The organism is Streptosporangium sp. 'caverna' (genome assembly GCF_003203775.1).
Classification (GTDB): Bacteria; Actinomycetota; Actinomycetes; order Streptosporangiales; family Streptosporangiaceae; genus Streptosporangium; species Streptosporangium subroseum.
Map to the genome: position 1 here is coordinate 3,676,697 of NZ_CP029711.1, position 56,042 is coordinate 3,732,738.

The window sequence follows — 56,042 nt, forward strand, 5'->3', positions numbered from 1 at the left end:
GGCATGTAGCCGACCTCGCCGGCGCCGCCGGTCGCGCCCCGGTGTAATCGGCCGCCGATGACCAGCGCGGAGCCGAGTCCCTCGTCGGCCCAGAGCAGGACGAAGTCCTGGTGGCCGTGGCCCACGCCGTGCGCCTGCTCCGCCTGGGCGACGAGGTTGACGTTGTTCTCGACGGAGATCTGGATGCCGAGGCCCTCGCTGAGGGTGGGCACGAGGTTCGGGATGTGCCAGCCAGGCATGTCCTTGCTGGTGGCGTAGCCCAGCCGGCCGGTGCCGGGGTCGAGCGCGCCCTGCACGCCGATGACCGCGCGCCGCAGCCCGGCGGGGGCGCCGGCGCCCTCCAGCGCGGCGCGGACCCTGTCGACCACCTCGTCGCCCGGGCGTCCCGGGGTGGGCAGCCGGTGCTCGCCGATCGTCGCGCCGGTGAGGTCGGCGACCCTGACGTCGATGTGCGCGGGGGTGACGTCCAGCGCGGCGACGTGCGCGGCGTCCGGGTTGAGCTGGTAGACCTCCGCCGTACGGCCGGGCAGTCCCTCGCGGATGCCGCTCAGCACGACCAGCCCCGCCTCCTGGAGGCGGACGAGCAACTGCGACGCCGTGGGCTTGGACAGGCCGGTCAGCGCGCCGATCTCCGGGCGGGTGAGCGGCCCGCGTTCCAGGAGGGCCTGCAGGGCGGCGCGATCGTTGATCGCGCGCAGCAGGCTCGGGGTGCCCGGCGTCGGCTGGTTCACGGGTGACTCCGTCCGCACATGTCCATGCGTCACCGCTGAAGCGGAGTTAGGAAAGTTTCCTAACTTGGAGTGAATGTAAGGAGGACCCGCGATACTCGTCAAGGAGACAGGGGGTGCCGCAATCAACCTGTGATGGCAAGAGAGGGGATAAACTTCTCGACGGACCTGCTAGGGTGATGGTTTGTCATAACAACCAGCCCAATGGCCCGGAGTATCCCATTACTAGCAACGATAATGGAGCGACGGCAACCCGTCAAATCGAGCTCGCCAAAGAGCAGGAGTACGTCTCCGGTCTCTACGAACGACTCGATCTGTTGCGCGTGCGCACTCAGCGTCAGCTGGACGGCGTGCTCGCCCAGGGCGGGAGCGGCGGCACGCACCAGAACCGCTCCGAGCGCGACAGCTTCGCCGGGATGTACGCCGAGCGACTGGGCCGCCTGTGGGCGGTCGAGAACGGCCTGTGCTTCGGACGGCTCGACAACGCCGACGACACCTCCCTCTACATCGGCCGCATCGGCCTGGCCGACGACGAACAGCGGCGGTTGCTGATCGACTGGCGGGCCCCGGTGGCCCAGCCGTTCTATGGTGCCACCCCCGCGGCCTCCATGGGTGTCACCCGCCGTCGTCACCTGCAGACCAAGGGCCGCAAGGTGATCGGGGTCGACGACGACCTGCTCGACCTCGACAGCCTCACCGACGAGGACGTGGCCACCCTGAACGGCGAGGCCGCGCTGCTGGCCTCCATCGGAGCCAAGCGCACGGGGCGCATGCGCGACATCGTGGCCACCATCCAGTCCGAGCAGGACCGCATCATCCGCTCGGACCTGAACGGCGTGCTGGTCGTGCAGGGCGGTCCCGGCACCGGTAAGACGGTCGTGGCCCTGCACCGGGCGGCCTACCTGCTCTACACCCACCGGGAGAAACTGGCCCGCAGGGGCGTGCTCATCCTCGGGCCCAACCTGACCTTCCTGCGCTACATCGAGCAGGTGCTGCCCTCCCTGGGTGAGACCGACGTGCTGCTGTCGACCGTCTCCGAGCTGTATCCGGGGGTCGTCCCCGGAGTCAGGGAGCGTCCCGAGGTCGCCGCGATCAAGGGCGACGTGCGGATGGCCCAGGTCGTGGAGCGGGCCGTACGCGAACGGCAGCGGGTGCCGCGCAAGCCGGTCGAGATCCGCCTCGACAAATACACCCTCAAGCTCGACGGCAACATCCTGGAGGCCGCCCGCAACCGGGCGGCCCGTTCCAAGAGGGCGCACAACGAGGCCCGCTCGATCTTCGTGCGCCACCTCCTCAACGCGCTCGCCCGGCAGGCCGCCAGGCAGCTCGGCAGGGGCATGATCGACGAGGAAGAGCTGGCCGACATCCGCGAGGACCTCCGCACCGAGCGGCCCGTCAAGGCCGCGCTGAACAGGCTGTGGCCCTACGTCACCCCGCAGCAGCTCCTGATCGGGCTGTTCACCTCCCGCGAGCGGCTGGACTACGCCGCGGGCGAGTTCGGCGAGGCCGAGCGCGAGCTGCTGCTGCGCGAGCCGCCCCGCAAGGGGGAGAACTGGTGGGCCGAGTCCGACGTGCCGCTGCTGGACGAGGCCGCCGAGCTGCTCGGCGACATCGACCCCGGGGTGCTGCGGGCCGGGGCGTGGATCGCCGAGGAGGAGCAGGCGGCGTCGCGCGCCGCCGCCCTTGACGAGCGTCAGCACCAGCTGGCCTACGCCAAGGAGGTGCTGGAGATGACCGGGCTGTCCGACATCATGGACGCCGAGAAGTTCGCCTCCCGGCACCTGAACGACGACGTCTATCTCACCACCGCCGAGCGTGCGGCGGCCGACCGCACCTGGGCCTTCGGCCACATCATCGTGGACGAGGCGCAGGAGCTGTCGGCGATGGACTGGCGGATGGTGATGCGGCGCTGCCCGACCCGGTCGATGACGATCGTCGGCGACCTGGCGCAGACCGGCTCCTCGGCCGGAGCGCCCTCCTGGGGCCGGATGCTCGACCCGTACGTGGCCGGGCGCTGGCGCGAGGAGCACCTCAGCGTCAACTACCGGACCCCGGCCGAGCTGATGGTCGTGGCCGCCGACGTGCTCGCCCTGATCGGTCCGGGACTGGTCGCGCCCACCTCGGTCAGGGAGACGGGCGCCCGGCCCTGGGCCGTCTCACCGCTGGAGTCCCTCGGCGACGTCGTCAAGGCCGAGATCGTCGAAGGCGGGCGCCTGGTCGTGATCGTCCCCGAATCCCGGGTGGAGGAGTTCGGCGAGATCGTGGTCCGGTCCGTCGACGGCGCGGTCGCCGGACCCGGGACCAAGGCCCTGGACGCGCAGGTGGCGGTGCTGACCGTCGCCGAGGCCAAGGGGCTCGAGTTCGACGCGGTCATCGTGGTCGAACCGGAGCTGATCTTGAGCGAGTCCCCGCGCGGCGCGAGCGATCTTTACGTCGCGCTGACCCGCGCGACCCAGCGTCTTGGCGTCGTCCATGGCGGATCACTACCCGAAGCGCTTGCTCGACTTGAGCGACATCGGATCACATGAGACCATTGACGGCTCTCGTCGATCATGTCCCAGCTGCGAAAACTTGATGTTTCCGCTGTTAGGGACACGGTTGACATCTGCGCTGGGGTCGGTAGTTTGCTGCCCAGTCCAGCACGGGACTGGCCGGTTGGCCGTCTTTCGACCTCGCCGGTTCCTGCGCCCGTGACGGAGGTGACTCCGTCCGTACAGCCAGGCGCAGGGCCGGCGGTTCGTCGAGGCGGGGCACTCCATCCGGGCGGGGGGTTGGACCCAAGGAGGGGTCCGGGCACCCAGTAGACAACGGTAATCCGCGCTCGCCGCCGACGGGACGGAACCGGTCCGAAGGGTGATCCGGGCCCTCTTCCCGCTCCCGTGCGGAGCGCCGCAAGCGTCGGGGCGATCCACAAGGCGTCCATCAGCCTTGGGATCGCCCCGTTGCTTTTTTCGCGATGCTTCCGGAAATGCCCAGGAGGGAGCATTGGGGGGCATGCGACCTGGGCGGTACCGTTCGGTTGAGAAAGACCGCCAGGCGTCAACCGCCCGTACGACATACCAAGGAGCCTCGCCCGTGGTGCAGGACAAGACGGCCGTCCCGGTGCCGCGGACGGCGGTGACGGGAGACCCCGTCGACGGCCTGCCCGGGAGGGCGACCGCCGCAACCTCTCGCCGGGCGCTGATCGCCCGGGTCGCGGGCGCGATCGCCGGCGGCCTGCTGCTGTTTCTCGCCTTCCCCCCGCTCGGACTGTGGTTCCTCGCGCCGTTCGGCTTCGCCCTGGCCGTCCTGTCGGTGCAGGGCACGCGCCCGCGCCGCGCCGCGTGGCTGGGCCTCCTGACCGGGCTGGCTCTCCTGCTGCCCGGCCTGCACTGGGTCAGCCCGATCGGTATGGACGCCTGGCTGGGGCTGGTGGCCATGGAGAGCGTCTTCTACGCCGCCTGGGGTGCGTGTGCCACGCTGGTCGTCCGGCTGCCCCTGTGGCCACTGTGGAGCGCCGCGCTGTGGGTGGCGATGGAGTGGGCCAGGGGTGCGTTCCCGTTCGGCGGATTCCCCTGGCTGCGGGTGGCCTTCAGCCAGGGCGAGTCGGTCTTCACCCCGTATGCGGCCCTCGGCGGGGCGCCGCTGGTGAGTTTCGCGGTGGCCCTGTGCGGCGGCCTGATCGCGCTGCTGGTGCTCCGGCTGACCCCGGCCCCGCGCTGGGAGCGGGCGGTCGCGCTGCCGCTCATCGGGATCCTGGCCGTGCCGGCCGCGGCGTTCGCCGTTCCCCGGCCCGGTGACGAGGGGAAGACCGTGACCATGGGGATCATCCAGGGCAACGTTCCCGGGCGCGGCATGGACCCCCTCGGGGACGTGCCGGCGGTGGTTCTCCAGAACCACACCCGCATGCTTCACGAGATGGCGCAGTCCGTACGGGAGGGGAAGACGCCCCGGCCGGACGTGGTCGTGCTGCCGGAGAACTCCACCGACATCGACCCCCTGCGCAGTGACTTCGCCTACCAGGAGATCGACGCGGCGGTGAAGGACATCGGAGTGCCGGTCCTGGTCGGCGCCGTGGTCGGCGTCGGGGAGAACAACCGGGCGACCCGCAGCCTGATCTGGGACCCGGTCACCGGGCCCGGCGCCTACTACGACAAGCAGAAGCTGGTCCCCTTCGGGGAGTACACCCCGCTCAAGGACCTCGTGCTGGCCCTGTTCAAGCGGGCGGGCCTGGTCGGCAAGCAGTCGGTGCCCGGCACCCGTGACGGCGACCTCAAGCTGGGCCCGGTGACCATCGGCGCGATCAACTGCTACGAGGTGGCCTTCGACGGCGTCGTGGGCGGCACCGCCAGAACGGGCGCCTCGCCGCTGGTCGTGCAGACCAACAACGCCACCTACGCGCTGACCAACCTGCCGGCGCAGCAGCTGGCCATGTCCCAGATCCGCGCGGTCGAGCACAACCGGGCGGTGGTCACCGCCGCGATCACCGGTGTGTCCGCCTACGTGACCCCCGAGGGCTCGATCGCCTGGCGCACCAAGGAGCTGGTGCCCGCGTCGACGGTCCTGACCATTCCGGTCAGGACCGCGGAGACGATCGCCACGCGCGTGGGCGCGCTGCCCGAATGGGTGCTGATACTTGTGGGCTTGGGCGCGTTGGCGGCCGTCTGGCGGCGCCGGACGCGTAGCCTGGTGCACTCGGGGAAGCGGGAGGACGACCAGCAGGTGGGAGACGCATGATGGAGCGGATGCTTGGCCGGGTGCTCGTCATCGTCCCGACGTACAACGAGCGGGAAAACCTGCCGATGATCGCTGAGCGGCTGCGCAAGGCCGTTCCCGAGGCGCATCTGCTGATCGCCGACGACAACAGCCCCGACGGCACCGGCGCGGTCGCGGACGAGCTGGCGGCGGACGACGACCAGATCCACGTGCTGCACCGGCCGGGCAAGCAGGGCCTGGGCGCCGCCTACATCGCCGGCTTCCGATGGGGGCTCGAGGAGGGCTACGGCGTCCTCGTGGAGATGGACGCCGACGGCTCCCACCAGCCGGAGGAGCTGCCGAAGCTGCTGGAGGCCCTGGGTGACGGGGCCGACCTGGCGATCGGCTCCCGGTGGGTGCCCGGCGGCAAGGTGGTCAACTGGCCCACCTCGCGGGAGTTCCTGTCACGGGGCGCCAACGTCTACACCCGGATGATGCTCGGCGTCCCGGTCCGCGACGCCACCGCGGGGTTCCGCGCCTACCGCGCCGCCACCCTGGAGAAGATCGACCTGAGCGACGTGGAGTCACAGGGCTACTGCTTCCAGGTCGACCTGACCCTGCGCACGGTCCGCGACGGGCTGCGGATCGCCGAGGTGCCCATCACGTTCGTGGACCGCACGACCGGGTCCAGCAAGATGAACAGGGCCATCGTGGCCGAGGCGCTGTGGCGGGTCACGATGTGGGGCGTCTCCGGCATGCCCCGGCGCCTGCGCCGCCCGCGCTAGACGGCCGGGTCGCCGGCTGGGCCGCCCGCCGGGCCGCGACCCATGCCGTCACGGCGGAACGCTAAGCGTCCCTGCGGCGTTGTCATGTCGTACGGCTGCCGCGTGAGTTGAGGAAAAGATGCGCCTTCTGCTGTTCCTGGTCTTCCTTGTGGTCCCGGTCCTGGAGATCTGGGTGCTCATCCAGGTCGGTGAGGTCATCGGCGGCTGGCCCACGGTGGCCATCCTGCTCGCCGACAGCCTGCTCGGTGCCTGGATCGTCCGCCGCGAGGGCCGGAGGGCCTGGCGTAACCTTCAGGGCGCGCTGCAGAGCGGCCGGATGCCCGACCGGGAGCTCGCCGACGGCGCCCTGATCGTCGCGGGCGGCACGCTGCTGCTCACCCCGGGCTTCCTCACCGACGTGGTCGGCTTCCTGTTCATCCTGCCGTTCACCCGGCCGCTGGTCCGCAGGCTCGGCGCGTGGTTCTTCGCCCGCCGCATCCGCACCCTCGCCCAGAGCGCGGCGGGTCCCGGCCTCGGCTCGCCGTTCGGCGGCCTGGGCTCGCCCTTCGACGTGATGCGCGGCCAGAGTGACCCGAGCGGCCGGAGCGGCGCCTCCGGTCCGGTCATCCACGGCGAGGTCGTACGGGACGAGCCGGGCGGGACGGGCGGCCAGCGTGGGCCGGGTGGCTCCGACCGGGATCTCACCGATCGCTGAGCTCGGCCAGGCGGCGGAGCGAGAGCCGCAACAGCGGCGCGCTCAGCGGCCCGACCAGTGGCCGGCCCAGCCGCCCGACCGGGCCGAACGGCAGGTCGAGATCCTCCTCCCAGACGATCGTGCTGCCGCCCTCGCGGGGCAGCACGCGGAAGGTTCCGGTGCCGCGCACCAGCCGGCCCGTGTGCCGGACCTTCACGGTCCTGGGCGGGTCCCATTCGGTGATCTCCATGGTGTCCGTGAACCCGACCGGGCCGACCCCGGTGAAGGCCGCCAGCCGGCTTCCCGCGCTGCGGCCGTCCCCGGCGGCGACGTGGGCTCGGGTCAGGAGCATCCACTCGTCATGTCGCGACCAGTCGGTCAGGACGGAGAACACCCGCTCGGGGCGGGCGTGCGCGTCCACCGAGACGCTGATATGAGAGTGAGTCACCCTCCGTTCGTTCCCCGTGACCGGAGCCCGACCCCTGTGGGAGGGGTGGGAAAGGCGGGGGGCGGGGACGGCCGCGGGGCGGAGGACTGCCAGGATCTTCCGGTGGCCGCCGCGAACAGAGGACGGGCGGCGGACAGGGGGAGCAATCACATGACCGCATCCGCGAAGGAGGCCGGTGCGACCGTGGTCAGGCCGGTGTCCTGGGACGACGCCGCGGCCGTCGCACTGCGTGAGGCCATGGAGGAGGAGATGGGAGCCCGCTACGCCGACCTGCTCGCGTCCGCGCCGGACTACCTGCCCAAGGGCATGAACGTCGAGCCCGAGACCGTCGTCTACACCGGGATCGCCTACACGGGGGAGGGCGTGCCGGTCGGGCACGTCGCGCTGCGCCGGCTCGACGGCGACCTGGAGCTCAAACGGATGTTCGTGGCCCCGTCCCACCGGGGCACGGATGTGGCACGCGCGCTGCTGGCGGCGGCCGAGGACGCGGCTCGCGCGCTCGGCGCGGCGCGGGTCGTCCTGCAGACCGGACATCGCCAGCCGGACGCGGTGAGGCTCTACGAGCGCGAGGGCTACGCCCCCATCCCGCTCTTTCCTCCCTACGAGCAGCTCGCGGGCTCGCACTGCTTCGCGAAGCCCCTGGCCTGAACCGCCACGGGGGAGAGCCACGGAAAAGGGCGAGGTCCGCCGGTCCGGCCTGACTGCTCGGCCGGACCGGCGGACCTCGCCGGGGTGCTGCTGTGGCGCCTGGATGGCGCCTGGACGGCGCCTAGTGTGATGCGGTCTCGGGGCTGTCGACGTAGATCTTGCCGAATTCGATGGCCGGGGCGAAACCGGCGAAGTTCCGGTTGACCTGGGCCTTCTCAGCCGTGCTCGGATAGGGGCTGGTACAGCTCGTGCCCGCGCTCGCACCGGACATCAGGTCCGTGCACAGGCCGGTGCGACGGTCGGGCAGACCCAGGATGTGGCCGATCTCGTGGGCGGCGATGCGCAGCGGGTTGTGCCCCTCCACGGTCGCCTCCCTGCCCATCCAGATCGTGCCCCGGCCCAGACTGGTGGGCTGGGTGCGCGGCCAGCCGTTGTCGGCCCGCACCACGAAGTCCGCCGGGCTTCCGGCCACCAGTCGCACGCCGGTCACGCTGGAGTTCCAGATCTGGGCCGCCTGGTCGACGGCGGAACGGAACTCCGCGGCCCGGCTCGCGTCATACCGGAGCACACGGACTGCCGCCACCGTGTGATCGGTTGCCCCGTGGGTGGTCGCCGCCTGGACGGGGGTGGCCGTCACCAGGAAGGTGAATCCCAGGATGAAGGCGACGCTTAAGCGGATGATCCTTGACATCTTTTCCGGTTCTCCTCGGCCATGGGGGGTTGCTCGGGAAGAGCAGCTGGTGAGGAGAGCGGTCAGCCGACGCGGAGCGTGAGACCGTATGCCGAGAGGATCTCGTTGACCGGCTGGTAGTACGTGGTGCCGCCGGAGCTGCAGTTACCGGAGCCGCCCGAGGTCACGCCCTGGGCCTGGCTGCCGGAGATGAACGAGCCGCCGGAGTCGCCGGGCTCGGCGCAGACGTTGGTGCGGGTCAGGCCGCTCACGGTGCCCTGCGAGTAGGTCACGCTGGTGTTGTGCTGCTGGATGGTGCCGCAGCGCCAGCCGGTGGTGGAGCCGGAGCGGCAGATCGAGGAGCCGACCACGGCCTGGGTGGATCCGCGGACGGTGACGTTGGCGCCACCCGATCCCCTGACCAGCGGCTGGGCGGTGTTGCCGGTGGCGGCGACCCAGGCGTAGTCGTTACCGGGGAAGGAGGAACCCTGGAAGGTGCCGGTCGGGCTGGTGGTGCGGCTGCCCGCCCTGCCGCAGTGTCCCGCGGTGACGAAGCCGGGGGTGGTTCCCCTGGTGACGGAGAAGCCGACGCTGCAGCGGCTGCCGCCGATGTAGTAGGCGAGGCCGCCGATGATGTTGATGTAGGTCTGGGGCTTCTCGGCGGAGGCCGTCACCCGCACCGCGCTCTTGTCCACGCCGGCGGCGGCGACGAGGGCCTCGGCCCCCGCCTGCTCGGCGGCCTGGACGACGACGCTGTTGGTCGGGATGTCGACGTACCAGAGGGACGCGCCGGCCTTCGCCTCCGCGGACGCCGCGTCGAGCCGGTCCTTGACGGCGTTGAGCTCGTTGAGGGTCCGGCTGACGACCACGGGCTGGGCGCCCTGGGCCTGGATGGCCCCGGCCGCGGAGGCGTCGCTGGTGGCGACGGAGAGCTTGGAGGCGTCGGCGTTGAGCCAGGAGCCGGCGTACTTGTCGCCGAGCGCCTGGCTCAGGGTGGACTCCGCGCTCATGGCGCGGGATTCGTTGGCCAGCCGCGTGACGGCCTGCTCGGCGGTGAGACCGAGGTCGCGCTGGAGCGCCTGGATGACTGCGGGCTGGGGCTGGGCCGGGGGAGCGGCTTGGGCCATGGCGGGGGCGACGGTGGCTGCCAGGTACAGGGCCACGGTGGTGGCTCCGGCGAGGAGGGGGCCTCGACTCAACATAAGCACTCCTTGTGAGGGGTGATGTCAAGGTATTGGCTGAGCCTCGCCGAGGGATGTCCCAAAGGATCCCTATCGTGATGTTATGGGGGCCTTGATCATCCGGACGGAGAAATCAGGGGTGCCCGGCGCACGGGATCCGGCTCCCGGCGGGAGCCAATAAGGACAGTGACAAATAACTGGTTCTAGGCACCCGGAACTCGGAGGGATAGATTGCTGCATCGTACGGAGGGGTGATCGGCCCCGGCCGTCGCGACCCTCCCGGATTCGCGGCTGGAACGTTCCGTACCGGATGCCATAGTCCGGATTTCACAGGAGGACACGCGCCCATGAGTCACGAAGCCGCCGTCGACGGTGGAACCGGGCGCGAAGAGCAGGTATCACTGCCACGCCGCGCCGACGCGCCCCGATGCCCGTACACGGAGCAGGGGGAGCGTCGCTGCGTCCTGCCGCCCGACCACGAACTAGAACACGTTTTCCCTCACCAGAAGGCCCCCGCCATGTGCCCGGAGGGCTGACGGATCCGGACCGCCGGCGGAGGCGGCCACGGCCGCGTGGACCGTCCGCCGGTTCCGGCGGACGGTCCGCCGAGCTCGACGTACCGGGTTCAGTGCCCGGGGTCGGAGCTGTCGAACAGCGAAGAGGGACGGGGCTCGGCCGGCCGGGCCGCGGGGGCGGGGGCGGGAGGAAGGACGCTGCCGTTGTGAGGCTGCCTGAGCTGGGAGAGCAACGCGGCGTCCTCGCGCATCTCCTGCTCGGAGGGGGACAGGAAGATGGTGAGGAGCAGGCCCAGGGTGATCAGGCTGATCCCGATGATCAGGGGAAGCATGAAGTCCATGGCCGAGGCCCCGGGCATGGACATGACGGTGTCATCGAGGGTGACGGCCATGGAGAACATGCCGGTGTAGTGCATCCCGTTGACCGCGACGCCCATCAGCAGGGCGGCCCCCGTGATGGCGAGGGCTCCGCTGGCGCGCAGGCTGAACCAGAGCGCCACCGTCGCGGCCACCACGGCGATCAGCACGGACAGCGTCACCAGGAGAGGGTCGTAGTTCACGTGTGCGGACATGTTCATCGCCGCCATGCCCAGATAGTGCATGCCGGCCACGCCGAGGCCGGTCAGCAGCCCGCCGCTGATGAGCGAGACGGGCCCGGTTCCCCTGGCGGAGACCAGGAACAGTCCGGCCCCCACGACGACGATGGCGAGAAGGGCCGAGGCGATGGTGAGCGGCACGTCGTAGCGGATCGCCGTACCGTGGACCTCGAAGCCCATCATCGCGATGAAGTGCATCACCCAGATCCCGGTTCCGCCGATGGACAGGGCGGCGGCGCCCAGCCACAGAACGCGGGACTGGCCTTCCGCCTCGCGGGCGCGGGCTGCGAGCAGGAGCCCGAGCAGGCAGCCGATACTCGACATGATGTAGGAGGCCGCCGGGGTGATGAACCCGTGGGCGAAATGATCGATGGAGGGCATGGAGGCTCCTGGCGGTACGGGTCATCGTTGGAACGTGCCAGAGCCGGATCGGAGATCGCTCGCTGACTGGCCGGTCGGAGGGGTGCTCACATTACAGCCCTGGCGTTCTAAATGGCCATAATGGGTGAATTGAGAGCGCCTTAACCGACTACAGCAAGTCGGCGTTTCCCACCTAAGGTGAACACTCCAGGAGAGGAGGCGGGCCAATGACGATGCTCGCCGGTCAAAGACGAAAAACAGCTCTGCCCCCGATCTGGCCAGGTGATCGTTACGAGGTCCTGTGTGAGCGTGACGACCCGAACGGCAACACGCGCGACCTCTACCACTTCGCGCAGTACGCGGTGCACTCGGCCCGCAGCCTGGAGACGGCGGGACTCGCCCGCAGGGTGCGCGTGGTCAGGCTCGAGGACGAGGTAGTGATCTACGACCGCGTCAACGGCATCGACCTGCCCACCGACGAGTGGTGATCCGCGACGCCGGACGGGGGCTAGAGCCCCCGGAGCGCGGGCAGCAGCTCCTTCTCCGACCAGTCGAAGAACTCCCGCTGGTGCTCGTGGCCGATCTGGACCAGGGCGACGTGGGTGAATCCGGCATCGGTGAATTCGCGCACCGCCTCCACCACCGCGTCGACGTCGGCTCCGCACGGTATCGCCTTGGCGACGTCCTCCGGGCGCACGGTCTCGGCGGCGGCGGCGAAGTTCACCGGCGCGGGCAGCTCGGCGTTGACCTTCCAGTTCGTCACCGACCAGCGCCACAGCCGGTGCGCCCGTTCCAGGGCGGCCTCGGGGTCGGGGTCGTAGCTGATGGCCAGCTGGCCGTAGACCGGCCTGGCCCCGTCGCCGCCGGCGGCGAACCGCTCCACGAGATCGGCGTCCGGATCGATCGCCACCAGCGCGTCGCCGTACTGGGCGGCGATGTCCCCCGAACGGCCCCCCGAAGCGGCGATCGCGAGGGGCACCGGCCGGTCGGGAAGGTCGAAGAGCCTGGCCGAGTCGACGTCGAAGAACTCGCCCCGGTAACTCGTGTACCCGCCCTCGAACAACTCCTTGATGATCTCGATGGCCTCGCGGAACATCTCGTGCCGGGTGTTCACCGCCGGCCAGCCCTGGCCGATCACATGCTCGTTGAGGTTCTCTCCCGAGCCCAGCCCCAGGGTGAAGCGTCCCTGCGTCAGGGCCCCCATCGTGGCCGCCTTCTGCGCCACCACCGCGGGGTGGTAGCGCATGATCGGGCAGGTCACGTAGGTCATCAGCGGCAGGCGCTCGGTGGCGTGGGCCACCGCGCCGAGCACCGACCAGGCGTACGGTGAGTGCCCCATCTCCTCCAGCCACGGGAAGTAGTGGTCGGAGATGACCGCGTAGTCGAATCCGACGCGTTCGGCCGTGGCGGCGTCGTCCACCAACTGCCTGGCCGGCGTCTGCTCGCTCATCAACGTGTAGCCGATCTCTGCCATGTCCGGCACTTACCCCCTTCGTCTCCGGCATGTTTCCCGGAGACGAAAAATCTCGGGTTTCTTTCTCCCGCGGCAGGTCGCGGGCCTCCCTGCGGATTCCGATTCACCGTTGCGGGCAGAAAACCGGAAACCGGGTCGTGGCAGAACCTTTGGGTAAGGAAGTACTTGCGGACATCCGGACCTCTCTCGCATCCGCCGGATGAGGGCGGATGCTCCTCAGGGGGTCGTGGACGGATGCCGGATGTCACAGCAGACGGGAAGCACGATGGATTCTTTGGGGGGCTGCGCTCGGATGCTGGCCGGGATGGTCGAGGCCAGCCATCTGAGCGCGATAGAGCAGTTGCCCGCCCTGGCCGAGAAAAACGCCGCTCATGCCGGCCTGTACGACGTAATGATCTATCTGGCCGATCTGCAGCAGGAGGTGCTCCGCCTGCTGACGGGCCAGGGTACGAACGCCGGCGAGGGCGCGGACCCGGAGCTGGCCGAGCTGCGGATCGACGGAACGCTGGCCGGGCGGGCCTTCCAGGACGTGCGGGTCCTGCCCAAGCCCGGTGCCGGCGGCGTGGACTGGTGGTGGGTGCCGCTGCTGGACGGCACCGAGCGCCTGGGGGTGCTGCGTGTCAGCGCCCGGGTCGCCGACGAGTGGGCACAGGAGAACATGCGGCACCTGGCGTCCGTGGTGGCGCTGCTGGTGGTGAGCAAGCGCAACCACAGCGACTCCTACGCCCGGCTGGTCCGGACCCGGCCGATGGACGTCGCCGCGGAGATGCAGTGGAACCTCCTGCCGCCGCTGACGTTCGCCAACGAGGAGGTGGTGATCGGAGCCGCGCTCGAACCGGCCTACGAGATCGGCGGCGACGCCTTCGACTACGCCCTGGCCGGTGAGAGGGTCCATCTTGCGATCTTCGATGCGATGGGTCACGACGCGTCGGCCGGACTGACCTCCAACCTGGCGCTGGCCGCCTGCCGCAACTACCGCCGCCAGGGCGCCGACCTGATCCGCGTCAGCGAGGGGATCGAACAGGTCCTGATCGACGAGTTCGGCCGGGCCAACCGTTTCGCCACCGCGATCCTGGCCGAGCTGAACACGCGCACCGGCGTGTTCAGCTGGGTCAACCGGGGCCACCACCCTCCGGTGGTGATCCGGGGCGGCCGCTGGATCACGAGTCTCCAGTGCCGGCCAGCCCACCCCATGGGCCTCGACCTCGGCCTGCCCGTGACGATATGCGGTGAACAGCTCGAACCCGGCGACCGCGTGCTGCTCTACACCGACGGCATCACCGAGGCACGCAACAGCGAGGGCCAGGAGTTCGGCCTGGAGCGGTTCGTCGACTTCATCATCCGGCGCAACGCCGACGGCCTGCCGGTGCCGGAGACCCTGCGCCGCCTCATCCGCAGCGTGCTGAAGTATCACGACGGCCGCCTCCAGGACGACGCCACCGTCCTGCTGGTGGAATGGCACGGAGGCGCCCACCGGAAACTGCACCTCTGACGGGGATGGACCGGGAGCGTTCCCGTCCGGCCGGGCGGGGTCGATCCGGTGAACCACCACCGGATGGGCCGGTGTCCCGAGGGCGGTCGCCAGGTGGGCACCGGCCGCCTCCGGGCCGGTGTCGCCCCGGGAGGAGCAGATCGTGTCCCTGGCCGCCTGCCGCGATCAGCCCGCGGTGAGGCCCGGCGGGTAGGGGCTGTTCCCGGCCTGGATGGCCGCGACCATCTGGGCCGTGTAGGCCTGCACGGCGCTGTGCAGACCGTGCCCGAAGCTCACGCGGGCCACTCCGAGGGCCGCCAGCTCCCCGATCGACGGCGTGCCGGGACGGAACAGGACGTTGATCGGGCCGTCGATCCCCTCGGCCAGCGCGCGGACGACGCCGGCGTCGGAGACGAAGATCGGGTAGACGCAGTCGGCGCCGGCTCGCAGGTACAGGCCCCCGCGCCGTACCGATTCCGCGAGCCTCTCGGAGGGAGTGCCCGTGCCGTTCATGTAGGTGTCGACGCGCGCGTTGATCACCAGGTCGACACCCGCCTCGGTGGCGGCGGCCCGGACGGCGCCCAGGAACGCGGCCTGCTCGTCGGCGTCGACCATCTCGTCCGTACGGGGGTCGGAGTCCTCCAGGTTGCAGCCGACCGCGCCGGTGGCGGCCAGGCGCGCGACCAGCTCCGCCGGCTTCAGCCCGTAGCCGCGCTCCATGTCGGCGGTGACGGGAACGCCGACCGCCCTGACGATCCGGGCGACCGCGGCGAGCATCTCCTCGACCGGCGTCGCCTCCCCGTCGTCGTATCCGAGCACCGGGGCGATCGCGGCGCTGCCGGTGGCGACCACCGGGAATCCGGCCGCCTCGACGGCGCGGGCCGACGCGGCGTCCCAGACGTTGGGCACCACCAGCGGACTCCCCGGCACATGCAGCGCCCGCAGCGCCGCGGCCTTCTCGTTGGCTGTCGCGTCTGTCATGCCTTCGGTGGTGGTCTTCGTAGCCATGTGACGACTCTAGGCGGCAGGCGGTCCGGTGTTAAAGGCCAATGACGCGATAAGGGATTGGGCCACTTTTGAGATCGTCCCGGTGCCGGCGGGATCGGTCAGGTCAGTTCTCCATGGGCATCAGCTCCCGGGCGAACTCCTCCATGAAGTGCTCCGTCTCCGGCGTCCGCCCGGCCGGCCGTATGACGAACTTGGTGATCCCCGCGGCGACGTAGCGCTCGATCCGCTCGCGGCACGCCTGCCAGCCGACCGGGATGAAGTCCGCGGGATCGGCATCGGGACGGCGCCCGCGGATCGCGGCCGAGAACTCGTCGGGGATGGAGCCGAGGGCGACGGCGAGGCTGACGCCGTAGTGGTCGGGCTCGATCTCGCGACCGGCCTCGGCGGCGTGGCCCTGGATCGTCTCCCGGGCCACGGCGGCCTCCTCGGGGGTGACGTAGCTGGCGAGCCAGCCGTCGGCGAAGCGGCCGACGCGGCGTAGCGCGACCGGGCCGCCGCCGCCCAGCCAGATGTCCAGCGGCTTGGCGGGGAGCGGCCCGACGCCGGCGTCCTCGACGGTGTGGAACGTCCCCTTGAAGGTCACCGTCTCCTGCCTGAGCAGCAGCCTGAGCAGTTCCAGCGACTCGTCGAAGACCGCGCCGCGAGAGTTTCCCGCGATGGGGAAGGCACTTTTCTCGCTGGGCCTGGCCGGGTGGAGGCCGAAGGCGGGCAGTACCCGGGCGGGGGCCAGTGCGGCCAGGGAGACGAGCTGTTTGGCGACCAGCACCGGATGGCGGCCCGGCAGGATGGCGACGCCCGTGCCGACCTTCAGCCGGGCCGTCCGGGACAGCGCGTATCCCATCCCGATGAACGGCTCGACAGACGGCCCGAAGACGACCTCGGACAGCCACAGCGAGTCGATGCCCAGGGCTTCGGCCCGGTCGACGGTCTCGGCGAAGTGGGCCGCGCTCTCGGTTGCCGTCGGGGCGATTCCAATTCGTACCTTCATTCGCCCATTCGACCACGATTCAATCTGCAAACCCAGGCGGGAGATCGTCGGGAGCCGGTGAGCGGCGCCCGTCGGGAGCCGGAGCCGGGAGATGCGGGCCGGGGAGGGCCATGGGCAGGGCATGGGAGGGCGTGAGAGGTCACAGGGCATAAAAGCGGAGAACTCCGGCACCCTGGGCGGGTACCGGAGCTCTCCGTCTCTCTGAGCCTGTCTGAGTCGGTCAGGCGCTCTTTCGGCGCTGGGCGCGTAGAATCGCCAGGCGCTCGTTGAGCACCTCCTCCAGGTCTTCGATCGTGCGGCGCTCCAGCAGCATGTCCCAGTGCGTCCGTGGGGGCTTGGCCTTCTTTGCCTCCGGCAGCTCGCCATCCACCCGGAGTGCGGTCGCGCCGCACATGCGGCACTCCCAGGTCGCCGGGATCTCGGCTTCAGCGGCAAGCGGAACGTCGAATCGATGGCCCTTCGGGCAGGTGTAGGACACCTCCTGGCGCGGAGCCAGATCAGTGTTGCGGTCGTTCTCGTAGCTGGTCGCCCCGAGCCGGGTACCGCGTAGCGCACGCTCGCCCATGTCTGAATGCCTCCTGAGGGCCCCGTCGTGAGGGGTTTGTCTCCCACGGCGTACAACGCTTGATACCGTGTGTGGATTCCCACAGACGGGGTGATCCAATCGCGCGTTCTTGACCCGGTCTGTGAGAAGGCCCTTTCCGAGGGGTCTTCAGATGCGTTCCGGCACCGGATTTCCGGCCGCTCTGATGGCCTTGGGCAGGTCGATGAGGGCGAGCAGCACGAAGCCGAGCACAAAGAAGATCACCAAAGAGATAATGCCGAGCCGGTAGCTGTCGGTTAGTTGGAGCGCCAGGCCGAGGGTGAACGAGCCGAGGAATGTCGAGCCCTTGTCACTGATCTCGTACAGGCTGTAATATTCCGCCTCCTTGCCCACCGGGATCACGTGGGAGAAGAGCGACCGCGACAGGGCCTGGGTGCCGCCCATCACGATCGCGATGGCGAATCCGAGCGCGAAGAACGCCACGGCCGAACCCCTGGGCAGGAAGTAGGCCACGCCCACCACCACGACCCAGGCGATCAGCGCGTTCATCACGACGCGTTTCGCCCCCCAGTGGGTGGCGAGCCGGCCGAGCAGCAGGGCGCCGAAGAAGGCGACGAACTGCACCATCAGGATCGCCGCGATCCTGACGGTCTGGCTCAGCCCGAGCTCCTTGTCGGCGTAGGTGGCCGAGAAGGAGATGACGGTCTGCACGCCGTCGTTGTAGATCAGGTAGGCCACCAGGAAGCCCAGCGTCAGCGGGTAGCGGCGCAGCTCCCTGATCGTACGGCCCAGCTGCCGGAAGCTTCCCACCACGGCCTGACCGGTGGTCTCGGCGCCCGGGGCGAGCGCCCGCCGGTTGCGCAGCCGCAGCAGCGGGATGATCGTGAACCCGCCCCACCACAAGCCCGCGGAGGCCAGGGCGATGCGTACGGCCTCACCCTCGGTGACGCCGAAGGAGTCGTGACCGAGGAAGAGCACGAGGTGGACGGCGAGCAGCAGGCCGCCCCCGAGGTAGCCGAAGCCCCAGCCCTGGGCGGAGACCTTGTCGCGCTCGTCCGCGGTGGAGATCTCGGGCAGGAACGAGTTGTAGATCACGAATGCGGCCGCGAAGGCGGTGTTGGCCAGCACGAACAGCACCCCGCCCAGCAGGTAGCGCCCGTCCGCGACGAACCAGAAGCAGAGCGTGGCCCCGGCGCCGAGATAGGCGAACAGGCCCATGAGCTCCTTCTTGCGGCCGGTGTGGTCGGCCAGGGCTCCGGCGATGGGCATCAGGATGATCTGCAGGATGGCCGCGGCGCCCACCACGAAGGAGTAGTAGGCGCTGGGCCGTACGTCGAACCCCAGCACGTCCACGTACGGGCGGCCCTGGGCGGCGGTCTCCGCGATCGTCGTCAGGTACGGCCCGAGGAAGACCGTCAGGACCGTGGTGGGGAAGGCGGAGTTCGCCCAGTCGTAGAAGTACCAGCCGCGCTGTTCGCGGCGGCGGGCCTGGGGGGTTTCCTCGACGACCTGTTCGGAGGTCATGGGTCCTCGCTCGTTGGGGGATCAGCCGGTGGGCCGGCTGGGGGGCGGGGGTGTGCGGCTTACACGACTTGCACAGCTCACGTGACTTGCGGGGCTCACACGGTTCACAGGGCTCACAGGGCGCATGTGACTTGCGGGGCTCACACGGCTTGCGGGGCTCACACGGCTCACAGGGCGCACGCGACTTACGTGGCTTATGGGGCTCGCAGGGTTCACGCGGCTCACGCGGTTCACGCGGCGAGCCGGCCGGGGTGCCACTGGCCGCGTGCCTCCAGCACCTCGCGGAGGCCGGAGATGTTGTCGGTCATCAGGCCGTCCACACCGAGGTCGAGCAGGCGCTCCATCTCCCGGGGGTCGTTGATGGTCCACACGTGGATCTGCATGCCGAGGGCGTGCGCCGTACGGATCAGGGCGGGCGTGGTGATCCGCAGGCCGCGGAAGCCCACCGGGATCTGCGCGCACGGCACCCCGGCGCGGGCCAGCCGGGTGAGCAGGCGGCCGTAGCCGGAGGTGGTGGCGGCGGCGCGCAGGGCCGCGACGCCGCGCGGCCCGAGCGAGGAGCACACCTCGTGGCCGATCGCGGCACGGGCACGGGCCAGGCGTTCCTCGGAGAAGGAGGTCAGGCAGATCCGGTCGTGGGAGGCGGTCCGTCTGATCGCCTCGGCCAGCGGCGCGATGGCCGAGGCCTCCTTGACGTCGATGTTGAAGCGCGCCTCGGGCCAGGAGCCCAGCAGTTCCTCCATGAGCGGGATCTCGTCCACGCCGCCGATCCGCGCCTCACGCACCAGCCGGTACGGCAGGCCGGCGATCCGGCCCCGCCGGTCGGTCACCCGGTCCAGGGTGTGGTCGTGGAAGGCCAGCAGCACCCCGTCCGCGGTCGCGTGGGCGTCCGTCTCCAGGTAGGTGTAACCGAGCTCCACCGCCCGTGCGAACGCGGCATGGGTGTTCTCCCGGCCCTCGAAGGCCCCGCCCCGGTGGGCGAAGGCCAGGGGGGCGGGATGGTCGAGGAAGGCGTAACGACGCTGCACTTGCAGGAGTATGCCCGCTGCGAGTGCGACTCGTCATCGCGAGAGGGTGAACGTTTGGGTCACAAGGTCATTGATTTGAATTATTTATAGTTTCAAGGCGATGAAAGATGGCTTACCGGCCTGATTCGTGGTCCGGAAGCCGGTAGCGCGCGTCTGGGCGTGGCACGGCGGCCCTGCCTGTCAGTCTGATTCGTGGTCCTGCAGCGTCTTGCCCGCCCATTCCTGGCGGCGGGCCTCGGCCACCGCGATCGCCGCCGCGACCCCGACGTTGAACGAGCCCACCCTGCCGACCTGCGGGATGTAGCAGACGCCGTCGGCGGCCTCCAGCAGCGCGGGGGAGCAGCCGTGGTCCTCGCTGCCCACCACCAGGCACACGTCGCCGTTCAGCTTGGCCTCGGAGAGGGGCACGGCGTCGCCGGTCAGTTCCACCGCGACCACGGTGAACCCGTCCTCCTTGGCGGCCCGTACGGCCTCCAGCACGGGGACCGGCTCCTCCCAGGCCACCAGGCGGTCGGTGCCCAGGGCGGTCTTCTGCGCCTTGGGGTTGGTCGGGGGAGTGGCGTTGCCCGCCAGCCAGATCCGCTCCACCCCGAAGGCGGCGGCCGTACGGAAGATCGAACCGACGTTGAACGGGCCGGTCACCGACTCCAGGATCAGCGCGAGCCGTCCCTCGGTGCTCCTGCGCCACGTGCGGTTGAGCCGCTTGACATCGGTCGGCCGCAGCTGCCTGCGCGGGTTGTCCGTCATCGGTCGTTCACCGTTCCTCGTTCGTTTCCGCGGTCGTTCCGTGTCTGCCCGGTGCCCGCTCGGTGTCCGCCCGCGTTCGTCTCGCGGGGAGCGGAGGACCTACGTACCGGGCCTGCCTGTGGGAGGCGCGTGCGCCGTCCGTTCACCGCTCCCGATCCGCTTCCTGCCCGGCCCTCACCTCAAGGATCCGGTAGGACGACCGGGAGGTCGTGCGGCCGGTGGGCCAGCCCTGCTCGTTCAGCCAGCGCTGCAGGGAGTCGGACCCCAGGTGCTTCTGGACCACCAGGTAGGCGACGCCGTCGGGGGTGAGGCGCGTCAGCCAGCGCGACAGCATCTGGTGCATCGCCGCCTTGCCGATGCGGATCGCCGGGTTGGACCAGATCGCCGAGAAGCGGATCTCGGGCGGAACCTCGTCGACGTGCAGTGACCTTACTTTGTCAAGGGCGGCGGTCCGGGCGTTTCTGGCGCACAGCTCCACCGACCTGCGGTTGACGTCGACCGCCCACACCGTGGCCCGCGGGGCGCGCGAGGCCATCGTCAGCGCGATCGGCCCGTAACCGCAGCCCAGGTCCAGCAGATCCCCCTCCTGCGGGGGAGGAGGCACGCTCTCCAGCAGGATCCGGGTGCCCTGGTCGATCCGCTCGGGGGAGAACATCCCGCTGTCGGTCTCCAGCTTCAAATGAAGGTCGGGGAGCACGAGCGTGACCGAACCGGGACGGCTGGCGGTCTCAGGCTGCTCCTCGAAGTAATGTGCCACGTCGTAGAACGTTACCAATGGCCGGGACCGGCTCAGGGCAGCCGCGATCCCAGCACCAGGGCCATCACCGCGGTCAGCAGCCCGGCCAGGAGCGCCGCCACGACAAACCGCTGGCTGATCTCCTGGTTGACCATCCGGTAGCCCAGCGAGGTGCCGATCTGCTCGTACACCTCCCGTAGCTGGCTGCCGGACTCCGCCTCGTACGCCCGGCCGCCGGTGCCGTCCGACAGGGTCTGCAGGGTGGCCTTGTTCACCGGCACGTTCACGTCGCGGCCGTCGATCGAGACGGTGCCGTCCTGGGTGCCGTAGGCGATCGTGGAGACCGGCACGCGCGCGTTCATCGCCGTCTCGATCGCGTCGGCCACCGAGCGGCCCGAGGTGTTGTCGCCGTCGGACAGCAGCACGACCGCGGCGGGCGGCGGGTCGGTGACCGCCTGCTGGTCGAAGGAGCGGACGGCGTCGAGGGAGCTGAACACGGCCTCGCCGATGGCGGTGCCCGCCCGGGTGCTCAGGTTGCCGAGCGAGGTGAAGACCGCCTGGTGGTCGGTGGTGGGGGAGACCACGACGGAGGCGGAACGGGCGAAGGCGACCAGCCCCACGTTGAAACGCTCCGGCAGGTCGTTGACGAATTTCTGGGCGGCCTCCTTGGCCGCGGCGATCCGGTTCGGCGAGACGTCGTCGGCCTCCATCGACAGTGAGACGTCCAGAGCGATGATGATGGTCGCGCGGTCACGGGGGACCCGCACCTCATCGGCCGGCCGGGCCGCGCCGATGACCAGCAGGCTCATCATCACGAGGAAGAGCACCGGTGCGACGTGCCTGCGCCAGCCGGGACCCGAGGGGGCCACGAGCGCCAGCAGCGGCAGGTTGGTGAAGCGCAGCGCGTAGCGGCGCCGGGCGAACTGGGCGGCCACGTAGGCCGCCGCGAGCAGCACCAGCAGGGCGAACAGCCACAGCCAGGCCGGAGAGAGGAAGGTCAATGTGTCGCTCCGGACCTCGATGGCCGATGTGTCAGGTGTGCCATGCGCCGATGCCGCAGGACGAACTGGGCGATGTCGAGGACCCAGTCGCGGTCGGTGCGCAGCACCAGGTGCGAGACTCCGCAGCGGCGCAGCGCGATCCGGTTCGTCTCCCGCTGCAGGGCGGCGGCCTCCGCGTAGGCCCTGCGTACCTTGGGCGTGAGCTGGATCTGGCGGCTCCGCCCCGATTCGGGGTCGGTCAGGTTGACCAGTCCCACCGGGGGCAGCTCCAGCTCGCGAGGATCGATCACCTCGACGGCCAGCACCTGATGGCGGGCGGCCAGACGGCGGATCGGCCGCTCCCAGGGCAGTTCGAGGCCGGGGTCGAGGCTGGGCTCCGGGTCGAGGAAGTCGGAGACGATCACTCGCAGGCCGCGCCGTCGCCGCGCGGAGGCCAGCACCTCGATCGCCTCCGCGAGGTCGGGGGCTCCGGCGACGGGACGACCCCTGGGGGCCTCCATCAGCGAGTGCAGCAGGCCGTACAGGGCCGGACGGCCGCCCCTGGCGGGCATCCGGTGGACGTACTCGTCGTGCAGGACGTAGGCGCCGAAGCGGTTGCCGATCCGGCCCGACAGGAAGCCGATCGCGCCGACCGCGGACACCACCAGGTCGCGCTTCTCCATCGCGGCGGTGCCGAAGTCCATGCTGGGCGACAGGTCGGCCAGCACCCAGGTCTCCAGCTCCCGGTCGGCGATCAGGTCCCGCACGTGCGGGACGGTCGTGCGGGCGGTCACCGCCCAGTCCATCCGCCGGATGTCGTCCTCGCCGGGCACGTAGACCCGGCTGTCGCCGAACTCGCTGCCGGGCCCCGGAAGGAGGCCCTGGTGGGAGCCGTGCAACAACCCGTCCAGCCGCCGGACGATGGTCAGTTCGAGCCGGCGCAGCGCCTGCTCGGCAGTGCTCAAGGCGTCGCTGCGCGCCGCGGCTCGGTGGCTGGGAACCGGTGACTTCCCTCGTCCCTCATCCGCTTCGCTCCTTCGGTCCTCAGTCCAGTTCACCGGCGCCTCCTCGCGGGCTCAAGGCGTCGCTGCGCGCCGCGGCTCGGTGGCTGGGAACCGGTGACTTCCCTCGTCCCTCATCCGCTTCGCTCCTTCGGTCCTCAGTCCAGTTCACCGGCGCCTCCTCGCGGGCTCAAGGCGTCGCTGCGCGCCGCGGCTCGGTGGCTGGGAACCGGTGACTTCCCTCGTCCCTCATCCGCTTCGCTCCTTCGGTCCTCAGTCCAGTTCACCGGCGCCTCCTCGCGGGCTCAAGGCGTCGCTGCGCGCCGCGGCTCGGTGGCTGGGAACCGGTGACTTCCCTCGTCCCTCATCCGCTTCGCTCCTTCGGTCCTCAGTCCAGTTCACCGGCGCCTCCTCGCGGGCTCAAGGCGTCACCGCGCGGGCTCATCGGGGGCCCTGGTTCCAGACCACCAGCGGGGGCGGTACGGCGGTCAGGATCTGCCTGATCACGTCCTCGGGGTCCACCCCGTCGGCCAGCGCGTCGAAGGTGAGCATGAGCCGGTGGGACATCACGTCCACGGCCACGTCACGCACGTCGTCGGGAAGCAGGTAGTCGCGGCCCCGCAGCAGGGCCAGGCCGCGTCCGGCGGCGACCAGGCCCAGCGTGGCGCGGGGGCTGACCCCGATCTCGATGTTCTCCTCCAGCTCGGCCAGGCCGTACTCGCCCGGGGCGCGGGTGGCCATCACCAGTCTGACGACGTAGTCGGCGACGAGCTGGTGCACGGAGACCTGGTCGGCCAGCTTCTGCAGCGCCGCCAGCCGTACGGGATCGAGCACCTGCCTGGGCGTCGGGGGGGTCACGCTCATCCGGTGGAGGATCTCCAGCTCCTCGTGCGCGCTGGGGTGGACGATGCGGACCTTGAACAGGAACCGGTCGCGCTGGACCTCGGGGAGGGGATAGACGCCCTCGGACTCGATCGGGTTCTGGGTGGCCAGCACGATGAACGGCTTGGGCAGCGGGTGGGTCTTCCCGGCCAGGGTCACCTGCCGCTCGGCCATGACCTCCAGGAGCGCGGACTGGACCTTGGCCGGGGCCCGGTTGATCTCGTCGGCGAGCAGGAAGTTGACGAACACCGGACCGAGCTCGATGTCGAAGGCCTCGCGGGAGGGGTGGTAGACGCGCGTTCCCACGATGTCGCTGGGGACGAGGTCTGGGGTGAACTGGATGCGGGCGAAGTCGCCGCCGACCACGGTGGCCAGGGTGGAGGCGGCCAGGGTCTTGGCGACGCCGGGCACACCCTCAAGCAGGCAGTGTCCCCGGGCGAGGAGTGCCACGAGCAACCGTTCCACCATGTGCTCTTGACCCACGATGACCCGCCGGACCTCGGCCAGGGCATCGCGCAACAGTGCGGTATCGATCTCGCTGGGCAGTTCTTCGGCGACGGTCATGTTGATATTCCACCAAATGAGATGCCGGGTCACACGGCAGGTCGGCTGCGTATTTCCTGACAGTACCCATGTGGGTTCTCTGTCAGTACCCCACACGGGCGCGATGTGATCGGCGGTGTGCTTTCATGGCAGACGTGGCCAGTCCGCTCCAATACGATGACCCGCCCCACCTGGGGCCCTTCCTCATGCAGGCCCGCCTGCGGGTGGGGCCCGCGGGGCTGGTCTACCTCGGGCGGGGCGCCGACGGCCGGGCGGTCTCGGTCGCCGTGCTGACCAGGGGCGCCGCGCTCGACCCCGCCGCCCGCGATCGGTTCGTCACCGGGATCCGCGAGGCGATGGCCAGCCGTTCCGGCGTGCGGGGGTGGATGGCGAGGGCGGCGCGGGGGCGCACCGCGGTGGCCGACGCGACCCCGCAGGTGCTGGCCATGGACGACGGAAGCGCGCCGTGGGTGGCCACGCCGTACGAGTCCGGCAGGGTGGGGGCGGAGTGGTTCCTCGAACCCGTGCTGGTGAGCGGCACCCTGATCGGGGAGGCGCACGGACCGGACTTCGCGCCGTACTGGGCGAGTGATCGTTCGCCCGCGCTGCCTCCGCCGCCCAAGGGCGCGCCGCCGCCCACGGAGACCCAGCGGTCGGTGATCATCGCCTCGGTCGTGCTGACGGTTCTGCTGGTGTTGCTGACCGTGATGCTCTGGCTGCTGCTGCGCAGGGTCGAGGAGGTCGAGCCGCCGCCGAGGCCGTTGCCGGGGACGGTGTTCGTGCCGACCCCGCCGCCGGTCCCGACGACGACCGGGCCCGGACAGCCCACCCCGGGCCCCGGCCGGACCGGGACCGGGACCCCCGGGCCCTCCGAGGGCGACGAGGACGAGGGCGAGCCCATCTAGGGTGATCCGCCGGCGGGGTTCGGCCTTCCCCTCATGAAGGCGTCCTCACCGGGTAGACGCGGCGCGTGAGCGAACTCCGACACAGTGACCCGGCGGAGCCGGGCATCCTGCGGCGGCGCAGGGGCAAGGGCTTCAGCTACCACCGTTCCGGCGGGGGGCAGGTCCGCGACCGCCGTACCCTCGCGAGGATCAGGGCGCTGGCGATCCCGCCCGCCTGGACCGACGTCTGGATCTGCCGGTTTCCGGACGGGCACATTCAGGCGGTCGGCACGGACACGGCGGGGCGGCGTCAGTATCGCTATCACGATGTCTGGCGCGTGGAGCAGGACCGGGCGAAGTTCGATCGGGTGCTGGAGGTGGCCGAGCGGCTGCCGGCTTTCCGGAAGCGGGTCGCCGAGGATCTGGATCAGCGGGGGCTGACGCGTGATCGGGTGCTGGCCGCCGCGGCGAGGATGCTCGACATCGGCTTCTTCCGGGTCGGAGGGGAGTCCTACGACTCCTTCGGGCTGGCCACGCTCCGGATGGAACACGTCACCTGTACGGCGGGGCGTGTCGTCTGCGGCTACCCGGCCAAGGGCGGCAAGTTCAGGGAGCTGGAGATCGTCGATGTGGACGTGTGCAAGGTGATCGCCGCCTTGCACAAGGCCGCGGACGAGGGGGAGCTGCTGCGCTACAGGGACGGTTCCGGCTGGATCGACGTGCGCAGCGACGACATCAACGCCTACCTGCGTGAGGCACTCGACGTCGAGGCGTCGGCCAAGGACTTCAGGACCTGGCATGCGACGGTGCTGGCCGCCGTGGGCCTGGCGGTCTCCTCGCGTGCCCGTTCCCGAACCGGCAGGAGGAAGGCGGTCAGCCGGGTGATCGGCGAGGTGGCCGGTTATCTGGGCAACACCCCGGCCGTCGCCCGGGCCTCCTACGTCGATCCGCGCGTCATCGAGGCCTACGAGAAAGGCCGGACCATCACGCGGGCGCTCGGCGGGCTGGGCGCCGACGTCGGGTTCGGGCAGCCGGCCACGCACGGTGAGGCGGAGCGGGCGGTCATCTCCCTGCTGCGGCGTTCGGCGACATGATCTTGGGCTCGGGCATGGGACCGCTGAGAGGGAGGGTCATGGCCAAGTCCCGGTGATCCCTTTCCGCTCCTCGGCACACGGGGATGGTGGTTGTTTCCGTGAGCTTCCCGCTTGGGGAGATTCTTTGACTTCTGCGCTATAAGTCGGATTTTTCGGGATATGGACCCCGCGTGCCGACATGGTTTCGGCACGCCGAAAGCGACCGCCGCAGGGAGGGAACGTCATCATGACGGACGTGTCGAGCATGGGGTCGCAGCCGGGCGACGAGCGCCCGGTGCTGACCAACCGGCAGGGGCACCAGGTCTACGACAACCAGAACCAGCGCACGGTCGGCGCCCGCGGCCCGGCCACGCTGGAGAACTACCAGTTCCTGGAGAAGATCAGCCATTTCGACCGGGAACGCATCCCCGAGCGCGTGGTGCACGCCCGAGGGGCGACCAGCTACGGCTTCTTCGAGGCCTACGGGAAGCTGGGCGATGAGCCGATCGGCCGCTACACCAGGGCGAAACTGTTCCAGGAGCCGGGCAAGCGGACGGACGTGGCCGTGCGGTTCTCCACCGTGATCGGCGGCAGGGACTCCTCCGAGGCCGCGCGTGACCCTCGGGGGTTCGCGGTGAAGTTCTACACCGAGGACGGCAACTGGGACCTCGTCGGCAACAACCTGGCGGTCTTCTTCATCAGGGACGCGATCAAGTTTCCCGACGTGATCCACTCGCTCAAGCCGGACCCGGTGACCTTCAGGCAGGAGCCCAACCGGATCTTCGACTTCATGTCGCAGACGCCGGAGACCATGCACATGATCGTCAACCTGTTCAGCCCGCGCGGGATCCCCGCCGACTACCGCCACATGCAGGGATTCGGCGTCAACACCTACAAGTGGGTGAACGGGCAAGGGGTAACGCATCTGGTGAAATATCACTGGATACCCAAGCAGGGCGTACGGAGCATGACCGCCGAGGACGCGGCAGCCGTACAGGGGCAGGAGCTCGGGCACGCGACCAAGGACCTGCACGAGGCGATCAACCGCGGCGACTTCCCCGAGTGGGAGCTGCTGGTGCAGATCATGACCGACGACGAGCACGCCGAACTCGACTTCGACCCGCTGGACGACACCAAGGTGTGGCCGGAGAACGACTTCCCGCCGCTGCCGGTCGGCCGGATGGTCCTGAACCGCAACGTGGCCAACAACTTCGCCGAGAACGAGCAGATCTCCTTCGGCACCGGAGTCCTGGTCGACGGGCTCGACTTCTCCGACGACAAGATGCTGGTGGGCCGGACCTTCTCCTACAGCGACACCCAGCGCCACCGGGTGGGGCCCAACTACCTGCAGCTGCCGGTGAACCAGGCCAAGCACGCCGAGGTGCGCACCAACCAGCGCGACGGTCAGATGACCTACCACGTGGACGGCCAGGGGGAGAACCCGCACGTCAACTACGAGCCGTCCATCACCGGCGGGCTGCGCGAGGGCGAGTATCCGACCCACGACGAGCAGGGCCCGGTCGTCTCGGGGCGCCTGACCCGTAAGCGGATCCCGAAGACCAACGACTACCTCCAGCCCGGTCAGCGCTTCCGGCTGATGGAGCAGTGGGAGCGGGACGATCTGGTCCTGAACTTCGTCACCATGCTGTCGCAGGCCGAGCGTGCCGTTCAGGAGCGCATGGTCTGGCACTTCCTGCTCATCGAGGACGAGCTCGGACTGCGGGTCGGGGAGGGGCTGGGAATAGGTCCGGAGGACGTCGCCCACCTCGAGCCGCTGGCGAGCCAGGATCTGGACGAGAAGGATCTCGAGCGGCTGTCGAACCTCGGCAAGAACGGTCCGCGCGACGTGACCGGGCTGAAGATGACCCACTGCGTGCCCAACGAGCGTGCCCAGCCGGCTTCCGGTGGCTGAATCATCGGTGGGCGAGAGCGCCGCGACCCGCCCCAGAGGGTCGCGGCACACCCTCCGGGGCGACGGAGGATCACCCGCGGCCTCCGGGGCCGGTGGGAGATTGTCCACGGCCGGAGTCATTGTTCGCGCCGTCGTTCGCGACACCCGGATTCGCGGGGATTCGCGGCATCGGCAATGAGCGCCGTCTCCGTTAATGCGTCGCGGTTGGGGTGATCGGGCGACACCCAGGATCCCCTTTTCTCGTAAAACCCCAGGTCAAGGCCGTACGATTTTTCATCCGAAAAGGTATATATGGGATTATAGTGGGCACCCGATCAAGAAGCTGAGCTGCCAACCGTGAATCGCCGCCACTTCCACTTGGATCGCCATGTATGTCCAGAATAATGTGATTGCATTCGCCCACTGGTCCCGCCGTTCTTCGTGTCTTGGCGAGGATCCCGAACTGTTCTTCCCCGTCTCCTCCGAGGGGCCCGGCCAGGTGCAGTACGAGCGCGCCAAGGCCGTCTGCCGTCGCTGTCCCGTACGTGGGCGCTGCCTGGAGTACGCCCTGAGCACCCAGCAGATGTACGGCGTGTGGGGAGGGACCACCCCGGAGGAGCGCAGAGCGACCATGTCGCAGATGAGGCGCGGGGTCAGGTAGGCGGCGGGGTCAGGCGACCACGGGACGCGGCTTCGGCGACGGCGGCCGAGCCACGTCAGTCCAGGCAGAACTCGTTGCCCTCGGGGTCGGTCATCACGATGAAACCGGCGCTCATCGGGGGCTCCGGCTCGTCGCGGCGCACCCGCTTCGCTCCCAGCGCGACGAGCCGGTCGCACTCGGCCTCCAGCGCCGCCATCCGCTCCTCTCCCCGCAGCCCGGGAGCCGCGCGGACGTCGAGGTGGACGCGGTTCTTGGCGACCTTGTCCTCCGGCACCTGCTGGAAGAACAGCCGGGGGCCGTGCCCGTCCGGGTCCTCGATGGCCGACCTCGTGTTGCGCTGCTCCTCCGGTACGCCGACCCGCGCGAGGAAGTCGTCCCACGCGGCCAGCGGGTCGGCGCCCTCGGGCAGATCGACTCCGGGCGGGCCGGGGTGGACGTAGCCCAGGACGTCGCGCCAGAAGGAGGACAGCGCCTGCGGGTCGTGGGCGTCGAAGGTGACCTGGATGTGGCGGCTCATCGGGTTGCTCCGTTCGTCGTGGATTTCGTGTGCAGGTAGAGGTCGCGCAGCAGGCAGACCTCGGACAGATGATGGATCAGTTCACGGTGGATGTGCAGCACCAGATCGGCCATGGACGCTTCGGGGTAGGGCTCCTTCGCGCCCACAGGGACCCGTAGCCCGGCCTCGCCGAGGTCGCGCACCCCGGCCAGCCAGACGTCGAGCTGGGTCTCGAGCTGGTCGAGCGCGGTGGCCGCGCCGCCGGCGTACTCCCAGGTCTCGTACGACGCCGCAGGCGCGCCGAAGTGGGAGGCGTTGCGCATGGCGAGCACGCCGACGATGACGTGACCGAGCTGCCAGGCGATCGTGGTGAAGGCCGCGGGGACCGGCTCGGGGAAGGCGTAGTCCATCGTGAAGTCCCCGGCGCCGACCTGCACGGGCGCCGTCGAACTACCGCGCGGCCGTACGCTCCAGGCGTCCGGCACCGGCGACCAGAAGTATTCGTCGTCGGTGAGGCCGTCGAGCCGGGCCCGGAGCTGATGGTTCCAGTGGAACTCCCACTGCTCGCGCAGCGTCCGGTTCCAGTCGAGTTCGTCTGCGTCCATGGAGCCACCCTGGCACCCCTAGCGGACAGGATCGGTCCGCTATCTCTGGCAGGGTGGGCGACATGGATGTGGCAGGCGGTGAGGAGCGGGGGACGACGGAGCGGGTGCTCACCCTGCTCGGGCTGCTGCAGCAGCGCCAGGTCTGGACCGGGCCCGAGCTCGCCGACCGGCTCGGGGTCACGCCGCGCACGGTACGGCGTGACGTCGAGCGGCTGCGCACGCTCGGCTATCTGGTGCATGCCAGCCAGGGCGTCGGCGGCGGCTACCAGCTCGGCCCGGGGCAGGATCTGCCGCCGCTGCTGCTCGACGACGAGGAGGCGATCGCCACCGCGGTCTCGCTGCTCTCCGGCGCGGGTGGCGCACTCGCCGGCGCCGGCGACGCCGCCCTGCGGGCGCTGACCAAGCTCGACCGGGTGCTGCCCACCCGGCTGCGGCACGAGGTGCGCGCGCTCTCCGCCTCGGTGGAGTCCTTCGGCGGAGGCGGCCGTAGACTGGTCGACCCCAAGGTGCTCATGACGCTGGCCAGAGCCTGCCGCGACGAGGTGGAGGCCGGCTTCGCCTACCCATCGGGGAATGAGGTGCGAGGGCGGCGGGTCGAGCCCTACCGCCTGGTCGCCTCCGACCGGCGCTGGTATCTCCTCGCCTACGACCTCGATCGCGACGACTGGCGCAGCTTCCGCGTCGACCGGATGACCGACGTGTCCGCACGGACCAGGCGCTTCCGCCCGCGTGCGGCGCCCGACGCGGCGGCGTACGTGCAGGAGGGGGTGGCGAGCCGGGTCTACCCGCACCGGGCGCGCTTCCTCGTGCACGCGTCGGCCGAGACGGTCCGCGCGCAGATTCCGGCGTCGGCGGCCGTCGTGCAGCAGCGGGGGAAAGAGCTCTGCGAGGTGCTCAGCGGCGCCGGCAGCCTCGACTTCGTGCTCATGCACGTGCTCCTGCTGGGGCACGACTTCGAGGTGCTCGACCCTCCGGAGCTCGGCAGGCGCTGTCGCGTGCTGGCGGAGAGACTGCTGTCGGCCGGTGCGGGGATCTCACCGGGGCCGGACACGGAGGAGTCATGAGCCGCGGCCGCATCGGTGCCCCGGGCGCGAACTCACGGCCCACCTGAGCCGCGACCACGCCGGCGCCCCGCGCATGAGCCCACGGCCAGGCCCGCGTACGAGTCCACGGTCAAACGTGGCCCGGGCCGGGGACCCGGGGTTCAGCCGGGATCCCGCTCCCCGTCGAGTTCGTCGACGAGGGTGAGGAACCGGGCGGCGTTGCGCTGGGAGGAGTCCTCGCAGCAGTTGTTGAAGAGCACATGGACGGCCTTGGCGTCCTCCGCGAGCCGGTGGACGGAGACCGCCCATCGTTTGAGCTCCTCCTCCGAGTACAGGTAGGCGAAGCGTTCCTCGATCTTCTTGCTGGTCCACCGGTCGGAGTGCCCGTGGAGCCGTACCACGGCAAGGTCGGAGGTGGCGGCCAGGATCGGCGGGATCGACGACGGATGCCCCTGCGGCATGTCGACGCAGACGTAGGCGATGTCGTTCGCGGCGAGGAACCCGAGGGTGCCCTCGCGGTTCTCCTCCTCCATCCAGGTGTGGTTGCGGAACTCGACGCTGACGCGCATCGGCCGGCAGCGCCGCGCGCACTCCAGGATGTAGCGCCGGCGGCCCTCTCCGATCGGGAACCACGGCGGAAACTGGAAGAGCACGGCTCCCAGCTTTCCCGCCTCGTGCAGTGGCATGAGGGCGCTGAGGAACCGTTGCCAGACCTCCTCGACGATCTCCGGGTCCACGTCGTCGAGATAGAGGCTCCGCTTCGACGTGCCGAGTTTTTCCCGCAGATCCTTGTAGAGGGACTCGGGCCGGGTGGGGTGGCCGGTCAGCAGGGAGAAGGCCTTGACGTCGAAGGTGAAGCCTGGCGGGGTGCGGTCCCGCCAGGCTTCCGCGGTGCGCTGCGCCGGAGGATGGTAGTAGGTGGCGTCCACCTCCACGAGCGGGAACCGCGACGCGTAGTAGGCCAGGCGTTTCGCCGGGGTGGAGGCGTCGTCGGGATACCAGCCCGACTCCAGCAGCGACCTGTCCGTCCAGGAGGCCGTACCTACAAGGATCTTCCTCATACGGGGTTGCTTCCCGGTGACACGGCTTCTATCGCAGGCGCGGGGGTTTGTCCCACGGTGACGATCCGCATCATCAACGGCACCGCGTCGGCCCTGCGCACGCGGGGATGGTCCGATTCGCCCGGTCATCCCCGGCGAGCCGGGGCTTGAGCGGCAACCGAACGGCCAGTGGCGTTAAGGAGCCGTCGGGGCTCGTCTCATCGCCACTGGCCGTTCGGTTGTGGGTGATGGTGTCAGGAGGGGTCGTTGTGTGACGGGGATTTCTTGGCGGCGTGATTCTTTGAAGGCTTTCTGCCGTGATTTTCGATCTTGTCTCTCGGTGGCGGAGGGGAGATGAGTGCGTGAAGGCCGTTGCCCGGCGGGGCAACGGCCTTCACCGTTCCGATGCGGGCGGAGGTGTTGTGACCTGCAAGCGATGACCGTCACCTGGATGTGGTCTGCACAGCGATCTCTTTGGCGGGGTCTTGGTCGGCCGGGTCGGCTTGCGGGCGCGCGCTGCGCAGTGCGGTCTCGACGCGGCGATTGCCGGTCATCGTCGCGGTGACGGCGGTCATGGTGAGGAGGAGGCCGGCGGCGGCGTAGAGCGGGGTGCGCAGGTCGTAGGTGGTGGCCAGCCAGCCGCCGAGGAAGGCGCCGAACGGGGCGGCGCACATGGCGAGCATGCGGGAGGTGGAGGCGACGCGGCCCATCAGGTGGGCCGGGACGATGGCCTGCCGGAGGGAGGGGCCGAGCACCATCGTGGCGCCCATGCCCGCCCCGCAGACGGCGAGCGCGAGCCCGGCCACGTACGGGTTCGGGGCGGAGGCGAGCCCCAGAATGGCGAGGCCCTCGATTGCGGCGGTGCAGGTCAGCGCGGTTCCGGTGCCCAGGAGCCGGCCGAGGAAAGAGGCGATACCCGCGCCGAGCAGGCCGCCGGTGGCCTCGGCGGTGAGGAGCAGACCGAAACCGAAGGCGCCGACGCCGAGACGTTCGTGGGCGAACAAGGCCAGGACGGTCTCCACGGCGAGGAAGGCGACGTTCCCGACCGCCGGACGGAGCGCGAGCCCGAGCAGCAGCCGGTCCTGGAAGACGTAGGAGGCTCCGGCCCGCGCCTGCCGGAGCAGCGACTCGCGGGCGCTTACGGCCGGCCGCGGTACGGCGGGCAGCGACCGGACGAGCAGTGCGGACAGCGCAAACGACACCGCGTCGGCGAGCAGCGGAACCGAACGTCCGAGCGCGAGCAGCGCACTGCCCACAGGTGGCCCGGCGAAGCCGGACGCTGCGGTCTGGGCGCCGCGCAGGCGAGCGTTGGCGCGCTCCAGCTGGGCGGGGTCGCGGTCGAGCAGATCCGGCAGATACGCCGTGGCGGCCGTGTCGAAGAACAGCCCGCCGAGGGCGAGCAGGAACGCGAGGGCAGCCAGCAGCGGAATGCTCAGCACGTCGAGCGCCGCCGCCGCAGCGGGTATGGCGAGCAGCGCCGCACGCGCGGCGTCGGTGATCCACATCGTGCGGCGGCGGTCCCAGCGGTCCACCAGCGCACCGCCGAGCACTCCGAACAGCAGCCAGGGCAGCGTCCCGGCGGCCATGACGACGGCCAGCGCCATCGGATCCCGGGTCAACGTCAATGCCAGCAGCGGCAGCGCGGCATGTGTCACGCCGTCACCGAGCGAGGACACCGTCTGCGCGGCCCACAGTCGCCCGAACCCAGCCGGCAGCTTCACCACATCGTTCGTCAGTTTCGGGGTCATTTGGCGTCCCCCTCGACCTGCCGGCGCGGCGCCGGCCGGAACAGCGCGAAGACCAGCGACACGTCTGGAAGCGATGGATCGGACAGCGTCCGGTACTCATCCGCCAGTGCCTGCAGGCGCGCTCCCAGCTCCGTGAACTGCTCCTCGGTGAGTCGCAGATGCGCCATTCGTACGTGCCGCTCATCATCCACCGGCGACGCCTCCAGGTCCGCCACCGCATTTCGCAGCAGCACGTCCGGCTGCCCCGGCCCCGGATCCGGCAGCTCGATCGACCGCGCGGCCATCGCGTAGTACCGCTCGGTGACCCCTCTCACTTTCCGCGTCCGTACCACCTTCACCAGGCCGGCCCGCTCCAGCAGCCGCACGTGATAGCTGGAACTCCCCTTCGCAAGGCCCACCCGCTGGGCGATCTGCGTGATCGTCGCCGGCTCGAAGCGGAGCACGGCCATGATCCGGTGACGCGTGAGATTGGAGACGGCGCGGAGTTGCTCGTCAGTGGTGACGTGAAACGTCTCGGGGAGATCATCGGTAGGCATGCGGACAATGGTCAACGACTCTTGACCATTGCGCAAGGGGTTTAGGCCTAGCAATATGGCGCTGATCTAACGGATCTGCCCCCGAGCTGTGCTGACGCCCGGCTGTTCGAGGGCTCGCGCGGTGTTTCGTAGAGGGATCCCCAGCGGAACATCACCCAGCCCGCACAGACCCCCCGGTGAGTTCTCTCTTGTGCGGCTCTCGCGGCCAAAGCTCCGCTCAAGCAACCAGATCACGGTGTTTTCCCCATCCGCCTGCAGAGCCTTGGCGCGGGCAAGACCCGCGGGCGGGGGTCTTCGACCGTCTGAGGGCGGGGCTCCCGGTCCGCGCCTCCTTCACGGTCGCTTTCCGACCCCGCTCGCTATCTCACGGATCCGCGCGGGACCGCCGGTGTCCGGCGAGAGCGGCGGGGTCTCCATCCCCTCGGCGGTGCGCAGACCCTCGAACAGCTCGTTCATCGCGTCGAGGGAGGAGTGGCGCGGCTGCCAGCCCAGTTCGGTGTGGGCACGGCCGATATCCATGATCGGCATTCTGAGCACCAGGTCGACCAGGTCCGGCGACGCGGGGACCAGGCGCATGCGCCAGGCGGCGGCGACGGTGCTTCTGAGCGTCCAGCCGGAGACGGGCATCAGCCGGGTGTCGAGCAGATCGGCCAGCACGGATGGAGTGATCACCGGGTCGGCGGCGATGTTGAAGGCGCCCGACACCGGCCGGGTGAGCGCCAGCCGGTAGGCCTCGGCGACGTCGTCGGTGTGGACCGCCTGGAACTCGAGCCCAGGGGTGTCGGGAACAAAGGGGATCATGCCCGGCCGTATCATCCGCTGGGGCACCAGCGGCCCTCCGAACAGCCGCCGCTGCCCGATCGCCGCCTCCCGCTTGAAGATGAAGCCCGGCCGCAGCCGCACCACCCTGGTGGCCGGGTGGTCCCGCTCGAACACGTCGAGTACACGCTCGACGTAGGCCTTCTCCCGGCCGTAGGAGGCACCCGGCCAGCCGTGGGTGGGCCAGTCCTCGGTGACCGGCCGGTCCTTGGGCCCGGAGGAGTAGGCGCCCACCGAGGAGGCGTGGATCAGGACGGAGACCTGTGCCCGCGCCGCGGCCTCGAAGACCCGGGCGCTGCCGATGACATTGCCCCGCCAGGTCGTCACCGGGTTGCGGGTGGGCTGGAACAGCCACGCCAGATGGATGACCGCGTCGGCCCCGTCGAAGTACGGATCCAGGTCCCCGGTGGAGACCTCCACGGCGTGCCAGGTGGTCTTCTCCGGACGCCAGTCCGGCAGCCTGCGGGCCAGGCCCACGACGGAGGTGACATGTGGGTCGGCCACGAGGGCGGATACCACGCTCGTGCCCACGTTCCCGGTGGCACCGACGACTACTACGCGCATGTGTATCGGGTGCCCCTCGGGCGGCGGCCGGAACCGTGGTCGGCCATGGCTTTGCCCTACGGTGGGATCGGGAAGGCCTGATGGGCCCACGTCGGCCAGGAGCGGGCGCCGGTCAGGCCGGGCAGGTCCCCGACCTCGACCGGGGCAGGCCCCGGCCTCGACCTGTGCGGGCGGCACCCTCGGCCGGAGCGGGCATCGGGCAGGGCCCCCGACCTCGGCCGGGGCGGCCGGTCAGGCCGGGCAGTACGTCCGCAGCCAGGCGATGCCGTGGTCGGCGACCTCCTCGATGTGCCCCTCCATGCTGTGATCGGCGCCGTGGACGATCAGTAGACGCGACTCGGGGGAGAGGTATCTCATCCCGCAGGCCGCGTGCTCGGCGAGCAGGAGCTCCTCGCGGTCGTGCGGCGCGTCGCCGTACATCAGCAGGACGGGCAGCTTGATCGCGGAGAGGATCTCCCGTGTGTCGAGGGTCGCGAAGTCGTCGAGACTCTGCTGGGTGAGCAGGTGGAAGGCACGGGGGCCGGTGGCCGGGCTGCGTCCGCGGCCGCGGGTGCGGATGCCCGTCAGGACGTCGGCGGGCAGGTGCTCGGACCAGTCGTAGTAAACCGGGGCGGTGCGCGCGCCGGTCAGGACCATCGCCGACACCCTCGGGTCGCGGGCGCGCAGGGAGATGGACCCGCCCTTGCTGTGGCCGTGCAGGGCGACGCGCTGGTAGCCCCAGGTCTCCACCTGGTCGAGCACGGCGCGCAGGTCGCCGGTCCTCCGCTCGTCGGTGATCGGCGCGTTGCCGCTGGCGCCGTTGCCGGAGAAGTCGAACCTGAGCGTGGAGTAGCCGGCCTCCACGTAACGGGCGGCGAGCCGGTCGAACCGGCCGAGCGCGTGCTTGTCGGACAGGAACCCGTGGGCGAACACGACGATCGCCTCGGGGTTGGCGCCTTCGCGGATCGCGGCCAGCCGTACTCCGTGGGCGCCGGTCAGCGCGACCTCCTGGGCGTTCATCGCCGGCCGTGCGGGGCGGACGGCTGCTCGCCGGTGACGGCCGCTGCGGCTGCCGGCCGGTCGCGCCGGTCGAGCGCCTGGGCCCATTTCACGGCGACGGCCGCCACCTGGATCAGCTCGGTCCGCAGGGCGCCGGGATCGTTCTCGGCGAAGGCTTCGAGCACCTCTTCGAGCAGGATGTGCCGCCAGGTCAGCAGGCCTTCCCGAGCCGCCTCGGAGACGTCCTTCTTGGCCTGGTCCGCGGCTTCCGTACGCTCTGGCCCGGTGCCGTCGGCGATATCTTGGATACCCCACATGGCGTCCTGGGCCGCCCGTTCGGCGGTGACGTCGGCGAGCACCTTCGCCAGCGAGCCGGGGACCCCGTAGTCACCGTTGGACACCATCAGAAGAGATCCTTCCCTCGATCGCACAAGCCTTACGCTAGCTCGAATGACCGGTGGATGGATCAAGGAACTCATATGACCGGCACCATCACGGTGACATGATTTTCCGGCTCGCGCGACCCCCGACACCCGGTCGGGAGTGGTTCGGCGCACGCGACCCGGATGTCGTCAGACGCGCTCGACGATCACCAGCGGGATCTCCCTGCCGGCCTTGGCCTGGTAGCCGTCGTAGGTCGGGAAGATCTCGGCCATCTTCCGCCACAGCTCCGGCTTCTCCTCGGCGGTGGCGGTCCGGGCCCGGGCGGCGAATTTGTCCGGGCCGACCTGGATCTCGACGTCGGGGTCGTCGGACAGGTTGAGATACCAGGCCGGGTGGTTCGCCGAGCCCCCGTTGGAGGCCACCAGCAGGTAGCGGTCGCCGTCCTGGCCGTAGATGAGCGCCGTACGGCGCAGCCTGCCCGACCTGCGACCCCGGGTGCTCAGCAGGAGCGTGGTCATGCCCTGGTACAGGTGGCCCTTCTTGCCGTCGGTCTCGACGTAGGTGCGGATGTGCTTGGCCACCCACCCCGTCGGGCTGTCCAGAACCTCTTCGTCCCCGGGCTGCGTCATCGATCCTCCAGAGCTTGTGGATCTCCAACACTATTGCCCGTGGCGATCATGCTCCATCCCCGTGCGACCTGACGCCGCCGCCGGCGTGCGCGGGCCGCCTGGGTCCTAGGTCAGGTAGTCGCGCAGCGCCCGGGACCGCGACGGGTGGCGCAGCTTGCCCATGGTCTTGGTCTCGATCTGCCGGATGCGCTCGCGGGTCACCCCGTAGACCTTGCCGATCTCGTCGAGGGTCTTGGGCTCGCCGTCGGCCAGGCCGAACCGCAGCGCCATCACTCCCGCCTCGCGCTCCGACAGGGCGTCCAGCACCGAGTGCAGCTGCTCCTGCAGCAGCATGAACGTCACCGCGTCATCGGGGGTGACGGCCTCGGAGTCCTCGATGAGGTCGCCGAACTCGCTGTCGCCCTCGGTGCCGAGCGGGGAGTGCAGGGAGATCGGCTCGCGCCCGTACTTCTGGATCTCGGCGACCCTCTGCGGGGTCATCTCCAGCTCGGCGGCCAGCTCGTCCGGGGTGGGGTCGCGGCCGAGATCGGCCAGCATCTGCCGCTGAACGCGGGCCAGCTTGTTGATCACTTCGACCATGTGGACCGGGATGCGGATGGTCCGCGCCTGGTCGGCCATGGCGCGGGTGATCGCCTGCTTGATCCACCAGGTGGCATAGGTGGAGAACTTGAAACCCTTGGTGTAGTCGAACTTCTCGACCGCGCGGATCAGGCCCAGGTTGCCCTCCTGGATCAGGTCCAGGAAGAGCATGCCGCGGCCGGTGTAGCGCTTGGCCAGCGAGACCACCAGGCGGAGGTTGGCCTCCAGCAGGTGGTTCTTGGCCCGGCGGCCGTCCTCGGCGATCCACTCCAGCTCGGCGCGCACGTCGACCGGAAGCGTCTCGCCGTCGGCGCTGAGCTGTTCGGTGGCGAACAGACCGGCCTCGATCCGCTTGGCGAGCTCGACCTCCTGATGGGCGGTGAGCAGCGGAACCTTGCCGATCTGCTTGAGATAGTCCTTGACCGGATCGGAGGTCGCCCCTACTGCGGCGGCCAGCTTTTCGGGGGCGTCGTCGTCATCCCCGCCGACGGCGAGGATCACATCATCGTTCTCAGTGGTCGTGGTCATCGCAGCGCTCACACCTTCCCGGGGCCCGAAGCGGGGTAGACCTGTGCCGATCACACGGTACGTCCCGCGCCGCTGTGCTGCGGCCACAAGCAATCCGGCAACGCTACCTCAAAGAAGCAGGCGAACAGCCGGATCGCCTTCCCCGGGCGCCCTGAAGCGGTCTGCGACATCCCCCGTACCGGGCGCCGAACAGCCTGCGCCATCCTACCCGGCGCTTTCGGGATTCGGAAAAAAAGCGTAATGATATTTGATCTGGCTATTGCCCGCTGCCACTTCCGGTGCTTCTTCAGCGCCGGGGCGACGGCCAGGCGTTGGGGCGGCAGCCGTACAGGGATTTGGTCTGCTGGACCATGACGGGGGCCGGTTTTCCGGGCCCCGGGCAGCTCACGTGGCCGTGGCCGAGACCGTGGCCGACCTCGTGGTTGATGACGTACTCGCGGTAGGTGGCCACATCGCGTCCGTAGCCCTTGGCCCCCGCGTTCCAGCGCTCCGCGTTGACGACCGCCCGCTCCCCGTTCCAGCAGGACAGCTCGCCGAAGGTCACCAGTGGCCGGCACTGCCGGTTCGTCATCGTGGGGCTGGACAGCGACACCCGGATCTCCACCGGGCCGCGCGCCACCCGCTGGAATCGGAATCCCCAGCTACGCCGGTCGTTGAGGATGCGGTGCACCTCGTCGGCGAACTCGTTCGCGTCGAACGGCAGCCCGCGTTCGACCTCCACCAGGTAGCGGATCACCCTGCCCTTGCCGCCCTTGGGCGGCGACGCCTCACCGGGAACGACGGTGTAGCGGCCGCCGGCCGACTTCGGCACCTTCACCTTCAGCGGCTGCCGGCGCCCGTTGGCGAAGAGGGTCGGCTCCTCGGGCTTCTGCGTGCCGGGCGCCGCGGTGGAGTTCGGGGAAGCGGCGGGATCGGTCGGCCCCGGCGGAGGGGTGGGCGTCACCGAGACCTCGGGCAGGGCGGCGACGGGCGGTGCGGGCTTGCTGGGAACCGGTTCAAAGTGACCGCTCAGTAACGCGCCGCCGCCGACCACGAGTGTGGCCGAGATGCTGACGGCGAGGAGCCAAAAAAAAGACTTACGGTCATAACTTTGTACGTTCCAGAGCATAGGCCGCAAACCTTACTACCCTGTCATTACCCAGTCACCATGGATGGTCAATTTAGGATAAAGCTAGGGAAAACCAATCGTATGGCAGCGCCGTGGTAGCACGTCACGGACGGGCCTGCGGGCGGTGACGACACCTCACCGGGCCGCGTCCTCACGTGTGGTGCACGGAAGGACCGGGTCCGTGTCCGGGGGGCATGGCCTCTTGCCGATCCCCTGCTCAGGGCTTTCCTCGCGGCCCTCGCGACCGCGCACGGTTCCGTGCTAAACAGCGGTAGGGGAGGCGCCATGACCACGGAGGAATTCGCGGACCGCCTGCTGAAGTCCGCGCTGGGCACCATCGAGATCCTTTCGATCCATCTCGGAGACCGGCTGGGCTGGTACCGGGCACTGGCCGACCACGGCGCGGCCACCGCCGCCGAACTGACCGCCCGGGCCGGCGGCCACGAGCGGTACGCCCGGGAATGGCTGGAGCAGCAGGCCGCCACCGGGATCCTGGTCACCCGCGAGGACGGTCGTTTCGTCCTGCCCGAGGGGGCGGCGGAGGTGCTGACCGACGAGTCCAGCCTCGCCTACCTCGCGCCGCTGGCCCGGATGCTCGCCGGGGCCGCGACGCAGATGCCCGCCCTGGTGGACGCCTACCGCGATGGCGGCGGCGTCGGCTGGGCCACGTTCGGGGCGGACCTGAGAGAGTCGCAGTCCGAGATGAACCGGCCCTGGTTCGAGCACGCGCTCCCGGACGCCCTGGCGGGGGTGGCCGACCTCGACGCCGTGCTGCGACGGCCCGGCGCCCGCGTCGCCGACGTCGGATGTGGCGGAGGCTGGTCCACCATCGCCCTGGCCAGGGCCTACCCGCGGGCGGCCGTCGAAGGCGTCGACATCGACGGGCCATCGGTCGAGCTGGCCATGCGGAACGCCAAGGAGGCCGGAGTCGCCGTCGCCTTCCACCACGGCGACGCGGGGATGCTCGGCGACAACGCCTATGACGCGGTCTTCGCCTTCGAATGTCTCCACGATCTGCCCCGGCCGGTGGACATGCTGGCCGCGATACGGCGTGCGGTCAGGCCCGGAGGGATGGTCGTCATCATGGACGAGGCCGCCGCCGACTCCTTCGCCGGCCCCGCCGACGACACCGAGCGACTGCTGTACGGCTTCAGCCTGCTCATCTGCCTGCCCGACGGCATGTCGCACCAGCCCTCCGCCGGCACCGGCACGGTGATGCGCCCGGACACCCTGCGCCGCTACGCCGTCGAGGCCGGATTCCGCGATGTCGAGGTGCTGCCCATCGCCGACTTCGGGTTCTGGCGCTTCTACCGGCTGCTGCTTTGAACGCCGATGGCGGCCGCGCGCCGCGGCCGCCATCGGGGGCAGATCCTGACGCCGTCCCCGCCGTGGCGGGGCGACGGACGCAGGTCCTACGCGTGGGGGCAGGTGTCCAGGTAGTCGGAGATGGTGGTGCTGTTGGGAGGTGAGGGGCACAGGAACTGGTCGTAGCGGGTGTCGTTGTCGATGAAGCGCTTCAGCCACGAGATGCTGTACTTGGCGATCGTGGTGTTGGACGAGTTGGGCGCGAAGTGGCTGGCGCCGTTGAGCTCGAGGTAGGCCTTCTCCGACGATGCCGGGATGCTGTTGTAGAACGGCTTGGAGTGCGAGGACACCGGGGCGACCGAGTCGTTCTCGGCGCCGACGACCAGCGTCGGGACCCGTATGCCCGACCAGCTCTTCGTGGTGTGCCACCCGGTGAGCGGGATGGCCGCCTGCAGCGACGGCCGGCTGTTCGCCGCCGACAGCGTGCCGCCGCCTCCCATCGAGTGGCCCATGACGCCGAGCCGGGTGGCGTCGACCCGGCTGGCGGCCGAGCTGTCCTCGACCAGGTAGTCCAGCGCCGCCAGCAGCTGGCGGCCCCGGCTGGCCGGCTGGTCGGAGGTCGTGTTGGTGTCGATGTTGAAGACGACGAAGCCGTGTGAGGCGACCCGCTCGGCCAGCCAGGCCATGCTGGACTTGCTGGCGGTGAATCCCGGGGCGATGGCGACCGCGCCGAACGTTCCCTGGGCCGTACTGGTCGGATAGTAGATCGTCCCTCCGCCGAAGCCGCTCACGAGGAGCGAGGAGACGTTGGTGCTGGCGGTCGCGAACGCGCCCCTGACGGCTTCGACGCTGGAGCTTGTGGGGGCCGGGCCGCGCTCGTAGGGGTTGGCGGCGGCCTGAACCACGGGAGTGGGGTTGGCAACGGCCTGCGCCGCGGGAGCGATGGCGCCGCTGCCACCGATCAGAGCCAGCATGAGGGTCAGCTTGGCTGCGGTCCTCGCACGGTGGGCCGGCCGGGAGGCGATCCTGCTGTGGCCGGACGTCGGGTGGTGCGAGCCGTGGGGGGTGATGTTCTCTGACTGCACGTCGTTGTACTCCCTGTTCGGAGGAGAGGAACCACATCGACAGCCGTCCGGGTCGCCGACCGGCCGATACGGGGGGTGTATGCGGCGGCCGGTGATTTCTCTGACTGTCGGCAGTCGTAATTGTTAGATCACCGGGTCATCGGCGCATCGGTGAAATCACCCGTTTCTCATCATTTGGACTGATGCTCGGCCCTCCACTGATGCTCGTGCCTCCACGGAGGGGACGCGATCCACCTGTCCCGCGCCGCGTCGGACGCCCCGCGAGACGACGCGTGAGCGACATGGAAAAGCCCCCGGCACCTCGGAGGGGATCAGGAGAGCAGCCGGACCAGCTCCACCCGGGAGCGGATGTCGAGCTTGGTGAAGATGTTCCTGAGGTGGTGCTCGACGGTGCGCGGGCTCAGGAAGAGCCGGGCCGCCACCTCGCGGTTGGTGGCGCCCTCGGCGACGATCCGGGCGATCTGGAACTGCTGCGCGGTCAGCTTCTCTGCGGCCTTGGGCCGGGGGGACCGTACGGCCTCGCCCGCCCCCCGGAGCTCGGTGCGCGTCTGCTCGACCCAGAGCCGCGCGCCGAACCGCTCGAACGTCTCCAGCGCGCTGTGCAGGTGCTCCCTGGCCGCGCCGGGCCGCCTGTTCCTGCGGAGCGCGCTGCCGAACAGCAGCTGGGTGCGGGCCGTCTCGAACTCGGAGAACCCCTGGTGGTGCAGATCGAGCGCGCTCCTGAAGAGATCCTCCGCGTCGTCCGGAGCGGCCAGGAGCGCGTGGCAGCGCGCCGCCAGCGCCAGGCGGTCGGGGCTGCGGGTGCTTCCCACCCAGCGGTCGAGCACCCGCAGCGCGGCCTCGGCCTGCTTGCGGCCGCCCGTCCGTACGGCGGCCTCCACAAAATGGGGGGTCGCTATGACCCGCACCACGAGATGGCCGTTGGTCCCGTCGATCCTGGCCGTCGCCCGCAGCCGCTTCGCCGCGTCGGCGTGACGTCCGGCGGCGAGGTCGAGGTGGGCCAGCGCCCAGTTGCTCAGCGCTCCGGCGATGCCCAGGTCATGGGCGCCCGCGAGCTCGATGGCGCTTCCTGCCCTAATCCTGCACGTCTCCTCGTCGCCTTCCACGGCCGCGGTCATCGCGAGCCAGGCGAGGTGCTGAGCGGCGCTGTTGAGCTGGCCCGACTCCTGGGCCAGCCGGAGCCCCTCGATCGCGTTGGCGGTGACCGAGCCGTAGCGGCCCATCCAGACCTCGGCCTGGATGACGAAGTCCAGCACCTGCGGCAACATGGAGACGGCGCCCTGGACGCGTGCGGTCTCCACGGCCCGGGTGGACAGCCTCAGCGCCTGGGCGTCGTCGCCGAGCAGCAGGCTGGCCGCGCCCGCCCATGCCAGCACCGACGGGCTGTGCACCGAGTCGGCGAGCTCCACGACCCGCCGCAGCGGATCGGCCGCTTCCCGGTGCCGGCCGCGAAAGGTCGCCGCCGTACCGGCCAGATACTCGAACATCAGCTGGGTGGCCGCGGGGTCGTCCGGGCGGCGCAGCGCGGCGGCCCGCTGGGCCGTGGCCAGGAAGCGGTGGTTGTCCCCGGCCAGGTAGCTGGCCTCGCTCGCCCGGATGAGCGCGCGGACGGCCTGCCCGCGATCGTGGCCGAGCAGCCACTCGGCCGCGGCCAGCAGCTCGTCCCTGGCGCTGCCGGTCTTGCCGCTGCGCAGCTCCAGGCTGCCGTGGATCAGCTCGGCCTGGCCCCGTACCTCCTCGGAGATCGTCAGGGAGTGCAGGCGGGTGAGCAGCGACCTGGCGCGCTGCGGCAGGCCGGCCTGCCAGGCCCGGTTGGCGGCGGCGGCCAGGCGCGCGGCCCTGACGTCACCGTGAGCGGTGAGCTCGGCCGCCCGCTCGAAGGCCAGGAAGGGCGCGGGATGGCCGCCGTGGGAGCTCGCCGCCGCGGCGGCCGCGGCCAGCTCGTCGGCCAGCCGCTCGCCGGAGCCGTCCAGCGCCGCGGCCCGGTGCCAGGCCCGTCGGAGCCGCTGGTGGTCGTGTTCGAGGGCGCCGGCGAGCAGGCGGTGTGCCGCACGCCTGCGGGCGGGGGACGCGCCGGCGTAGACCACCGGCCTCATCGCCCGTTCGCGGAATTCGTAGCGGTCACCGGCGATGCGAACGATCACCCCGGCCCGCTCGGCCGGTTCGAGCACGCTCAGCGCGCACTCCGGCTCGGTGGCCCTGACCAGGGTGAGCATGTCCAGGTCCGGGTCGGCCGCCAGCAGCAGGAGCATGTGCGCGGTGTCGCCGGGCAGCAGGGCCAGCCGCCGGGCGTACGCGCGCCACAGCCGTCCGCCCTGCGGCAGCGTCTCCGGCGGGGCGGCGGCGCCGGTCAGCTGCTCCGGGCTCAGCGAGCCGATCAGCTCGGCGATGGCGAGGGGGTTGCCGCAGGCGATCTCCAGCAGCGGCGTCCGCAGGTCCTCGGTGAGCCCCGGCGGCGCCAGATCGTCGGTCAGCCGGCGGCACGCCTCGTCATTGAGATTTCTCAGCGAGAGCGCCGGTATGTCGCAGGGAGCGACGGCGTCGTCGTCCGCGGCGAACAGCAGCGCGATCGACTCGCCGGCCAGTCGCCGGGCCGCGAAGAAAAGCGACTCGCGGCTGGGTGCGTCGAGGTGGTGGACGTCGTCGACGCAGACCAGTACCGGCCGGCCGACGGCCACCAGAAGGTTGAGGACCGCGGCGGGCAACGCCAGCCCGCCGTCGGCCGCGCCCAGTTCGAGCGCCTCCGCGAGCACCGAGGCCTGCGCCGGGGGCAGCGCGGGCAGCCGGTCCATGACCGGACGGAGCAGTCCGTGCAGCCCGGCGCACGGCAGGCGCGCCTCCCACTCGGTGCCGCGCGTCCTGAGCACGACGAAGTCGTCCGCGTGCTCCACCGCGAAGTCGAGCAGCGCGGTCTTGCCCGTTCCCGGAGCGCCGGAGAGGAGTGTCGCGCCGCCGTGTCCGGTGCGGGCGTCGTCGAGTAGTCGCAGCAGTGCGTCCTGCTCCGCGTCACGGCCGTGCAGCGCCGGTGAGCGGGTGACGGGGGAGGCGGAGGGCATGCATTAGTGATACGCGGACATGTCGCGACTGAAAAGAGCAGATTACGGGCCTATCGGCGGCGGTTCCGTCGTCCCGCGCCGATGCCCGGCTGATCACCCGCAGACCGGTGATTTCACCGATGCGCGGCGCCGTCCTCGCGGGAGAGACTGTCCTGCCCGTGTGGGGCGCTGGGCCAGGGCCGGTCGCGGACACTCACCGCCTTACGGAGAGTGCCCGTGCCCGACCCTGCGCCCCGGTTTCTCGGGAAATATGAGCTGAACAATGAAATTGAGTTATCTGCCGTAGGGGAGGCGGGACGGAGCGTCCCGGGATGGCCCCTGAGGGGACAGAAGGATGGTGCACCCCGGCCGGGGCATTTGCGGCACCTCGGCACGGTGCTCTGGGAGGCGGTGGCGTGGCCGATGGTCATCGTGTACGCGCGAGCAGTGGGCACGTCGGCGACGAAGTCGACCCGCTGGAACCTTCAACGTCGGGGGCCTTTTTGCATTCCAGGTCTTACGGGCAGGACGCGGCGGTCACCTTGATCTTCCAGATGGGAGTCCAGTTCACATATGCGAAGTAAGCCTCAGGTGTATTCTGTGTACAAACGACCTGACTGCCGCTGCCATTGTAGATCCTCGATGACGCGCCACCAGTCTGGCTGTCCATGAGATCGCCCTCGCCGAACCAATTGCTTAGGTAGTAGGTGCCGTAATTGAGGAACTCGAAGACGTAGTACCCATCCCCATAGGGGACGCCGGCGCACGCGTGGCTAGGAGGGCATCCGAATTCTTCGTCGAGTCTCCTAATGTACTTAGGCTGTACCCACGGCGACGTCGTCGGCGGCGGTGCGGCAATGACTGCCCGGGCATCTCTCGTGGTCGATGCGCTGGAGGACGTAACGGGTCCGAACACCGCTACGAGTAGGGCCAACGACAGGGCCAGACGAACCGTGGTTGATAAGAGCCTGCGCATGAGAGCATTCCCATCTGCTCGTCGTACGTTGCCCCGGTAGACGACTCCTGGGAACGTCGGGGGATCGGAGTGAGCATCGCTTGCTTTCCCCCGCGCTGGTACCTGTCAGCTGACAGGTTGTGCGATTGCCGGGCTCGTGCTAAATGGGTCTTCTGGGTAAGAAATCTTCGGTTTCGGCCGGGGCTGTTCTGTGTTTCAGGAAGTTACCGGGACAAGACCACACCCTGGTCGGTCACCTCGTGATTGAAAATGCAGTGCGAGAACGCCGAACTGTCCCCACCGCCCCGTGCACATAAGGAGAGTCGCAGAACTTGGTCCGTTCCTTCTGTTGATAGGTGAGCCCCGTCGGTTCGTTGCTCGGCCGCTCCTGCATTCCGCTGCCCTCTCACTTACGGACGGCGGTTCCCGGCCTTCCTCAACGACGCTGTACCTACGATTTCCGTCCTCGTTTGGACGACAGCAAACTCGTCGGCATCACGCTGATTTTCTGTATTCCTCTCCATGAGAGGCCATGTCACGAAGGCAGCCACGATGAGGACGACAGAAATTGAGATGAAGGAGAGCCCTCCCCGCAACGCAGGAGAGAGGTCGTTCCGACTTTCACGCAGAGGCTTGTCGGGCTGAGGGGTTTTTACGGCCGGTCGTGAACGCATCGCAGATCTCGCGGTGCCTGCCCTCGAACACCACGGCGCCCCTCTGCGGCACGATCACGTCCGTTACCTCCTGTGCGAAAATGACCATGGTCCTGAACCCGTCGCCTGAACGCTCAATGACCTTCTCCGGGCTCGCCGAGGCGAACACCGGGAGCTTCTTCGACCGGAGCACCCAGACCGGGAAGAACCGATTGGGGCCAACCATCGTGAAAGGTCACACAGGCTCGGCGCACCCTCCAGGAGGGTGCGCCCGGGGGGTTCTCGTCAATCGGGCATGACCAGCTTTCTGGCCTGCGCCGGGTCATCGGCGCCCAGGGCCACGCGGGCATTGTCACGGCACCGCGCCAGGGAGTGGGCGGCGAGACTGTCTCGCACCGGGGCGATGCTCGGCGCGGACATCGACAGGCTGGTCACCCCGAGCCCGACCAGAACGGTGGCCAGGAGAGGGTCGGCCGCCGCCTCGCCGCACACGCCGACGGGCTTGCCCGCCGCCTGCCCGGCCGCGGCGCAGTCCGAGATCAGCTGGAGCAGCGCCGCCTGCCAGGGGTCGAGCAGGTCGGCGAGCTCGCCGTGCTGGCGGTCGGAGGCGAAGGTGTACTGGCTGAGGTCGTTGGTGCCGATGCTCAGGAAGTCGAGCTCGTTCAGCAGGCGTCGGGCACGCAGGGCGGCGGCCGGAACCTCCACCATCGCCCCGACGTGCGTGATCCCCCGGGCGCGGGCCCGGCCGGCGAAGTCCGCCGCCTCGCCCACCGTGGTCACCATGGGCGCCATGACCCACGGCTGGGCGCCGGCCGCGCGGGCCGCCTCGGCGATGGCGTCGAGCTGCGTGTCGAGCACCTCGGGCCGGACCCGGGACACCCGCAGCCCCCGTATGCCGAGGGCCGGATTGGGCTCCTCGGGCAGGCCCAGGAAGGGCAGCGGCTTGTCCGTTCCCGCGTCGAGGGTACGGATCACGACGTGCCCGCCCGGCGCGGCCCGGAAGACCGCCTCGTAGGCGGCGACCTGCTCCTCGTAGCCCGGCGCCTCCCTGCGGTCCAGGAAGAGGAACTCCGTCCGGAAGAGCCCGACCCCCTCTGCGTCCACGCCCGCAGGGCCCTCGCCGGACGGTGATCCGGTCACGTCGGGCCCGAGGTCGGCCGCGGAGCCAATGTTGAGCAGCAGCTTGACCGGGTGGTCGTCGGAGGTCCGGCCCGGGCCGCGGCTCGTGGCGGAACGCCGGCGGTCGGCGGACGCCTGCCGCTGGATCTCCGCCGCGGCCTCCTCGCCGATCCCGGTCTCCACCTCGCCCCTGGCGCCGTCGACCGACACCCACGTCCCGTCGCCGACGCCGATCACTCCCCGGCAGGCGACCACGGCGGGCAGGCCGCGGGCGCGGGCGAGGATCGCGGTGTGGCTGGTCGGACCGCCCTTCTCGGTGAGCAGGGCCAGGACGACGGAGGGGTCGAGGTTGACGGTGTCGGCGGGGGCGAGGTCCTCCGCCACCAGGATGAACGGGTGCCCGGGATCGGGGACGCCCGGCATGGGAAGGCCCAGCACCACGGCGACCGCCCGGTTGCGGATGTCGTCGAGGTCGGCGGCGCGCTCGGCGAAGTAGCCGCCCGCCTCCAGCAGCGCCCGCCGGTGATGGGCGCAGGCGGCGTCGATCGCGTGCGCGGCGTCCATCCCCGCCCCGACGCCCTCCTCGACGGACTCGTGCAGGCCGGGGTCGTCGGCGATGAAGGACTGCGCCTCCAGGATTTCCCTGGAGGTGGTGTCGGGGGCCTTCTCCGCTCGTGCCGCCAGCTCGGCGGACGTCGCCCGCAGGGCGCTCAGCGCCTCGCTCAGCGCCGACTCGGCGTCGACGGCCTGGACGGGAGCCGACAGCAGCGGCGGTCCGGCCATCCGGTAGACCCGCCCGGCGGCGCGACCCGGGCTGACGCCCAGGCCGCGTAACGTCTCAGCCATCGACGGTTTCCTCGGCGTCCAGGTCGCGGGAGAGCAGCTCGGCGAGGGAGGCCAGCGCCTCGTCGGCACCCGGCCCCTCCGCGTTGAGCGTGACCTCGGTGCCCCGCACGGCACCCAGCGCCAGTACGGCGAGCATGCTGTTGGCCGGTACGGACTTGCCGTCCCCGACGCGGATGCGGATCGGGATCCCCTGCTTGGCCGCGGCCTGCACGAAGATCTTCGCGGGCCGGGCGTGAAGGCCCGAGCTCGAGGCGATGACCACTGTCCTCTCCGGCATCTCCGGTTCTCCTTCTGAGAGTTCTGGCGAGAATGACGATTTTTCGAAAGGCGCGGGGATCTGTGAGTCTCCGCGGATCCCCTGGAGTCCGTGGGTCCCGAGAACCCCTGAGGATTCCGTCTGTTCCAGATGTCCGGATGCCCTGGTGTATCCGCGGATCCCGGAGGCCCCGCCGGCCCTGCGACCGGCGGGAGTCCTCGGGGCGTCTCCGCGAGCGGGCTCAGGGTTCGACGGTGACCTTGATCGCCTCGCCCCTGCTGACGATGTCGAGCCCCTCCAGAACCTCCGAGAGCGGGATCCGGTGGGTGATCAGGTCGGAGACCGGGACCGCACCGTCGGCGATGAGCCGCAGGGCCTGGGCGTTGTGCGCCGGGCTCGACCCGTTGGCGCCGACGATGGTCAGCTCCCGGTAGTGGACCAGGTTGGAGTCGCAGTTGATGATCGGGTTGTCCTTGGGCAGACCGCCGAAGAAGCTGATCCGTCCCTGGCGAGCCGCCATCTGCAGCGCCTGCTCCTGGGCGGCACCGGAGGCGGCGGCCGTGATGACCACGTCGGCGCCCCTGCCCTCGGTCAGCTTGAGGATCTGCTCGACGACGTCCTCACCGTGTACGGCGGCGTCCGGCCTGACCAGTCCGGCGGCCATCTCCAGCCGCTCGGCGTTGATGTCGACCAGGAAGACGCGTGCCGCGCCCCGCGAGCGGGCCAGCCGTACGTGAAGGCAGCCGATCGGGCCCGAGCCCATGATCACCACGTCGTCGCCCTCGCCGACGCGCGCCAGTTCCTGACCGTTGAGCACGCACGCGAGAGGCTCGGCGACCGACGCCTCGGCGAAGCCGACCCCGTCGGGGATGCGGTTGAGCCCGTCCACCGCCAGGACCTTGGCAGGGACGACCATGTACTCGGCGAAACCGCCGTCGTAGTGGTATCCCATCGACTCCTGGTTCGGGCAGACGGTCATCCTGCCCCGCAGGCACTCGGCGCATTTCCCGCAGGGGATCGCCGCGATCACCTGCACCCGGTCGCCCGGCGCCCATCCGTCGACGTCGACGGCCTCGACCACCTCACCGGCGATCTCGTGTCCCATGACACGGGGCGGCCTGATGTGATGGTGGCCGTGCTTGAGGATCTTGACGTCGGTGCCGCAGGTCGAGCAGTTGCGGACGCGGATCTTGACTTCACCCGGCCCGGCGATGGGTTCGGCCGCCTCCTCGACGCGGATGTCGCCGGGGGCGTGGAAACGGGCCACCTTCACTGTGATTCGTCCTCTTCGTTTATGTTGGATTGCAGCAGCCGGACCACCTCGGCGACCTCTGTCGCCTCACGAAGGGCCTGCGCCTGGTCGGGTTCCATGAGGATTTCGGCGAGCTGGGCGAGCAGTGCCACGTGGCCGTTGCCCCGGGCGGCGATGCCGATGCACACCGTCACCCGGTCGCCGTCCCAGTCGACGCCGTCGGGGAAGCGCACGACGCTGATGGCGTCGTGCCGTACCGCCTCCTTGGCGGCCAGGGTGCCGTGCGGGATGGCGACGCCCTCGCCCACGTAGGTCGAGATCGAACGCTCGCGTTCGATCATGGTGTCGATGTAGGCCTCCTCCACCGCGCCGACGGCGAGCAGGGCCTCACCGCACTGCCGGATCGCGTCGTCGCGGCCGTCTGCCGAGGCGTTCAGCCGGATGGCGCGCGGATCGAGAGGGAGAGGCGCCGTCTCAGGCATCGACGGTCCCGCCGTTTTTGATCGTGTTGACCAGCTTGGTCACCGCCGGATCCCCGATGAAGAGCTGGAAGGAGATCAGCACCTTGTCCGGGGCGGTCACCTTCGCACGGGCGGCCAGTCCGGCGTGGCAGACCACCACGTCGGCGTCGGCCGGGATCGAGTTGACCGGGGTGTGCTCCACCTGGATCTGCTGGCCCTTGAGCTGCTTGCGGAGCTGGCTGGCGAGCATCACGCTGCTGCCCATGCCCGCGTCGCAGGCCACGATGATCTTGTGAATGTCCTTGCTGTCGATGCTGGCCATGATCAGGCCTCCTTGACGACGGTTGAGGTTTCCGGTTCGGTGCTGGTTTCGCCAGTCTCGCCAGTCTCCTCGGCCTCGTCGTCGGCGCCCCGGCCGAAGCCCAGGAGCGCGGAGGCGACGGCGAAGGAGACGACCGTGGCGGCGAGGATGCCGGCGAGGACGCCGAACCAGCCACCCTTGGGAGTCACCGCGATATAGGCGAAGATGCTGCCCGGCGACGGTGTGGCCACCAGTCCGGCGCCGGTCACGATGAAGACGAGGACACCCGCGGCACCGCCGGCGATCACGGCGAGGATCAGCCGGGGCTTCATGAGCACGTACGGGAAGTAGATCTCGTGGATGCCGCCGAGGAAGTGGATGATGATCGCGGCGGGGGTGCTGGGGCGCAGCAGGCGAGGCCCGAAGAACATGAAGGCCAGGAGCAGGCCCAGACCGGGGCCGGGGTTCGACTCCAGCATGAACAGAACCGACTTGCCCTGCTTAACGGCCTCGGCCACACCGAGCGGCCCGAGCACGCCGTGGTTGATGGCGTTGTTGAGGAACAGCACCTTGGCGGGCTCGATCAGGATCGAGGCCAGCGGCAGCAGGTTGTGGCCCACCAGCCAGGCGACCACGTCGCCGGCCCAGTCGGTGACGACCTCGACCACCGGGCCGATGGCCTTGAGCCCCACCAGCGCCATGCCGCCGCCGACGATGCCGGCGGTGAAGTTGTCCACCAGCATCTCGAAGCCGGCCTTGGTCCGGTCCTGGATGAAGCCGTCGACCAGCTTGAGGATGTAGGCCGCGAGCGGCCCGATGATCATCGCGCCGAGGAACATCGGGATGTCGGCCCCGACGACGACGCCCATGGTGGCCACGGCGCCGACCACGGCACCGCGCTGGCCGTGGACCATGCGCCCGCCGGTGTAGCCGATCAGGATGGGCAGCAGCGTCTTGATGATGGGGTCGACCAGCTTGGCGAAGTCCTCGTTGGGCAGCCAGCCGGTGGGGATGAAGAGAGCGGTGATCAGTCCCCAGGCGATGAACGCGCCGATGTTGGGCATGATCATTCCGGCGAGGTGACCGCCGAACCGCTGGATGGTCGCTCGTGCCCCGGTGCCTTGGACTGCGGGGGTGTATTCGGTCATGGATGCTGCTCCTTCCGGGGTGGCCGGCGCAGCGCCGGCCTGGGTGATGAAAGCGCCACTGTCAGCCCCCGGACCGCAGTGACAACGTTGGATCGGCCCTGGTCACACGGACGTGGTTGCGCCGGATGTCACCCGGCGAGGGCATTCGGCTGCCGGGCAGGCCCACCGCCGCGGTGGCCCAGGCCAGCGCCTCGACCAGCGCGGCCTCCCCCCGGGCCCCGGCGGCGAGGAATCCGGCGAGCATGGCGTCGCCGGCTCCCACGGTGCTGCGGGGCTCGGCCACCGGGCCCTCGCCGTACCAGATCTGGTCGTCCTGGAGCAGGACGGCGCCGTCGGCGCCGAGGCTGGCCAGGACGGTGCTCGCGCCCCGCGCCCGCAGGATCTCCGCGGCCTCGATCGCGTCGCCCAGTGACACGATGGTCAGGCCGGTCGCCTCGCTGAGCTCCTCCCTGTTCGGTTTGACCAGGGCGGGGGTCTCGGCCACCGCGGCCAGCAGGGCGGGCCCGCTGGTGTCGATCGCGACGTTGATCCCCGCGCCGCTGAAGCGGCGGCACAGATCGGCGTAGACGTCCAGGGGGACCCCGGGCGGGAGGCTGCCCGAGGCGACCACCCAGTCCGCCGAGGTCGCGGCGCTGAGGACGGCCTCGGCGACGGTGTCGAGCTCTTCCGCGGACAGGGCGGTGCCGGGCTCGTTGATTTTGGTGACCGTGCCGTCTGGCTCGGCCAGGGTGACGTTGGACCGGGTGGGTCCGGCGACCGGGACGGTGATCATGTCGATGCCCTCCGCCTGGAGCAGGCTCACCAGCCGCCGCCCCTCGTCGCCGCCGAAGGGGACGACCGCACACGAGCGGACCTGGTTGGCCAGCAGCGCGCGGGAGACGTTCACACCCTTGCCGCCCGGGTCGAGGTGGGCCGCCGCGGCGCGGATGACGGCGCCGCGGGTCAGCGATCCGATCTCTATCGTGCGGTCCAGACTGGGGTTGAGGGTCAGCGTGACGATCATGCGCGCACCACCTCGGGCCCCGCCGCGGCGATCTCGGCCGCGAGCGCGGAGTCGAGCCCCGTGTCGGTGATCACCACGTCGATCTCCGCCACCGTGGCGAAGCGCGCCAGATAGGTGTTGGTGAACTTCGTGTGGTCGGCGAGCAGCACGCTGCGCTCCGCCGCGCCGATCATCGCCCGCTTGATCGCGGCCTCGGCCGGATCCGGCGTCGTCAGCCCCTTGTCCACCGAGCACCCGTTGGCGGCCATGAAGGCGACGTCGACGTGCAGGTCGGAGAGGGGCCGCAGGGCCCAGTCGTCGACCGTGGCCAGCGTCCGCCCGCGCACCCTCCCGCCCAGCATGATCACGTTCAGATTGGCGCGCGCGGCCAGCACGGTCGCCAGGGGAGGGGAGTTCACGATGACGGTCAGTTCCCGGTCGATCGGCAGCGCCTGCGCCAGCCTGCCGGTCGTCGACCCGGCGTCGATGATGATCGCGCCGTCCTCCGGGAGCTCCGCGAGCGCCGCCTTGGCGATGCGCTCCTTCTCCGCCGTCAGCACCTCGTCGCGGGTGGCCAGCTCGGGCTCGAACCCCAGCCGCTCGACCGGGATCGCCCCGCCGTGCACGCGCCGCAACACCCCCAGGCGCTCCAGCGCGGTCAGGTCGCGGCGGATCGTCTCGGTGGTGACCTCGAACTCCTCCGCCAGCGTCGGCACATCCACTCGCCCGACGGACCGTGCGCGACGCAGGATCTCCTGTTGCCGCTCCTCGGCGTACATGCTGTTGATTCACCGCCGTTTCAGTGTTGTTTCATCTGTATTTACACCCGTGTATGTTGGATCGTCAACGGTCCGGCCCCTATCCGTTCGGTCACGGCTGGATACCGGTATTCGGTCGTGACCTGGGACGGATCCGGAGCCGGAAAAACAACCGGAAGGCGGAAGGGGATACGAAGATCACCCTTTATCCCCTCGACGCCGGGCGACGGCTGCTCGATGATGGAGTGTTTCGACCGGAGCGGCGGCGCCGCCGCACGCTCCGGGACACCGCAAGAGCAGACGGAGGCTGGCAAGGGATGACTGCGACCACTATCGCGACGCAGGGCCAGAACCTGGCCTTTCCCGATGGCTTCGTCTGGGGGGCCGCCACCGCCGCCTACCAGATCGAAGGAGCCGTGCACGAGGACGGCCGCGGCCCGTCGATCTGGGACACGTTCTCCCACGCGCCGGGCATGGTCGCCGACGGCCACACCGGTGACACGGCCTCCGACCACTATCACCGCTACAAGGACGACGTCCGCCTGATGCGCGAGCTCGGCCTGCGGGCCTACCGGTTCTCGGTCGCGTGGCCGCGCGTCCAGCCGAGCGGATCAGGCCCCGTCAACACGGCCGGCCTGGACTTCTACGAGCGGCTCGTGGACGAGCTGCTCGCGGCCGACGTCTCGCCGTACGTGACGCTCTACCACTGGGACCTTCCCCAGGTGCTGGAGGACCTCGGCGGCTGGACCAACCGGGACACCGCCTACCGGTTCGCCGACTACGCGCACGCCGTGCACGAGCGGCTCGGCGACCGGGTCGGCACGTGGATGACCGTCAACGAACCCTGGGTGGCGGCCTTCCTCGGATACGGCATCGGCGTGCACGCCCCGGGCCGCACCTCGCCGGAGGACGCCTTCCGTGCCTCCCACCACATGCTGCTCGCCCACGGGCTGGGCGCCCGGGCGCTGCGCGAGGCGGGCGCGCGGGAGATAGCCCTCACGCTGAACCTCGCCCCCGTGGTGACGCCCGGCCAGCTGAACGACCCCGAGCTCGTACTGTCCGCCGAGGACGCCGAGGCGGTGAACCGGGTCGACTGCCTGCTCAACCGGCAGTTCCTCGACCCCGCCCTGCGCGGGGAGTATCCCGACCCGGTGCTGGCGATCGTGGACCGCATCGCCGGCCTGGGCCACATCCACGACGGCGACCTCGAAGCCATCAGCCAGCCGATCGACCTGCTCGGGATCAACTACTACACCCCCTGCGTCGTACAGTCCGGGCCGGGCGAGTTGTCCAACCCGGCCTACCCGGGGACCGAGGACATCCTGTTCAGCGGCGCCTACGCCCCGACGACCGCCATGGGCTGGCCGATCGTCCCGATCGGCCTCTCCCAGCTGCTCGTACGGCTGACGCGGGACTACCCCGAGGTCGGCCTGCTCGTCACCGAGAACGGAGCCGCGTTCGACGACGTGGTGACGGGCGAGCGCGTGCACGACGCCGACAGGACCGCCTTCCTCGAAAGCCACCTGCGGGCCGCGCACGCCGCCATCGAAACCGGTACGGACCTCCGCGGATACCTCGTCTGGTCGCTGCTGGACAACTTCGAGTGGGCGGAGGGCTATCACCGGCGCTTCGGGATCGTGCACGTCGACTTCGGCACCCAGCGGCGGCTGCCCAAGGACAGCGCGCTATGGTATCGCGACGTGATCGAGCGGAACGGCCTGCGGAGAGAACGCGCGAAGCGCCCCACCCTCGAGGCCGTCGCCGCCCGGGCCGGAGTGTCGAGGTCGACCGTCTCCCGAGTGATCAACGGAGAGGGCACCGTCAGCGACGAGTTCCGTGCCATCGTCATGAACGCCGTCAACGAGCTCGGCTACGTCCCCAACTCGGCGGCCCGCAGCCTGGTGACCCAGCGCACGGACTCGATCGCGCTGATCATCTCCGACCCCGGCGGCGGGGCGTACGGTGACGACCCGCTGTTCTCGACGATGGTCCGGTCGGCGGGGCGCGCGCTGGAGGAAGCGGGCAAACACGTCACCCTCATGCTCACGGACTCGGCCACAAGCCGGCTCCGGGTGGAGCAGTACGTCGCCGCCGGGCACGTGGACGGCGTCATCCT

The 56,042-nt window shown here is 70.0% G+C and carries 52 protein-coding genes (2 of these 52 running past the window's edge); 14 read left to right on the top strand and 38 right to left on the bottom strand.

All coding sequences use genetic code 11. The features are described 5' to 3' along the window. A protein-coding gene (locus tag DKM19_RS16180; protein WP_110696401.1) for an ROK family transcriptional regulator crosses the window boundary here: on the bottom strand, window positions 1-731 show its 5' portion. The gene continues 484 nt to the left of window position 1, outside the view; the window shows 731 of its 1,215 coding nt (coding positions 1-731); the start codon lies at window positions 729-731; its stop codon lies beyond the left edge, outside the window. A gap of 176 nt (window positions 732-907) precedes the next feature. Between DKM19_RS16180 and DKM19_RS16185 the strand changes: the two genes are divergently transcribed. The 4 genes from DKM19_RS16185 (at window position 908) to DKM19_RS16200 (ending at window position 6,881) form a co-directional block, all read left to right on the top strand. Next, window positions 908-3,256: an AAA family ATPase gene (locus tag DKM19_RS16185; protein WP_204359093.1), complete on the top strand. Its 2,349-nt coding sequence runs from the start codon at window positions 908-910 to the stop codon at window positions 3,254-3,256. A gap of 547 nt (window positions 3,257-3,803) precedes the next feature. Continuing rightward, the gene (lnt, locus tag DKM19_RS16190; RefSeq protein ID WP_110696402.1) at window positions 3,804-5,444 is read left to right on the top strand and encodes an apolipoprotein N-acyltransferase; all 1,641 of its coding nucleotides are present in this window, start codon (window positions 3,804-3,806) and stop codon (window positions 5,442-5,444) included. Then, window positions 5,444-6,187, top strand: a complete 744-nt coding sequence (locus DKM19_RS16195) for a polyprenol monophosphomannose synthase (protein WP_110696403.1) — start codon at window positions 5,444-5,446, stop codon at window positions 6,185-6,187. The genes lnt and DKM19_RS16195 overlap by 1 nt, the downstream gene beginning before the upstream one ends. Before the next feature lie 118 nt (window positions 6,188-6,305). Continuing rightward, complete coding sequence (locus DKM19_RS16200; RefSeq protein ID WP_110696404.1) at window positions 6,306-6,881, top strand: FxsA family protein; 576 nt, start codon at window positions 6,306-6,308, stop codon at window positions 6,879-6,881. Here DKM19_RS16200 and DKM19_RS16205 read toward each other — a convergent pair. Further along, window positions 6,868-7,308 carry an SRPBCC family protein gene (locus DKM19_RS16205; protein ID WP_239514279.1) on the bottom strand — a complete coding sequence of 147 codons (441 nt, stop codon included), beginning with the start codon at window positions 7,306-7,308 and terminating at the stop codon, window positions 6,868-6,870. The two genes, DKM19_RS16200 and DKM19_RS16205, sit on opposite strands and share 14 nt — an antisense overlap. A gap of 150 nt (window positions 7,309-7,458) precedes the next feature. Here DKM19_RS16205 and DKM19_RS16210 point away from each other — a divergent pair, with 150 nt between their 5' ends. Next, a complete protein-coding gene (locus DKM19_RS16210) occupies window positions 7,459-7,956 on the top strand; it encodes a GNAT family N-acetyltransferase (RefSeq protein WP_110696405.1) in 498 nt (165 codons plus the stop codon). 121 nt (window positions 7,957-8,077) lie between these two features. Here the strand turns inward: DKM19_RS16210 and DKM19_RS16215 are convergent, their stop codons facing one another. The 3 genes from DKM19_RS16215 to DKM19_RS16225 all read right to left on the bottom strand — a co-directional run bounded on the left by DKM19_RS16215 (window position 8,078) and on the right by DKM19_RS16225 (window position 11,299). Continuing rightward, complete coding sequence (locus DKM19_RS16215; RefSeq protein ID WP_110696406.1) at window positions 8,078-8,647, bottom strand: snapalysin family zinc-dependent metalloprotease; 570 nt, start codon at window positions 8,645-8,647, stop codon at window positions 8,078-8,080. A gap of 62 nt (window positions 8,648-8,709) precedes the next feature. Next, a complete protein-coding gene (locus DKM19_RS16220) occupies window positions 8,710-9,828 on the bottom strand; it encodes a S1 family peptidase (RefSeq protein WP_110696407.1) in 1,119 nt (372 codons plus the stop codon). 604 nt (window positions 9,829-10,432) lie between these two features. After that, window positions 10,433-11,299 (bottom strand): MHYT domain-containing protein, encoded by an 867-nt coding sequence (locus DKM19_RS16225; RefSeq protein ID WP_110696408.1) that lies wholly within the window; start codon window positions 11,297-11,299, stop codon window positions 10,433-10,435. Window positions 11,300-11,505: 206 nt separating this feature from the next. Here DKM19_RS16225 and DKM19_RS16230 point away from each other — a divergent pair, with 206 nt between their 5' ends. Next, window positions 11,506-11,766 (top strand): hypothetical protein, encoded by a 261-nt coding sequence (locus DKM19_RS16230; protein ID WP_110696409.1) that lies wholly within the window; start codon window positions 11,506-11,508, stop codon window positions 11,764-11,766. A 20-nt stretch (window positions 11,767-11,786) separates the two neighbouring features. On the opposite strand, the gene DKM19_RS16235 is transcribed toward DKM19_RS16230, so the two are convergent. Continuing rightward, window positions 11,787-12,752 (bottom strand): TIGR03557 family F420-dependent LLM class oxidoreductase, encoded by a 966-nt coding sequence (locus DKM19_RS16235; RefSeq protein ID WP_110705755.1) that lies wholly within the window; start codon window positions 12,750-12,752, stop codon window positions 11,787-11,789. 265 nt (window positions 12,753-13,017) lie between these two features. Here DKM19_RS16235 and DKM19_RS16240 point away from each other — a divergent pair, with 265 nt between their 5' ends. After that, a complete protein-coding gene (locus DKM19_RS16240) occupies window positions 13,018-14,244 on the top strand; it encodes a PP2C family protein-serine/threonine phosphatase (RefSeq protein ID WP_204358815.1) in 1,227 nt (408 codons plus the stop codon). Between the two features lie 165 nt (window positions 14,245-14,409). Here the strand turns inward: DKM19_RS16240 and DKM19_RS16245 are convergent, their stop codons facing one another. From DKM19_RS16245 to DKM19_RS16290, 10 genes are all read right to left on the bottom strand, one after another. Continuing rightward, window positions 14,410-15,204 (bottom strand): isocitrate lyase/phosphoenolpyruvate mutase family protein, encoded by a 795-nt coding sequence (locus DKM19_RS16245; protein ID WP_239514280.1) that lies wholly within the window; start codon window positions 15,202-15,204, stop codon window positions 14,410-14,412. A gap of 130 nt (window positions 15,205-15,334) precedes the next feature. Continuing rightward, on the bottom strand, window positions 15,335-16,219 hold the full coding sequence (locus DKM19_RS16250) for a TIGR03854 family LLM class F420-dependent oxidoreductase (RefSeq protein ID WP_110696412.1): 885 nt from the start codon (window positions 16,217-16,219) through the stop codon (window positions 15,335-15,337). Between the two features lie 220 nt (window positions 16,220-16,439). Further along, window positions 16,440-16,784 (bottom strand): RNA polymerase-binding protein RbpA, encoded by a 345-nt coding sequence (locus tag DKM19_RS16255; protein WP_089205581.1) that lies wholly within the window; start codon window positions 16,782-16,784, stop codon window positions 16,440-16,442. 147 nt (window positions 16,785-16,931) lie between these two features. After that, window positions 16,932-18,287: an MFS transporter gene (locus DKM19_RS16260; protein WP_110696413.1), complete on the bottom strand. Its 1,356-nt coding sequence runs from the start codon at window positions 18,285-18,287 to the stop codon at window positions 16,932-16,934. Between the two features lie 230 nt (window positions 18,288-18,517). Next, window positions 18,518-19,315 carry a glycerophosphodiester phosphodiesterase gene (locus tag DKM19_RS16265; RefSeq protein WP_110696414.1) on the bottom strand — a complete coding sequence of 266 codons (798 nt, stop codon included), beginning with the start codon at window positions 19,313-19,315 and terminating at the stop codon, window positions 18,518-18,520. A 180-nt stretch (window positions 19,316-19,495) separates the two neighbouring features. Beyond that, window positions 19,496-20,062 (bottom strand): TrmH family RNA methyltransferase, encoded by a 567-nt coding sequence (locus DKM19_RS16270; protein ID WP_110696415.1) that lies wholly within the window; start codon window positions 20,060-20,062, stop codon window positions 19,496-19,498. A gap of 142 nt (window positions 20,063-20,204) precedes the next feature. After that, the gene (locus DKM19_RS16275) at window positions 20,205-20,819 is read right to left on the bottom strand and encodes a class I SAM-dependent methyltransferase (protein ID WP_110705756.1); all 615 of its coding nucleotides are present in this window, start codon (window positions 20,817-20,819) and stop codon (window positions 20,205-20,207) included. Between the two features lie 32 nt (window positions 20,820-20,851). After that, window positions 20,852-21,799 (bottom strand): VWA domain-containing protein, encoded by a 948-nt coding sequence (locus DKM19_RS16280; protein ID WP_110696416.1) that lies wholly within the window; start codon window positions 21,797-21,799, stop codon window positions 20,852-20,854. Then, window positions 21,796-22,743 (bottom strand): DUF58 domain-containing protein, encoded by a 948-nt coding sequence (locus DKM19_RS16285; protein WP_110696417.1) that lies wholly within the window; start codon window positions 22,741-22,743, stop codon window positions 21,796-21,798. Before DKM19_RS16285 ends, DKM19_RS16280 begins: the two co-directional genes overlap by 4 nt. Before the next feature lie 477 nt (window positions 22,744-23,220). Continuing rightward, window positions 23,221-24,225: a MoxR family ATPase gene (locus DKM19_RS16290; RefSeq protein WP_110696418.1), complete on the bottom strand. Its 1,005-nt coding sequence runs from the start codon at window positions 24,223-24,225 to the stop codon at window positions 23,221-23,223. A 125-nt stretch (window positions 24,226-24,350) separates the two neighbouring features. Between DKM19_RS16290 and DKM19_RS16295 the strand changes: the two genes are divergently transcribed. The 4 genes from DKM19_RS16295 (at window position 24,351) to DKM19_RS16310 (ending at window position 28,713) form a co-directional block, all read left to right on the top strand. Then, window positions 24,351-25,109 carry a hypothetical protein gene (locus tag DKM19_RS16295; protein WP_110696419.1) on the top strand — a complete coding sequence of 253 codons (759 nt, stop codon included), beginning with the start codon at window positions 24,351-24,353 and terminating at the stop codon, window positions 25,107-25,109. A 65-nt stretch (window positions 25,110-25,174) separates the two neighbouring features. Then, a complete protein-coding gene (locus DKM19_RS16300; RefSeq protein ID WP_110696420.1) occupies window positions 25,175-26,182 on the top strand; it encodes a DNA topoisomerase IB in 1,008 nt (335 codons plus the stop codon). A gap of 226 nt (window positions 26,183-26,408) precedes the next feature. Continuing rightward, a complete protein-coding gene (locus tag DKM19_RS16305; protein ID WP_110696421.1) occupies window positions 26,409-28,073 on the top strand; it encodes a catalase in 1,665 nt (554 codons plus the stop codon). 367 nt (window positions 28,074-28,440) lie between these two features. Continuing rightward, the gene (locus tag DKM19_RS16310) at window positions 28,441-28,713 is read left to right on the top strand and encodes a WhiB family transcriptional regulator (protein ID WP_089205590.1); all 273 of its coding nucleotides are present in this window, start codon (window positions 28,441-28,443) and stop codon (window positions 28,711-28,713) included. Between the two features lie 55 nt (window positions 28,714-28,768). Here the strand turns inward: DKM19_RS16310 and DKM19_RS16315 are convergent, their stop codons facing one another. Together DKM19_RS16315 and DKM19_RS16320 are read right to left on the bottom strand one after the other, a co-directional pair. Beyond that, on the bottom strand, window positions 28,769-29,230 hold the full coding sequence (locus DKM19_RS16315; RefSeq protein ID WP_110696422.1) for a VOC family protein: 462 nt from the start codon (window positions 29,228-29,230) through the stop codon (window positions 28,769-28,771). Then, window positions 29,227-29,814 carry a DinB family protein gene (locus DKM19_RS16320; RefSeq protein WP_110696423.1) on the bottom strand — a complete coding sequence of 196 codons (588 nt, stop codon included), beginning with the start codon at window positions 29,812-29,814 and terminating at the stop codon, window positions 29,227-29,229. The genes DKM19_RS16315 and DKM19_RS16320 overlap by 4 nt, the downstream gene beginning before the upstream one ends. Window positions 29,815-29,876: 62 nt before the next feature. Here DKM19_RS16320 and DKM19_RS16325 point away from each other — a divergent pair, with 62 nt between their 5' ends. After that, entirely contained in the window at window positions 29,877-30,878 is a 1,002-nt protein-coding gene (locus DKM19_RS16325) for a YafY family protein (protein ID WP_110696424.1), read from the top strand. Window positions 30,879-31,018: 140 nt separating this feature from the next. On the opposite strand, the gene DKM19_RS16330 is transcribed toward DKM19_RS16325, so the two are convergent. The 9 genes from DKM19_RS16330 to DKM19_RS16370 all read right to left on the bottom strand — a co-directional run bounded on the left by DKM19_RS16330 (window position 31,019) and on the right by DKM19_RS16370 (window position 39,770). Then, complete coding sequence (locus DKM19_RS16330) at window positions 31,019-31,918, bottom strand: DUF72 domain-containing protein (RefSeq protein WP_110696425.1); 900 nt, start codon at window positions 31,916-31,918, stop codon at window positions 31,019-31,021. A 422-nt stretch (window positions 31,919-32,340) separates the two neighbouring features. Continuing rightward, entirely contained in the window at window positions 32,341-33,645 is a 1,305-nt protein-coding gene (locus DKM19_RS16335) for an MFS transporter (RefSeq protein WP_204358818.1), read from the bottom strand. Continuing rightward, complete coding sequence (locus tag DKM19_RS16340) at window positions 33,642-34,181, bottom strand: transcriptional regulator (protein WP_110696426.1); 540 nt, start codon at window positions 34,179-34,181, stop codon at window positions 33,642-33,644. Before DKM19_RS16340 ends, DKM19_RS16335 begins: the two co-directional genes overlap by 4 nt. 333 nt (window positions 34,182-34,514) lie before the next feature. Beyond that, window positions 34,515-35,564, bottom strand: coding sequence for an NAD-dependent epimerase/dehydratase family protein (locus DKM19_RS16345; RefSeq protein WP_110696427.1), 1,050 nt, complete (start codon window positions 35,562-35,564; stop codon window positions 34,515-34,517). Between the two features lie 231 nt (window positions 35,565-35,795). Further along, on the bottom strand, window positions 35,796-36,563 hold the full coding sequence (locus DKM19_RS16350; RefSeq protein WP_162641532.1) for an alpha/beta hydrolase: 768 nt from the start codon (window positions 36,561-36,563) through the stop codon (window positions 35,796-35,798). Next, the gene (locus DKM19_RS16355) at window positions 36,560-36,946 is read right to left on the bottom strand and encodes a hypothetical protein (RefSeq protein ID WP_110696429.1); all 387 of its coding nucleotides are present in this window, start codon (window positions 36,944-36,946) and stop codon (window positions 36,560-36,562) included. The genes DKM19_RS16350 and DKM19_RS16355 overlap by 4 nt, the downstream gene beginning before the upstream one ends. Before the next feature lie 168 nt (window positions 36,947-37,114). Beyond that, window positions 37,115-37,555, bottom strand: coding sequence for a nitroreductase family deazaflavin-dependent oxidoreductase (locus DKM19_RS16360; protein WP_110696430.1), 441 nt, complete (start codon window positions 37,553-37,555; stop codon window positions 37,115-37,117). Window positions 37,556-37,660: 105 nt separating this feature from the next. Continuing rightward, window positions 37,661-38,662, bottom strand: a complete 1,002-nt coding sequence (locus DKM19_RS16365; RefSeq protein ID WP_369989047.1) for an RNA polymerase sigma factor — start codon at window positions 38,660-38,662, stop codon at window positions 37,661-37,663. A 286-nt stretch (window positions 38,663-38,948) separates the two neighbouring features. Next, a complete protein-coding gene (locus tag DKM19_RS16370) occupies window positions 38,949-39,770 on the bottom strand; it encodes a DUF3152 domain-containing protein (RefSeq protein WP_110696431.1) in 822 nt (273 codons plus the stop codon). A gap of 285 nt (window positions 39,771-40,055) precedes the next feature. Between DKM19_RS16370 and DKM19_RS16375 the strand changes: the two genes are divergently transcribed. After that, the gene (locus DKM19_RS16375) at window positions 40,056-41,096 is read left to right on the top strand and encodes a class I SAM-dependent methyltransferase (protein ID WP_110696432.1); all 1,041 of its coding nucleotides are present in this window, start codon (window positions 40,056-40,058) and stop codon (window positions 41,094-41,096) included. A gap of 86 nt (window positions 41,097-41,182) precedes the next feature. Here the strand turns inward: DKM19_RS16375 and DKM19_RS16380 are convergent, their stop codons facing one another. The 11 genes from DKM19_RS16380 to DKM19_RS16430 all read right to left on the bottom strand — a co-directional run bounded on the left by DKM19_RS16380 (window position 41,183) and on the right by DKM19_RS16430 (window position 53,947). After that, window positions 41,183-42,049 carry a dienelactone hydrolase family protein gene (locus DKM19_RS16380; RefSeq protein ID WP_110705758.1) on the bottom strand — a complete coding sequence of 289 codons (867 nt, stop codon included), beginning with the start codon at window positions 42,047-42,049 and terminating at the stop codon, window positions 41,183-41,185. 422 nt (window positions 42,050-42,471) lie between these two features. After that, the gene (locus DKM19_RS16385) at window positions 42,472-45,216 is read right to left on the bottom strand and encodes a LuxR family transcriptional regulator (protein WP_110696433.1); all 2,745 of its coding nucleotides are present in this window, start codon (window positions 45,214-45,216) and stop codon (window positions 42,472-42,474) included. Window positions 45,217-46,771: 1,555 nt separating this feature from the next. Then, window positions 46,772-46,972, bottom strand: a complete 201-nt coding sequence (locus DKM19_RS16390; protein ID WP_162641534.1) for a hypothetical protein — start codon at window positions 46,970-46,972, stop codon at window positions 46,772-46,774. Window positions 46,973-47,088: 116 nt separating this feature from the next. After that, a complete protein-coding gene (ptsP, locus tag DKM19_RS16395) occupies window positions 47,089-48,768 on the bottom strand; it encodes a phosphoenolpyruvate--protein phosphotransferase (RefSeq protein WP_110696435.1) in 1,680 nt (559 codons plus the stop codon). Further along, window positions 48,761-49,045, bottom strand: coding sequence for an HPr family phosphocarrier protein (locus tag DKM19_RS16400; protein ID WP_110696436.1), 285 nt, complete (start codon window positions 49,043-49,045; stop codon window positions 48,761-48,763). The genes ptsP and DKM19_RS16400 overlap by 8 nt, the downstream gene beginning before the upstream one ends. Before the next feature lie 220 nt (window positions 49,046-49,265). Beyond that, a complete protein-coding gene (locus tag DKM19_RS16405) occupies window positions 49,266-50,297 on the bottom strand; it encodes a zinc-dependent dehydrogenase (protein WP_089205602.1) in 1,032 nt (343 codons plus the stop codon). Then, window positions 50,294-50,758, bottom strand: coding sequence for a PTS sugar transporter subunit IIA (locus DKM19_RS16410; protein WP_110696437.1), 465 nt, complete (start codon window positions 50,756-50,758; stop codon window positions 50,294-50,296). The genes DKM19_RS16405 and DKM19_RS16410 overlap by 4 nt, the downstream gene beginning before the upstream one ends. Beyond that, window positions 50,751-51,059 carry a PTS lactose transporter subunit IIB gene (locus DKM19_RS16415; RefSeq protein ID WP_089205604.1) on the bottom strand — a complete coding sequence of 103 codons (309 nt, stop codon included), beginning with the start codon at window positions 51,057-51,059 and terminating at the stop codon, window positions 50,751-50,753. The genes DKM19_RS16410 and DKM19_RS16415 overlap by 8 nt, the downstream gene beginning before the upstream one ends. Before the next feature lie 2 nt (window positions 51,060-51,061). After that, window positions 51,062-52,186 (bottom strand): PTS mannitol transporter subunit IICB, encoded by a 1,125-nt coding sequence (gene mtlA, locus DKM19_RS16420; protein WP_110696438.1) that lies wholly within the window; start codon window positions 52,184-52,186, stop codon window positions 51,062-51,064. Between the two features lie 61 nt (window positions 52,187-52,247). Beyond that, window positions 52,248-53,189, bottom strand: a complete 942-nt coding sequence (gene pfkB, locus DKM19_RS16425) for a 1-phosphofructokinase (RefSeq protein WP_110696439.1) — start codon at window positions 53,187-53,189, stop codon at window positions 52,248-52,250. Further along, the gene (locus tag DKM19_RS16430) at window positions 53,186-53,947 is read right to left on the bottom strand and encodes a DeoR/GlpR family DNA-binding transcription regulator (RefSeq protein ID WP_110696440.1); all 762 of its coding nucleotides are present in this window, start codon (window positions 53,945-53,947) and stop codon (window positions 53,186-53,188) included. Before DKM19_RS16430 ends, pfkB begins: the two co-directional genes overlap by 4 nt. Window positions 53,948-54,243: 296 nt before the next feature. Here DKM19_RS16430 and DKM19_RS52945 point away from each other — a divergent pair, with 296 nt between their 5' ends. Further along, a protein-coding gene (locus DKM19_RS52945) for a GH1 family beta-glucosidase (RefSeq protein WP_110696441.1) crosses the window boundary here: on the top strand, window positions 54,244-56,042 show its 5' portion. The gene runs 613 nt beyond the window's last position; only the first 1,799 of its 2,412 coding nucleotides appear in the window; it begins with the start codon at window positions 54,244-54,246; its stop codon lies beyond the right edge, outside the window.

Excerpts from the sequence above, each read along its gene's own strand:
- DKM19_RS16185 (WP_204359093.1), top strand. The coding sequence starts at position 908 with ATGGTTTGTCATAACAACCAGCCCAATGGCCCGGAGTATCCCATTACT.
- DKM19_RS16195 (WP_110696403.1), top strand. The coding sequence starts at position 5,444 with ATGGAGCGGATGCTTGGCCGGGTGCTCGTCATCGTCCCGACGTACAAC.
- DKM19_RS16200 (WP_110696404.1), top strand. The coding sequence starts at position 6,306 with ATGCGCCTTCTGCTGTTCCTGGTCTTCCTTGTGGTCCCGGTCCTGGAG.
- DKM19_RS16210 (WP_110696405.1), top strand. The coding sequence starts at position 7,459 with ATGACCGCATCCGCGAAGGAGGCCGGTGCGACCGTGGTCAGGCCGGTG.
- DKM19_RS16215 (WP_110696406.1), bottom strand. The coding sequence starts at position 8,647 with ATGTCAAGGATCATCCGCTTAAGCGTCGCCTTCATCCTGGGATTCACC.
- DKM19_RS16220 (WP_110696407.1), bottom strand. The coding sequence starts at position 9,828 with ATGTTGAGTCGAGGCCCCCTCCTCGCCGGAGCCACCACCGTGGCCCTG.
- DKM19_RS16225 (WP_110696408.1), bottom strand. The coding sequence starts at position 11,299 with ATGCCCTCCATCGATCATTTCGCCCACGGGTTCATCACCCCGGCGGCC.
- DKM19_RS16230 (WP_110696409.1), top strand. The coding sequence starts at position 11,506 with ATGACGATGCTCGCCGGTCAAAGACGAAAAACAGCTCTGCCCCCGATC.
- DKM19_RS16235 (WP_110705755.1), bottom strand. The coding sequence starts at position 12,752 with ATGGCAGAGATCGGCTACACGTTGATGAGCGAGCAGACGCCGGCCAGG.
- DKM19_RS16240 (WP_204358815.1), top strand. The coding sequence starts at position 13,018 with ATGGATTCTTTGGGGGGCTGCGCTCGGATGCTGGCCGGGATGGTCGAG.
- DKM19_RS16245 (WP_239514280.1), bottom strand. The coding sequence starts at position 15,204 with ATGACAGACGCGACAGCCAACGAGAAGGCCGCGGCGCTGCGGGCGCTG.
- DKM19_RS16250 (WP_110696412.1), bottom strand. The coding sequence starts at position 16,219 with ATGAAGGTACGAATTGGAATCGCCCCGACGGCAACCGAGAGCGCGGCC.
- DKM19_RS16255 (WP_089205581.1), bottom strand. The coding sequence starts at position 16,784 with ATGGGCGAGCGTGCGCTACGCGGTACCCGGCTCGGGGCGACCAGCTAC.
- DKM19_RS16260 (WP_110696413.1), bottom strand. The coding sequence starts at position 18,287 with ATGACCTCCGAACAGGTCGTCGAGGAAACCCCCCAGGCCCGCCGCCGC.
- DKM19_RS16270 (WP_110696415.1), bottom strand. The coding sequence starts at position 20,062 with ATGACGGACAACCCGCGCAGGCAGCTGCGGCCGACCGATGTCAAGCGG.
- DKM19_RS16290 (WP_110696418.1), bottom strand. The coding sequence starts at position 24,225 with ATGACCGTCGCCGAAGAACTGCCCAGCGAGATCGATACCGCACTGTTG.
- DKM19_RS16295 (WP_110696419.1), top strand. The coding sequence starts at position 24,351 with ATGGCAGACGTGGCCAGTCCGCTCCAATACGATGACCCGCCCCACCTG.
- DKM19_RS16305 (WP_110696421.1), top strand. The coding sequence starts at position 26,409 with ATGACGGACGTGTCGAGCATGGGGTCGCAGCCGGGCGACGAGCGCCCG.
- DKM19_RS16310 (WP_089205590.1), top strand. The coding sequence starts at position 28,441 with ATGTATGTCCAGAATAATGTGATTGCATTCGCCCACTGGTCCCGCCGT.
- DKM19_RS16315 (WP_110696422.1), bottom strand. The coding sequence starts at position 29,230 with ATGAGCCGCCACATCCAGGTCACCTTCGACGCCCACGACCCGCAGGCG.
- DKM19_RS16320 (WP_110696423.1), bottom strand. The coding sequence starts at position 29,814 with ATGGACGCAGACGAACTCGACTGGAACCGGACGCTGCGCGAGCAGTGG.
- DKM19_RS16325 (WP_110696424.1), top strand. The coding sequence starts at position 29,877 with ATGGATGTGGCAGGCGGTGAGGAGCGGGGGACGACGGAGCGGGTGCTC.
- DKM19_RS16330 (WP_110696425.1), bottom strand. The coding sequence starts at position 31,918 with ATGAGGAAGATCCTTGTAGGTACGGCCTCCTGGACGGACAGGTCGCTG.
- DKM19_RS16335 (WP_204358818.1), bottom strand. The coding sequence starts at position 33,645 with ATGACCCCGAAACTGACGAACGATGTGGTGAAGCTGCCGGCTGGGTTC.
- DKM19_RS16340 (WP_110696426.1), bottom strand. The coding sequence starts at position 34,181 with ATGCCTACCGATGATCTCCCCGAGACGTTTCACGTCACCACTGACGAG.
- DKM19_RS16345 (WP_110696427.1), bottom strand. The coding sequence starts at position 35,564 with ATGCGCGTAGTAGTCGTCGGTGCCACCGGGAACGTGGGCACGAGCGTG.
- DKM19_RS16350 (WP_162641532.1), bottom strand. The coding sequence starts at position 36,563 with ATGAACGCCCAGGAGGTCGCGCTGACCGGCGCCCACGGAGTACGGCTG.
- DKM19_RS16355 (WP_110696429.1), bottom strand. The coding sequence starts at position 36,946 with ATGGTGTCCAACGGTGACTACGGGGTCCCCGGCTCGCTGGCGAAGGTG.
- DKM19_RS16360 (WP_110696430.1), bottom strand. The coding sequence starts at position 37,555 with ATGACGCAGCCCGGGGACGAAGAGGTTCTGGACAGCCCGACGGGGTGG.
- DKM19_RS16365 (WP_369989047.1), bottom strand. The coding sequence starts at position 38,662 with ATGACCACGACCACTGAGAACGATGATGTGATCCTCGCCGTCGGCGGG.
- DKM19_RS16370 (WP_110696431.1), bottom strand. The coding sequence starts at position 39,770 with ATGCTCTGGAACGTACAAAGTTATGACCGTAAGTCTTTTTTTTGGCTC.
- DKM19_RS16375 (WP_110696432.1), top strand. The coding sequence starts at position 40,056 with ATGACCACGGAGGAATTCGCGGACCGCCTGCTGAAGTCCGCGCTGGGC.
- DKM19_RS16380 (WP_110705758.1), bottom strand. The coding sequence starts at position 42,049 with ATGCTGGCTCTGATCGGTGGCAGCGGCGCCATCGCTCCCGCGGCGCAG.
- DKM19_RS16385 (WP_110696433.1), bottom strand. The coding sequence starts at position 45,216 with ATGCCCTCCGCCTCCCCCGTCACCCGCTCACCGGCGCTGCACGGCCGT.
- ptsP (WP_110696435.1), bottom strand. The coding sequence starts at position 48,768 with ATGGCTGAGACGTTACGCGGCCTGGGCGTCAGCCCGGGTCGCGCCGCC.
- DKM19_RS16400 (WP_110696436.1), bottom strand. The coding sequence starts at position 49,045 with ATGCCGGAGAGGACAGTGGTCATCGCCTCGAGCTCGGGCCTTCACGCC.
- DKM19_RS16410 (WP_110696437.1), bottom strand. The coding sequence starts at position 50,758 with ATGCCTGAGACGGCGCCTCTCCCTCTCGATCCGCGCGCCATCCGGCTG.
- DKM19_RS16415 (WP_089205604.1), bottom strand. The coding sequence starts at position 51,059 with ATGGCCAGCATCGACAGCAAGGACATTCACAAGATCATCGTGGCCTGC.
- mtlA (WP_110696438.1), bottom strand. The coding sequence starts at position 52,186 with ATGACCGAATACACCCCCGCAGTCCAAGGCACCGGGGCACGAGCGACC.
- pfkB (WP_110696439.1), bottom strand. The coding sequence starts at position 53,189 with ATGATCGTCACGCTGACCCTCAACCCCAGTCTGGACCGCACGATAGAG.
- DKM19_RS16430 (WP_110696440.1), bottom strand. The coding sequence starts at position 53,947 with ATGTACGCCGAGGAGCGGCAACAGGAGATCCTGCGTCGCGCACGGTCC.